This is a genomic window from Nonomuraea sp. NPDC050786 (assembly GCF_040654115.1).
GTDB lineage: Bacteria > Actinomycetota > Actinomycetes > Streptosporangiales > Streptosporangiaceae > Nonomuraea.
On sequence record NZ_JBFAHJ010000010.1, the window covers coordinates 227,551 to 285,221 of the forward strand.

At 71.5% G+C, this 57,671-nt stretch carries 47 protein-coding genes and 1 pseudogene (2 of these 48 only partly in view); 23 read left to right on the plus strand and 25 right to left on the minus strand.

All coding sequences use genetic code 11. The features are described from left to right. From AB0H84_RS21120 to AB0H84_RS21150, 7 genes are all read right to left on the minus strand, one after another. Positions 1-247: the start of a PadR family transcriptional regulator gene (locus tag AB0H84_RS21120; protein WP_357606428.1), read on the minus strand. The gene continues 281 nt to the left of window position 1, outside the view; only the first 247 of its 528 coding nucleotides appear in the window; the start codon lies at positions 245-247; the stop codon falls past the left edge of the window. Between the two features lie 121 nt (positions 248-368). After that, entirely contained in the window at positions 369-1,559 is a 1,191-nt protein-coding gene (locus AB0H84_RS21125) for a hypothetical protein (protein WP_357606431.1), read from the minus strand. Next, on the minus strand, positions 1,556-2,068 hold the full coding sequence (locus AB0H84_RS21130; protein WP_357606434.1) for a SigE family RNA polymerase sigma factor: 513 nt from the start codon (positions 2,066-2,068) through the stop codon (positions 1,556-1,558). Before AB0H84_RS21130 ends, AB0H84_RS21125 begins: the two co-directional genes overlap by 4 nt. Before the next feature lie 58 nt (positions 2,069-2,126). Next, positions 2,127-4,916 (minus strand): FAD-binding and (Fe-S)-binding domain-containing protein, encoded by a 2,790-nt coding sequence (locus tag AB0H84_RS21135; protein WP_357606437.1) that lies wholly within the window; start codon positions 4,914-4,916, stop codon positions 2,127-2,129. Between the two features lie 228 nt (positions 4,917-5,144). Next, on the minus strand, positions 5,145-5,921 hold the full coding sequence (locus AB0H84_RS21140; protein WP_357606440.1) for an SDR family oxidoreductase: 777 nt from the start codon (positions 5,919-5,921) through the stop codon (positions 5,145-5,147). A 40-nt stretch (positions 5,922-5,961) separates the two neighbouring features. Beyond that, positions 5,962-8,493, minus strand: coding sequence for an FtsX-like permease family protein (locus AB0H84_RS21145; protein ID WP_357606443.1), 2,532 nt, complete (start codon positions 8,491-8,493; stop codon positions 5,962-5,964). Then, positions 8,487-9,215 carry an ABC transporter ATP-binding protein gene (locus AB0H84_RS21150; RefSeq protein ID WP_357606445.1) on the minus strand — a complete coding sequence of 243 codons (729 nt, stop codon included), beginning with the start codon at positions 9,213-9,215 and terminating at the stop codon, positions 8,487-8,489. The genes AB0H84_RS21145 and AB0H84_RS21150 overlap by 7 nt, the downstream gene beginning before the upstream one ends. Positions 9,216-9,278: 63 nt before the next feature. Here AB0H84_RS21150 and AB0H84_RS21155 point away from each other — a divergent pair, with 63 nt between their 5' ends. Continuing rightward, on the plus strand, positions 9,279-12,005 hold the full coding sequence (locus AB0H84_RS21155) for a LuxR family transcriptional regulator (protein ID WP_357606448.1): 2,727 nt from the start codon (positions 9,279-9,281) through the stop codon (positions 12,003-12,005). A gap of 44 nt (positions 12,006-12,049) precedes the next feature. Here the strand turns inward: AB0H84_RS21155 and AB0H84_RS21160 are convergent, their stop codons facing one another. Next, complete coding sequence (locus AB0H84_RS21160; RefSeq protein WP_357606450.1) at positions 12,050-12,370, minus strand: tetratricopeptide repeat protein; 321 nt, start codon at positions 12,368-12,370, stop codon at positions 12,050-12,052. Between the two features lies 1 nt (position 12,371). Continuing rightward, complete coding sequence (locus tag AB0H84_RS21165; protein ID WP_357606453.1) at positions 12,372-13,346, minus strand: pirin family protein; 975 nt, start codon at positions 13,344-13,346, stop codon at positions 12,372-12,374. Between the two features lie 142 nt (positions 13,347-13,488). On the opposite strand from AB0H84_RS21165, the gene AB0H84_RS21170 reads away from it, so the two are divergent. Both AB0H84_RS21170 and AB0H84_RS21175 read left to right on the plus strand, forming a co-directional pair. After that, a complete protein-coding gene (locus AB0H84_RS21170) occupies positions 13,489-14,121 on the plus strand; it encodes a phosphotransferase (protein WP_357606456.1) in 633 nt (210 codons plus the stop codon). 144 nt (positions 14,122-14,265) lie between these two features. Beyond that, positions 14,266-16,044 carry a helix-turn-helix domain-containing protein gene (locus AB0H84_RS21175; RefSeq protein ID WP_357606459.1) on the plus strand — a complete coding sequence of 593 codons (1,779 nt, stop codon included), beginning with the start codon at positions 14,266-14,268 and terminating at the stop codon, positions 16,042-16,044. Positions 16,045-16,095: 51 nt separating this feature from the next. Here AB0H84_RS21175 and AB0H84_RS21180 read toward each other — a convergent pair whose 3' ends face one another. Next, positions 16,096-16,293 (minus strand): hypothetical protein, encoded by a 198-nt coding sequence (locus tag AB0H84_RS21180; RefSeq protein WP_357606462.1) that lies wholly within the window; start codon positions 16,291-16,293, stop codon positions 16,096-16,098. 103 nt (positions 16,294-16,396) lie between these two features. Between AB0H84_RS21180 and AB0H84_RS21185 the strand changes: the two genes are divergently transcribed. Further along, entirely contained in the window at positions 16,397-16,570 is a 174-nt protein-coding gene (locus tag AB0H84_RS21185) for a hypothetical protein (protein ID WP_357606465.1), read from the plus strand. A gap of 169 nt (positions 16,571-16,739) precedes the next feature. On the opposite strand, the gene AB0H84_RS21190 is transcribed toward AB0H84_RS21185, so the two are convergent. Both AB0H84_RS21190 and AB0H84_RS21195 read right to left on the minus strand, forming a co-directional pair. Further along, positions 16,740-17,798, minus strand: a complete 1,059-nt coding sequence (locus AB0H84_RS21190) for an NAD(P)-dependent alcohol dehydrogenase (protein ID WP_357606468.1) — start codon at positions 17,796-17,798, stop codon at positions 16,740-16,742. A gap of 524 nt (positions 17,799-18,322) precedes the next feature. Beyond that, positions 18,323-19,114, minus strand: coding sequence for an SAM-dependent methyltransferase (locus tag AB0H84_RS21195; RefSeq protein ID WP_357606471.1), 792 nt, complete (start codon positions 19,112-19,114; stop codon positions 18,323-18,325). 75 nt (positions 19,115-19,189) lie between these two features. On the opposite strand from AB0H84_RS21195, the gene AB0H84_RS21200 reads away from it, so the two are divergent. The 8 genes from AB0H84_RS21200 (at position 19,190) to AB0H84_RS21235 (ending at position 28,037) form a co-directional block, all read left to right on the plus strand. Further along, a complete protein-coding gene (locus tag AB0H84_RS21200; RefSeq protein WP_357606473.1) occupies positions 19,190-19,369 on the plus strand; it encodes a hypothetical protein in 180 nt (59 codons plus the stop codon). 273 nt (positions 19,370-19,642) lie between these two features. Continuing rightward, positions 19,643-20,680: a LacI family DNA-binding transcriptional regulator gene (locus tag AB0H84_RS21205; RefSeq protein ID WP_357606476.1), complete on the plus strand. Its 1,038-nt coding sequence runs from the start codon at positions 19,643-19,645 to the stop codon at positions 20,678-20,680. Between the two features lie 82 nt (positions 20,681-20,762). Then, the gene (locus tag AB0H84_RS21210; RefSeq protein WP_357606479.1) at positions 20,763-22,031 is read left to right on the plus strand and encodes an extracellular solute-binding protein; all 1,269 of its coding nucleotides are present in this window, start codon (positions 20,763-20,765) and stop codon (positions 22,029-22,031) included. Between the two features lie 4 nt (positions 22,032-22,035). Beyond that, positions 22,036-22,977 carry a sugar ABC transporter permease gene (locus AB0H84_RS21215; protein ID WP_357606482.1) on the plus strand — a complete coding sequence of 314 codons (942 nt, stop codon included), beginning with the start codon at positions 22,036-22,038 and terminating at the stop codon, positions 22,975-22,977. After that, complete coding sequence (locus tag AB0H84_RS21220; protein WP_357606485.1) at positions 22,974-23,786, plus strand: carbohydrate ABC transporter permease; 813 nt, start codon at positions 22,974-22,976, stop codon at positions 23,784-23,786. The genes AB0H84_RS21215 and AB0H84_RS21220 overlap by 4 nt, the downstream gene beginning before the upstream one ends. 28 nt (positions 23,787-23,814) lie before the next feature. Then, positions 23,815-25,701, plus strand: coding sequence for a beta-L-arabinofuranosidase domain-containing protein (locus AB0H84_RS21225; protein ID WP_357606488.1), 1,887 nt, complete (start codon positions 23,815-23,817; stop codon positions 25,699-25,701). A gap of 4 nt (positions 25,702-25,705) precedes the next feature. Then, a complete protein-coding gene (locus tag AB0H84_RS21230) occupies positions 25,706-27,415 on the plus strand; it encodes a CBM35 domain-containing protein (RefSeq protein WP_357606491.1) in 1,710 nt (569 codons plus the stop codon). Positions 27,416-27,521: 106 nt separating this feature from the next. Further along, positions 27,522-28,037: an XdhC family protein gene (locus AB0H84_RS21235; protein WP_357606494.1), complete on the plus strand. Its 516-nt coding sequence runs from the start codon at positions 27,522-27,524 to the stop codon at positions 28,035-28,037. Between the two features lie 5 nt (positions 28,038-28,042). Here the strand turns inward: AB0H84_RS21235 and AB0H84_RS21240 are convergent, their stop codons facing one another. Continuing rightward, positions 28,043-28,387, minus strand: a complete 345-nt coding sequence (locus AB0H84_RS21240; protein WP_357606496.1) for a MarR family transcriptional regulator — start codon at positions 28,385-28,387, stop codon at positions 28,043-28,045. Between the two features lie 49 nt (positions 28,388-28,436). Between AB0H84_RS21240 and AB0H84_RS21245 the strand changes: the two genes are divergently transcribed. Next, complete coding sequence (locus AB0H84_RS21245) at positions 28,437-28,796, plus strand: hypothetical protein (protein ID WP_357606499.1); 360 nt, start codon at positions 28,437-28,439, stop codon at positions 28,794-28,796. Positions 28,797-28,814: 18 nt separating this feature from the next. On the opposite strand, the gene AB0H84_RS21250 is transcribed toward AB0H84_RS21245, so the two are convergent. Next, positions 28,815-29,693: an NAD(P)H-binding protein gene (locus AB0H84_RS21250; protein WP_357606502.1), complete on the minus strand. Its 879-nt coding sequence runs from the start codon at positions 29,691-29,693 to the stop codon at positions 28,815-28,817. 70 nt (positions 29,694-29,763) lie between these two features. On the opposite strand from AB0H84_RS21250, the gene AB0H84_RS21255 reads away from it, so the two are divergent. From AB0H84_RS21255 to AB0H84_RS21265, 3 genes are all read left to right on the plus strand, one after another. Next, the gene (locus tag AB0H84_RS21255; protein WP_357606505.1) at positions 29,764-30,843 is read left to right on the plus strand and encodes a LysR family transcriptional regulator; all 1,080 of its coding nucleotides are present in this window, start codon (positions 29,764-29,766) and stop codon (positions 30,841-30,843) included. A gap of 111 nt (positions 30,844-30,954) precedes the next feature. Then, positions 30,955-31,137, plus strand: a complete 183-nt coding sequence (locus AB0H84_RS21260; RefSeq protein WP_357606508.1) for a hypothetical protein — start codon at positions 30,955-30,957, stop codon at positions 31,135-31,137. Positions 31,138-31,141: 4 nt separating this feature from the next. After that, positions 31,142-32,926: an HEXXH motif domain-containing protein gene (locus AB0H84_RS21265; RefSeq protein WP_357606511.1), complete on the plus strand. Its 1,785-nt coding sequence runs from the start codon at positions 31,142-31,144 to the stop codon at positions 32,924-32,926. On the opposite strand, the gene AB0H84_RS21270 is transcribed toward AB0H84_RS21265, so the two are convergent. The 6 genes from AB0H84_RS21270 to AB0H84_RS21295 form a co-directional block, all read right to left on the minus strand. Next, the gene (locus tag AB0H84_RS21270) at positions 32,910-33,455 is read right to left on the minus strand and encodes a hypothetical protein (RefSeq protein WP_357606514.1); all 546 of its coding nucleotides are present in this window, start codon (positions 33,453-33,455) and stop codon (positions 32,910-32,912) included. The two genes, AB0H84_RS21265 and AB0H84_RS21270, sit on opposite strands and share 17 nt — an antisense overlap. Further along, positions 33,455-38,899 (minus strand): PQQ-binding-like beta-propeller repeat protein, encoded by a 5,445-nt coding sequence (locus tag AB0H84_RS21275; protein WP_357606517.1) that lies wholly within the window; start codon positions 38,897-38,899, stop codon positions 33,455-33,457. The genes AB0H84_RS21270 and AB0H84_RS21275 overlap by 1 nt, the downstream gene beginning before the upstream one ends. Then, the gene (locus tag AB0H84_RS21280; RefSeq protein ID WP_357606520.1) at positions 38,896-39,276 is read right to left on the minus strand and encodes a CU044_2847 family protein; all 381 of its coding nucleotides are present in this window, start codon (positions 39,274-39,276) and stop codon (positions 38,896-38,898) included. The genes AB0H84_RS21275 and AB0H84_RS21280 overlap by 4 nt, the downstream gene beginning before the upstream one ends. A gap of 99 nt (positions 39,277-39,375) precedes the next feature. Further along, a complete protein-coding gene (locus AB0H84_RS21285) occupies positions 39,376-40,266 on the minus strand; it encodes a carbohydrate ABC transporter permease (protein WP_357606524.1) in 891 nt (296 codons plus the stop codon). 1 nt (position 40,267) lies between these two features. Then, entirely contained in the window at positions 40,268-41,155 is an 888-nt protein-coding gene (locus AB0H84_RS21290) for a sugar ABC transporter permease (protein ID WP_357606581.1), read from the minus strand. Positions 41,156-41,190: 35 nt separating this feature from the next. After that, positions 41,191-42,555, minus strand: coding sequence for an extracellular solute-binding protein (locus tag AB0H84_RS21295; RefSeq protein WP_357606527.1), 1,365 nt, complete (start codon positions 42,553-42,555; stop codon positions 41,191-41,193). A 357-nt stretch (positions 42,556-42,912) separates the two neighbouring features. On the opposite strand from AB0H84_RS21295, the gene AB0H84_RS21300 reads away from it, so the two are divergent. Both AB0H84_RS21300 and AB0H84_RS21305 read left to right on the plus strand, forming a co-directional pair. Next, entirely contained in the window at positions 42,913-45,354 is a 2,442-nt protein-coding gene (locus tag AB0H84_RS21300) for a glycoside hydrolase family 3 N-terminal domain-containing protein (protein ID WP_357606530.1), read from the plus strand. Continuing rightward, complete coding sequence (locus AB0H84_RS21305) at positions 45,338-46,384, plus strand: substrate-binding domain-containing protein (RefSeq protein ID WP_357606533.1); 1,047 nt, start codon at positions 45,338-45,340, stop codon at positions 46,382-46,384. Before AB0H84_RS21300 ends, AB0H84_RS21305 begins: the two co-directional genes overlap by 17 nt. A gap of 183 nt (positions 46,385-46,567) precedes the next feature. Here AB0H84_RS21305 and AB0H84_RS21310 read toward each other — a convergent pair whose 3' ends face one another. Next, positions 46,568-47,191 (minus strand): carboxymuconolactone decarboxylase family protein, encoded by a 624-nt coding sequence (locus tag AB0H84_RS21310; RefSeq protein ID WP_357606536.1) that lies wholly within the window; start codon positions 47,189-47,191, stop codon positions 46,568-46,570. Positions 47,192-47,256: 65 nt separating this feature from the next. Here AB0H84_RS21310 and AB0H84_RS21315 point away from each other — a divergent pair, with 65 nt between their 5' ends. Continuing rightward, complete coding sequence (locus AB0H84_RS21315) at positions 47,257-47,916, plus strand: rhomboid family intramembrane serine protease (RefSeq protein ID WP_357606539.1); 660 nt, start codon at positions 47,257-47,259, stop codon at positions 47,914-47,916. Positions 47,917-48,046: 130 nt separating this feature from the next. Here the strand turns inward: AB0H84_RS21315 and AB0H84_RS21320 are convergent. From AB0H84_RS21320 to AB0H84_RS21335, 4 genes and pseudogenes are all read right to left on the minus strand, one after another. Continuing rightward, positions 48,047-48,664 (minus strand): annotated as a pseudogene (locus AB0H84_RS21320) (RNA-guided endonuclease TnpB family protein); the annotation flags it as partial. A 274-nt stretch (positions 48,665-48,938) separates the two neighbouring features. Then, positions 48,939-50,426 carry a UDP-N-acetylmuramoyl-L-alanyl-D-glutamate--2,6-diaminopimelate ligase gene (locus AB0H84_RS21325; protein WP_357606542.1) on the minus strand — a complete coding sequence of 496 codons (1,488 nt, stop codon included), beginning with the start codon at positions 50,424-50,426 and terminating at the stop codon, positions 48,939-48,941. A gap of 320 nt (positions 50,427-50,746) precedes the next feature. Continuing rightward, positions 50,747-50,962, minus strand: coding sequence for a hypothetical protein (locus AB0H84_RS21330; protein ID WP_357606544.1), 216 nt, complete (start codon positions 50,960-50,962; stop codon positions 50,747-50,749). A gap of 49 nt (positions 50,963-51,011) precedes the next feature. Then, positions 51,012-51,137 carry a hypothetical protein gene (locus AB0H84_RS21335; protein WP_357606547.1) on the minus strand — a complete coding sequence of 42 codons (126 nt, stop codon included), beginning with the start codon at positions 51,135-51,137 and terminating at the stop codon, positions 51,012-51,014. A gap of 493 nt (positions 51,138-51,630) precedes the next feature. On the opposite strand from AB0H84_RS21335, the gene AB0H84_RS21340 reads away from it, so the two are divergent. The 4 genes from AB0H84_RS21340 to AB0H84_RS21355 form a co-directional block, all read left to right on the plus strand. Then, on the plus strand, positions 51,631-52,215 hold the full coding sequence (locus AB0H84_RS21340; protein WP_357606550.1) for an RNA polymerase sigma factor: 585 nt from the start codon (positions 51,631-51,633) through the stop codon (positions 52,213-52,215). Further along, positions 52,202-53,098 (plus strand): CU044_5270 family protein, encoded by an 897-nt coding sequence (locus AB0H84_RS21345; RefSeq protein ID WP_357606553.1) that lies wholly within the window; start codon positions 52,202-52,204, stop codon positions 53,096-53,098. The genes AB0H84_RS21340 and AB0H84_RS21345 overlap by 14 nt, the downstream gene beginning before the upstream one ends. A gap of 71 nt (positions 53,099-53,169) precedes the next feature. Further along, the gene (locus tag AB0H84_RS21350; RefSeq protein WP_357606556.1) at positions 53,170-56,337 is read left to right on the plus strand and encodes a S8 family serine peptidase; all 3,168 of its coding nucleotides are present in this window, start codon (positions 53,170-53,172) and stop codon (positions 56,335-56,337) included. Positions 56,338-56,456: 119 nt separating this feature from the next. After that, on the plus strand, positions 56,457-57,671 hold the 5' portion of the coding sequence (locus AB0H84_RS21355; RefSeq protein WP_357606558.1) for an ankyrin repeat domain-containing protein. 285 nt of this gene lie beyond the right edge of the window; only the first 1,215 of its 1,500 coding nucleotides appear in the window; it begins with the start codon at positions 56,457-56,459; its stop codon lies beyond the right edge, outside the window.

Here is a 57,671-nt window from a genome sequence, read left to right on the forward strand (position 1 = left end):
GCCACGACTCGACCTCGCTCGTGCCGATGGGGGTGATGGCATAGCGCTTGCGGTCGGGGCCGTCGCCGGGCTCGCTCTGCCCGGCGGTGATCTTGCCGTCCCGGGTCAGGCGGGCGAGCGTGGAGTACACCTGGCCGAAGGGGAGCGATTTGCCCCCGCCGAAGTAGGTGTCGTAGTCGCGTTTCAGGTCGTATCCGTGGCTCGGCTGCCGCTCGAGGAGGCCGAGCAGCGCTAGAGGGACGCTCATGACCGGAGAATATACACCGAGAGTATATTCACGAGGCATAAGGTTCTTGGCGACGCGGTGCAGGTGCCCGCTCCCGTGCTCGTCGTCCGCGGCAGCACCGCCTCGCCCGGCGGGTGACCCCCTATCCCGGGATGGCGGGGAGATCGATCACCACCCGCTTGTCGCCGAGGTCGTAGGTGAGCACGTAGCGCGTGGTGTGGTCGATGGTGACGGCCTGCATGTAGTCGGAGGCGGTCCTGTCGTTCACCTTGATCTCGAAGCGGATGCCGAGGTCGCCGGTCCTGTGGGTCTTGAGGTCGTACAGGTACAGGCGGTTGTCGGCCCTGGACGAGCTCTGCCGGAGCACGATGAAGCGATCGAGAGCGGGCGGTCCCGGAGGAAGCGGGTTGGCGGGCAGCGTGCGCCGGCCGGAGCCGTCACGGCGGAGTGCTTGCGCCTGGTGGTTCACACACCAGGTGAGCGAGCAACTCGCGGTGCCGGTTCTGGCGTCGCGCCGTTCTCCGGTCAGGACGTTGACCAGGCGCTGGAACGTGAAGCGGGAGTCGGGCAGTTCGTCGGGCCTGGCCCCTGAAATGCCCGCCCACGGCCACTGGAGCAGGTGGTACCGCTTGGTGCCGGGGATCCGGGCCGGGTCGCCGCCGGAGAGCGGGGCCCGGTAGAGGCCGCCCTCGATGCCGCGCGACCAGACGACCTTGTCACCCACGACCGTCATCAGGTCGATGTCGCCATATTTCATGGTCTGGCGGATGGAGGTGACCTTGCGTGCCGTGCCCCCCGTTACCGGGGCCGTCCAGATGTCCAGCAGCCCTTTGACCGTCCCCCAGGACACCGTGTACCAGACCAGCCGTCCGCTTCCGACCACGACGGACGAGGTGTAGTCCGTCCTGGGCGGCGGCACGAACGCGACCAGCCGCTTAACGGTGCCGGATCGGACGTCGTACGACCACCAGACCGTGTCGCCCTTGCCGGTCCTGGCCAGCAGCGTGCGTTCGTCGAGGAACGCCTCCGGGCGGTAGGCGAGGCCGTTCGGCAGCTTCTGCGGCAGGACGTGCGTGGCACGCGGCCACAACTTCGAAACCGGCACGGGACGGCTCGTGTCGGCGGCGACCGGCCCGTCCTTCTTCTCCGGCGCGGTCCGCTGGATCACCACGGTGGTGGCGGCGATGAGCACGGCCACCCCGGCGGCCACCAGCACCGGCCGCCAGACGCGCCGGCGTGCGGGCTGTCCGGGCAGGAACCGGCCGGGCGGTGGCGGCTCCTCCTCGCGCGACATGTCGGCGAGCGTCTCTCGTAGCAGGTCTTCGATGTTCACGCCGGCTCCCTCATGGTCCTCAACTCGGGGGCGACCTTCTTCAGCCGTTCCAGCGACCTGTGGGTCTGGCTCCGCACCGACCCCACGCTGATGCCGAGCACCTTGGCGATCTCGCTCTCCGGCAGGTCCTCGAAGTAACGCAGCACGAGGACGGCCCGCTGGCGAGGCGTCAGCCGGGCCAGCGCCGAGCGCATCACCAGCCGCAGGTCCGCGACATCGGCGTGCCCGTCGTCGGCCCGGTCGGGCAGGTGGTCGGTGGACACCTCGGCCGCCTTGGAGCGCCGCCGCCACCAGCTCACCTGTTCGTGGTACATGGCGCGGCGGACGTAGCCCTCGACGGCGGCCGGATCGCGCAGCCTGGCCAGGTTCGCGGCCGTTTTGGCCAGCGCCGACTGCACGAGGTCCTCGGCGGAGTGACGGTCCCCGGTCAGCAGGTAGGCGGTACGGAACAGGGCCGCCGAACGCTCGACGACGAACGTCCGGAACTCCGCTGCACGATCTGGATCCACCCGGCCTCCTTGCCTGTGTCACCAAGCAAGGACGCGGAGGAGGCAGGAAACTATGCCGTCATGCGGTGACCTGGTCGAGCAGCTCGAGCAGATGGAGGTACGGCTTGCCGGTGGCGCGGGTCAGGCCGAGCTCGCAGGTGCGGTTGACCGAGGCGTGCGCGGCGAAGTCCCCGGCCGTCACGGACGCGGCTTCGGCGCGGGTGGCCGAGGCGGTCAGCTCCGGGTGGAGCAGGCCGCGGTCGCCGGCGAAGGCGCAGCACTGCCAGCCGTCGGGGACCACGACCTGCTCCGCTATGGCCTGCGCGATCCGGGTGATGGCGGCGTCCAGGCCGAGCCGGGTGGAGGAGCAGGTGGGGTGCAGGGCCAGGGAGGGCAGGCGGCGGGCGTCCGGCAGCCGGGGCAGGATGTGCTCGGCGGTGAAGGCGACGGCGTCGATCACCTGGAGGCCGGGGACGAGGTGTCCGTAGCCCTCGGTGCAGGAGGCGGCGTCGCTGACGACCGGGACGCGGCCGCCGTCGGTGGCCGCGAGCAGGGTGTCGCTGACGCGGCGGCCCATCGCCTCGTGGCCGTCGGTGTACCCCTTCGACGACCAGGGCGTGCCGCAGCACAGGCTCCCGATCCCCTCCGGGACGTGCAGCCGCAGGCCGGCCCGCTCGGCCAGGCGCCGGAACGCGGTCATGACGCCGGGGCCGCCGTCGGCGGGGGCGAAGAGCGTGTTCAGGCAGGACGGGACGTAGACGGCGTCGGCGCCCGTGACCAGGGCGGGGCGTCGGCGCGTGCCGCCCCTGGGCAGGTCGCGGGTCCACTGCGGGACCGTGTCGGGGCCCGCGACCGAGCGTGCCGCGCGTGCGGCGGCCTCGGAGAGCCGGGGCGGGGCCGTGGCCGCGGTGTCCAGGGCCAGGTTCATGGCCCGGGTGATGCCGTCCCAGTGGCCGGCGGCGGTCTTCCAGCCCTTCTGCGCCAGGCGCCCGTGCCGCTCCGCCCGCAGGCGTTTGGTGAGGTCGCCGGTGTTGATGAGGACGGGGCAGGCGGTGGCGCACATGCCGTCCACGGCGCAGGTGTCCACGGCGTCGTAGCCGTACTCCTCCTCCAGCCGGCGGGCGAGCGCGTGGTCCCCGGCCGCCTGGGCGGCGGCCAGTTCACGGCGGAGCACGATGCGCTGGCGCGGGGTGGTGGTGAGGTCGCGGCTCGGGCAGACGGGCTCGCAGTAGCCGCACTCCACGCACCGGTCGACCTCGGGCTCGACGGTGACGACGGCCTTGAGGTCGCGCAGGTGGGCGTCCTCCCGGTCGGTGAGCAGGACGCCGGGGTTGAGCGTGCCCGCGGGGTCGCACAGGCGCTTGACCTCGCGCATCACCTCGTACAGCTCGTCACCGTACTGGCGGCGCACGAAGGGGGCCATGACCCGGCCGGTGCCGTGCTCCGCCTTGAGCGTGCCGCCCCGGCCGAGCACGGCCTCCACCATGTCCTCGGTGAAGTCGGCGTAGCGCCGCAAATCCGTGTCGAAGCGCTCGTTGAGCATGAAGTGCAGGTTGCCGTCCTTGGCGTGGCCGAAGATGACGCTGCGCTCGTACCGGTGCTTGGCGAACAGGTCGGTCAGCTCGTCGCAGAGGTCGGCCAGGGCGGGCACCGGCACGGCGACGTCCTCCAGGAGGGCGGTGGTGCCGCTGGGCCGGGCGCCGGCGACGGAGGCGTACAGGCCCTTGCGGATGTGCCACAGCGCGGCCCGGCCGCCGGCGTCCCTGCTGAGGCGGGCGGGGGCCGCGAGCCGCAGCCCGGCGAACGCCCGCTCGGCCGCGTGTTCGCGCTCGCCCAGCAGATCGGCGTCGGACTCCTGCCATTCGATCAGCAGCGCGGCGTGCTCCTGAACGGCGAGCGTGCGCAGCACGTCGTCGGCCTTCGGGTCGGTCTGGGCCACCCGCAGGGACTCGGCGTCCAGCAACTCGACGGCGGCGGGCCCGGCGGCGACCAGCTCGGGCATGGCCGCCATCGCCTGGCGCAGGCCGGGGAAGACGAGCAGGCCGGTGGCGGCCAGGGGATGCGCGGGGACCGTACGCAGCACCGCCTCGGCGACGAACCCCAGCGTGCCCTCGCTGCCGATGACCAGGTGGGCGAGGATCTGGGCGGGCGAGTCGTGGTCGAGGAAGCTGTTGAGGCCGTAGCCCATGGTGTTCTTGAGCGAGAACTGGGCGGTGACGCGGCGCACCGAGTCGGGGTTGCCGCGGACGCGGTCGCGCAGCCGTTCCAGGCCGGCGGCGAGGCCGGGTTCGAGGGCGCGCAGGCGCTCGTCGGCGTCGGGGGCCCCGGTGTCGAGGACGGTGCCGCTGGGCAGCACCAAGGCCATCGACTCGAGCGTCCGGTACGTGTTGGCGTGCGTGCCGCAGGTCATGCCGCTGGAGTTGTTCGCGACGACCCCGCCGATCGTGCAGGCCGACTCGCTGGCCGGGTCGGGGCCGAGCTTGCGGCCGAAGGGAGCCAGGCGGGCGTTGACCTGGCGCAGCACCGCTCCCGGCTGCACCCGTACCCGCGCCCCGCCGTCCAGCACCTCGACGCCGCGGAAGTGCCGGCGGGTGTCGACCAGCAGGTGCTCGCTCACGCCCTGCCCGCTCAGGCTGGTGCCGCCCGAACGGAAGGTCAGCGGCAGCCCGGCGCGCATCAGTGCCGCCACCTGGTCGGTGCTCTCGGGCACCAGCACGGCCTGCGGGGTGAGCAGGTAGTGGGAGGCGTCGTGCGCCATGCCGAGCCGGTCGCTCGCCCGGGTCCGGGCGATGCCGGGCACGGCGGCCTCCACCGCGGCCAAGGTCGCCTGGTCGGGCGCGCCCAGCCGCCGCGAGTCAGGATCAGTCACGCTGGTGCTCCCTTGAAGTCATCGCCGCGGGTCGATGTGGATCTTAGGACCCGGTCCGGCCCCCGGCCAGGGCGGGGCCAACCGCCCAGGATACCCACGGCGGTGCAGTCCTCGAGCCGCAGGTCACGGGGGGTGCGGCGGTGCCCGGCGCCCCGGACCGCCGCCGCGGCGCGCTCGGGGTTTCCCTGATCGGTGGCCGATGCGATGTACCGCCGGATCGCGGGACGGTCACGTGAAGAGCTGGCCGCCGTTGACGTCGACGGTGGCGCCGGTGATCGCCTTCGCGTGGGGGGAGGCGAGGTAGATCACCGCGCGGGCCACGTCCTCCTCCGTGGCGATCCGGCGCAGCGCCATCGCCGAGACGTCCCGCGCGCGGATCTCCTCGAACGTCACGCCCTCCGCCGCGGCCCGCGTCCGCATCCATTCGTCGAGCACCTCGCTGGCGATCCAGCCGGGCGCGACGCAGTTCACCCGCACCCCGTACGGCCCGAGCTCGTCGGCGAGACAGTGGGACAGCAGGTGCGCGGCGGCCTTGCCGGCGGCGTAGTCGCTGCGCCCCGCGTAGCCCGTGCGGGAGGACAGGGAGGTGATGTTCACGATCGAGCCAGAGCCCCGCGCCACCATGTGCGGTGCGATGAACCGGCAGGCCAGCAGCGTGCCGTAGCCGCCGGTCTCGACGGCCCGCCGCCACGCCTCCAGGTCGTCGTCGGACATGTCGAGCACGTTCCTGCGGTGCGACCCGGGGAAGGCGGCGTTGACCAGCACGTCCACCCGGCCGAACCGCTCGATCACGGTGTCGGCGAGCCGCCGTACGTCGTCGATCCGGGTCACGTCCGCGGCGACGGCCAGGGCGCCCGGCACCTCGGCGGCGCTCTGCTCAAGGGTGGCCGCGGTGCGGGCGGCCACGACGACACGGGCGCCCTCCTCGCTCAGCAGCCTCGCCAGGGTCCGCCCCAGTCCGGGACCCGCCCCGGTGACGATCGCGACTTCGCCCTCCAGCAGCACACCCTGACTCTACCAAGCGATTGCTCGAGCACAGGAGTTCTCATGCCCGGGGGATCGCCACCCCCTTGGTCCGGCTCGCGGGCAGGACGGCCGCCAGTACGGCGAGCACCGCGCAGAGGGCGATCACCCCGGTGACGGCCTGCCACGGCACGTCGACCGCGACGGGACCGGCCAGCTGCACCAGCGCGGCGTACAGTCCGAGCAGCCCGAGCGCCGTGGCCACGGCGGCCAGCACCACGCCCACCGCCATCACCAGCAGGGCCTCCGCCATGACGTACCGCAGGAGCTGGGCCTTGGTCGCGCCGAGCAGCCGCAGCGCGCCGTGCTCCGGCGCCCGGTCGGGAGCCGCCATCAGCAACGTGTTGACCAGGGCGATCACGGTGTAGCTCAGCATGATGCCGAGCACGGCCAGCAGGCCGAGGCGGCTGGCGGAGGCGCGGCGGTCGGCGGCGGTCGCGGCCCAGGCGGCCTTGGTCACGGCGCGGGCGTTGTGTCCCTCGGCGGCCTGCTCCAACCCCTTCCTGACCTCGGTGGCGGAGGCGCCGGGGCGCAGCTTCACGTAGGCGGCGGAGGGCAGGGCCGAGAGGGCGTGCGCCGGGGTGACGTACGAATCCGTGGCGGAGCCGGTGCCGAGCAGCGCGACGACCGTCAGGCTGACGTGGCTGCCGTCCGCCCGCCACATCTTCACCCGCTGCCCCAGGCCCAGCTCCCAGGTGGGGGAGACCGCGATCGTGTCGTCCCGCAGGCCCGCGAGCGATCCGGCGGTCACGGGCACCGACAGCGCGGTCGTGAGCGTGGCCGGGTTCACGGCCTCGGCGGGCCGCTGGATGATCTGGCTGCCATCGCCTTCGAGGGTGTAGAGGCTGGTCGAGGTCGCGGTGGTGACATCGGCGCCGGGGACGGCGCGCAGGCGTTCGACGAGCTGCCGGTCCAGGCCGCCGGTGCCCGCGGGCAGCACCAGGTAGTCGGCGCGTACGGGGGCGGTCTGCGTCGCCGACTTGGTGGCGTCGGTCATCGCCGCCCCGCCGAGCAGCGTCGCGGCCAGGGCCACGGTGACCAGGACCGGCGCGGCCGTGGCGGCGGTGCGCCGCGTCGAGACGACGGCGCCTGCGGGGACCACGAGGCCGCCCGCGCCGCGCAGCCGTCCGAGCGGGGCGGCGAGCAGGTTCGTGACCGGCCGGACGAAGACCGGGGCGAGCAGTCCCACGGAGGCGATCAGCAGCATGACGATGGGCATGAACGTCTTGTTGTTGGTGGCGCCGTCCGGGTCGGTGACGGCGTTGACGATCATGCTGATGACCGCGGTGGCGAGCAGTCCGCCTCCGGCGATCCAGCGCCCGATCGTCATGCTCTTCGGCTCCACCGCCGCCTCGCGCAGCGCCTCCGCGGGCCGCACCCGCCCCGCCCGCCGGGCGGCGACGACCACGCCGAGCGCGGCGACCAGCACGCCCGTGCCGAAGGCCACGTACGAGGGCGCCGAGGACGTCGAGGGCACGAGCCAGGCGGGCGCCATCCCGAGCGCGCTCAGCCGGTCCAGGATCGGCCGGGTGGCCAGCGGGCCGATCGACGCGCCGAGTGCCGACGCGGCGAGCGCGATCAGGAGGGCCTCGCCGTACACCATGCGCCTGACCTGGCCGGCGGTCGCTCCGATGGTCCGGAGCAGGGCGAACTCGCGCTGCCGCTGGCCGACCGCGAAGGCGAAGGTGGAGGACACCACGAAGACGGCGATGAATCCGGCGAAACCCGCGGCGATGCCGGCGATCGTGTTGGCGTTGTTCCGTGCCTGCTCGTCGGCCTCGCGGTACGGGTCGAGCAGCGCCCGGTCCTGCCCGGTCAGCACCCTGACCTTGCTGGAGACCGCCGGGCTCCCGCTCTCCCCGAACACGGGCGGGGACGTGGCCGGCCAGCCGAAGGTGTCGGCCTCCGGATCGAGGGCGCTCTCCGGCTCGGCCGCCGGGCCCAGGGCGGCGCGTACCTCGGTGACCGGCCGCCACACGGCCAGCGCGTCGATGCGCGGCGAGAGTGCCGCGGCCCGCTCGTCGGTGAAGAACACCGTGGGCTGCGGCCCCGCCGAGGCGATCCCCACCACCCGGTACGGCCGGGCCCCCGCCGCGGTCACCACCCGCACGCGCCGGCCGACAGGGGCGCCGGCGGTGACGACGATCTCGTCGTCACGCGAGGGCGCCCTTCCCGAGGACAACCGCTGTGGCGCCGTACGGGCCGCGGACCAGGGACGGCCGACGGCGGGCGGGCCTCCCGCGAGCTGCGCGGGGAAGACCCGGTCCACCACGGCCCCGGGCAGGCGGGCCGCCAGCTCGGCGGCCAGCCCCCGCGGCTCGGCCAGCGGCGCGCTGCTCTGCCCGAACGGGCTGCGCACCGTGAGCCGCTCGTCGGGCACGACCACGACGGGCGCGGCGGCGTAGCGCTGCGGGCCCCGGTCGGGCGAGGAGACGCCGGAGGCCAGCACCTGCCCGAGTGCGGCCATCAGAGCCGCGCCGAGCGCGAGTGCGACGAACGTGCCGGCGAAGGAGAGCCACCGGGTGCGCAGCGTGGACAGGGCGATCCTCAGCACGACGCCTCCAGCTGCAGCATCCGGGTCGCGATGTGCTCGGCTGAGGGATCGTGCATCTCCCCGTAGACCCGGCCGTCGGCCAGGAACACCACGCGGTCGGCGTAGGAGGCGGCCACCGGGTCGTGGGTGACCATGATGATCGTCTGGGCCTGCCGGTCGACCAGGTCGCGCATCAGGCGCAGCACGTCGCGGCTGGTGTTGGCGTCCAGGGCGCCGGTGGGCTCGTCGGCGAAGAGCACGGCGGGCCGGGTGACCAGGGCGCGGGCGATGGCGACGCGCTGCTGCTGGCCGCCGGACATCTCCGCCGGCCGGTGGTTCGCGCGCTCGGCCAGGCCCACGGCGGCCAGGCTCTGGCGCACCTGCTGGGCGTCGGGCCGGCGGCCGGCCAGGCGCAGCGGCAGGGCGACGTTCTGGGCGGCGGTGAGCGAGGGCAGCAGGTTGAAGGACTGGAACACGAACCCGATCCGGTCGCGCCGCAGCAGCGTCAGCTTCCGGTCGCCGAGCGTCGCCAGGTCCCGGCCGTCCACGATCACCCGCCCCGTGTCCGGCCGGTCCAGCCCGGCGGCGCACTGCAGCAACGTCGACTTGCCCGACCCTGACGGCCCCATCACGGCGGTGAACGTGCCGGCGCCGAAGCCGATCGACACGTCGTCGAGCGCCGTGACGCCGTGTGCGTAGTGTTTGGTGACCGAAGACAGGTCGACCGCTTGCATGGGAGTCATGGGCGATGACGCTATGTGGGCGGACATCTGTGGGGTACCGGACGAATGACTAGGATTCGTCCCGTGCTTCGGGGGCGGGAGTCTGATCAGAGAGCCATCGACGCGCTGCTCGACCAGGCGCGCGATGGACGCTCCGGCGTCCTGGTGATCAAGGGTGAGCCGGGCATCGGCAAGACCTCGCTCCTGGCATACGCCGAGGAACGCGCGGGGGACATGCAGGTGCTCCGCGGCCTGGGCATCGAGACCGAGGCGGACATCCCGTACGCCTCGCTCCACCTGCTCCTGCGGGGCGGGCTCGACCGCCTCGGCGCGCTGCCCGAGCTCCAGGCGGCGGCGCTGGCGGGCGCGCTGGGGCTCGCCCCCGCGAGAGCAGACGACCGCTTCCACGTCGGCGTGGCGGTGCTGTCGCTGCTGGCGGAGCTGGCCGAGGAGCGGCCCCTGCTCTGCCTGGTCGACGACGCGCACTGGCTGGACCAGGCGTCGGCGCGCGCGTTGCGCTTCGCCGCGCACCGGCTGCACGCGGAGGGCGTCGTGCTGCTCTTCGGCGCGCGTGACGAGTTCGACCCGGCGGGCCTGCCGGAGCGGCGGCTGGCCGGCCTGGACGACGGCAGCGCCGCCCAGGTGCTCGCCGACGCCGCGCCCGAGCTCACCGGCGCGACCCGCCTGAAGATCATCAAGGAGAGCGCGGGCAACCCGCTCGCCCTGCTCGAACTGCCGCGCACCGCCGATCTGCCGGCCTACGGCCACAGCCCGCTGCCGCTGCCGGAACGCCTGCGGCTGGCCTACGCCGCCCGCGTCGGCCGCCTGCCCCAGGACGCCCGGACCGCGCTCCTGGTCACCGCGCTGACGGACGGCGGCGACCTGAATGTGATCACGAACGCCTGCGCCGGCCTCGGCGTCGAACCCGCCGCTCTGGGCGCGGCCGAGCGTTCCGGGCTGGTCAGGATCGCCGGACGGCACGTGAGTTTCGTCCATCCGCTCATGCGCGCGGCGGTCTTCCAGCTCAGCACGTACGACCTGCGGCTGGAGGCGCACCGGATCCTGGCCGGGCTGCTGGCCGGGCAGCCCGACCGGCGGGCCTGGCACCTGGCCGCCGCCGCGACGGGCCCGGACGAGACGGCCGCGCGAGCGCTGGAGGAGAGCGCCGAGCGGGCCAGGGAGCGCGGCGCGAACGTCAGCGCCTCCGCCGCGTTCGAGCGGGCCGCCGAGCTGAGCGAGGATCGGGAGCTCAAGGGGCGGCGGCTGCTCTCGGCCGCCGTGGACGCCACCGAGGAGGGACAACTCCAGCGGGCCCAGCACCTCATCGACGCCGCCACCGGCCTCGTGCCGGACGCCTTGGCCCGCGTCACGCTGCCGACCCTGCGGGCCAGGATCGCCTTCGGCCAGGGCGCCCCGCGACGGGCCCACGAGCTGCTGCTCAAGGGCGCGGCGGACGTGGCCGCCGACGACCGCGCCGCCGCCGCCTTGATGCTGGTCGAAGCGGCACGCAACGCCAACCTGCTCGGCGACGCCGACGGGCTCGTCGAGGCCGCCGCCCGCCTGCGCGCGCCGGATCTGCGCCCGGAGGATGACCTCGACCTCGCCAGGCAGTCCGCCCTGGCATCGGCGTCGCTGCTGACGGACGGCCCCGCCGCCGCGCTGCCGCTGATGCGCGAGCTGGTGGCCAGGGGCAGCCGGATCACTCCGGAGATGCACTCACGCCGCATCAACGCCTCCTACTTCGCCCTCCAGGCCGGCGACTTCCAGGCCGCGGGGGAGATCGCGAGAGCGGCCGCCGAGGAATGCCGGGCCAACGGCGAGATCAGCAAGCTCGCCGTGCTCCACATCACGCTCGCCACCAGCGAGATCTTCGTCGGCAGGTTCACGGACGCCACGGCCACCGCGAGCGAGGGACTGCGGCTGACCGCGGAGACCGGCAGGACGAGCCGGGCCGGTTGCATGCAGGGCATGCTCGCCTGGATCGCCGCCGTACGAGGTGACGCGGGCCGCTGCGCCGAGCTGGCCGCCGCCTCGCACGCGCACTACGACGCCAACGGCATCGTCAACGGCCTGGCCTGGGCACAGTGGGCGCAGGCCCTGCTCGACGTGGGCCAGGGCCGCTTCGCCGAGGCGCTGGACCGGCTGGAGGCGGCCATGGCCGGTCCGGTGCGCCACCAGTTCCAGGCCGTGCACTTCGCCCCCGACCAGATCGAGGCCGCGGCCCGGCTCGGCCTGCCCGCCGACGGGGCGCTACGCCGCTACGAGTCCTGGGCACGGGCCTCGGGCCTGGCCTGGGCCGAGGCCGTCATGCACCGCTGCCTGGCCCTTGCCGAACCTGACGGGGATCGGGCACACGACCATTTCCGCACCGCCGTACAGCTGCACGCCGGCGTAGGCCGCTCCTGGGGCAGCCCGTGGGAGGCGGCGCGCACCGCGCTGGTCTACGGCGAGCGCCTGCGCAGGGATCGGCAGAAGAGCGCCGCCCGCGCCCACCTGCGTGCCGCGCTCGAGACCTTCGAGCGCCTGGACGCCCGGCCCTGGGCCGAGCGGGCCAGAGGCGAGCTGCGCGCCGCCGGCGACACCGGTCTGCCCGCCGTCGCCGCCGAGGCCCGCTCCGCCGCCTCCCCGCAGGACGTCCTGTCCCCGCAGGAGCTGCAGATCGTCCGCCTGGCCGCGGCGGGCCGCACCAACAAGGAGATCGGCGCGCGGCTCTTCCTCAGCCCCAAGACCGTCAGCTACCACCTCTACCGGGCCTTCCCCAAGCTCAACGTGGCGAGCCGGGCCCAGCTGGCCGGCCTCGACCTGGCCTGATCGGGGCCAGGTCGCCGGTCTCGACCTGGCCCCGATCGGGTGCCTCACGCGCCGGTCATGGCGGCGTGCAGCCGCAGGTACGGCTCGGCGTCCTTCGGCCGGTTCTGGCGCTGCAGCGTACGGCCGAGCAGCAGGCAGGCGTACTCCTCCGCCGGGTCGCGCTCCAGGATCACCCGGAGCTCGGCCTCGGCCCGGCGGAGCTGGGCCGAGTGGTAGTAGGCGCGGGCCAGCAGCAGCCGGGCCGACAGGTTCTCCGGCGCTGCCGCCACCACCTCGGCCAGGATGCGCGCGGCCCCGATGTAGTCCTCCGAGTAGAAGAACCGGCGACCCCGCTCGTACTCCTCGGCAAGCCTCTCGATCGGCATGTCACTCCTCTCCGGTGTGCGGGACGCGTCCGGCGGGGACGACGCCCAGGCGGCCGGCCTGGAAGTCCTCCATCGCCTGAACGATCTCGGCGCGGGTGTTCATCACGAAGGGGCCGTAGTGGACGACCGGCTCGCGGATGGGCTGCCCGCCGAGCAGCAGCACCTCCAGGTTCGGCTCGGCGTGCGGCTGAGCCGTGTCGGCGGCGACGGTGAGCGCCCCGCCCTGACCGAAGACGGCCAGCTGGCCCTTGCGGACCGGCCTGCGCTCGTCACCGGCGAAGCCCTGCCCGGCCAGCACGTACGCGAGGGCGTTGAAGCCCGGGTTCCACGGCAGCTCCAGCCGCGCGCCGGGGCTGACCGTCGCGTGCACCATCGTGATCGGCGTGAACGTGACGCCGGGACCGGCGTGCCCGTCCAGGTCGCCGGCGATCACCCGCAGCAGCGCGCCGCCGTCGGCCGAGGCCAGCAGCGCCGTCTGGCGGCCGCGGATGTCCTGGTAGCGCGGCACGTGGAACTTGTGGGCGCGGGGCAGGTTGACCCACAGCTGGACGCCGTGGAACAGCCCGCCCGAGACCACCAGGTGCTCCGGCGGCTTCTCGATGTGCAGCAGGCCCGAGCCCGCGGTCATCCACTGGGTGTCGCCGTTGGTGATCGTGCCGCCGCCGCCGTTGGAGTCCTGGTGCTCGAAGATGCCGTCGATGATGTAGGTGACGGTCTCGAAGCCGCGGTGCGGGTGCCAGGGGGTGCCCTTGGGCTCGCCGGGCGCGTACTCGACCTCGCCCATCTGGTCCATGTGGATGAACGGGTCCAGCGCGGACTGCGGCACGCCGGCGAACGCGCGCCGGACCGGGAAGCCCTCGCCCTCGAACCCGCTGGGCGCGGTCGTCACCGACCTCACGGGCCGCCGCGTGACGGCGGCCGGGCCCGGTACGGCGACGCGCGGCAGCGTCAGGGTGTCGGCGGTGATGGCGGGCATGACCCCTCCTGTTTGTTGAAACTTCAACTGTTCCCTCGCCCCAACACGTGAACGCCGCCGGGCATTCCCGGCTTACCTTGATCGCAAGTGGGGGACATCCCAACTCGCCCGCTGGTAGGTTTCTGCACTGTCTGTTGATCTATTGGGGGTTTACGGTGAACCAGCCGTTGGTGGAGGACGATCCGCGGCGGTTGGGTCCGTACGACATCCTCGCCCGCATCGGCGAGGGCGGGCAGGGCGTCGTCCATCTCGGGCGCGCGGAGACAGGGGAGCTGGTCGCCGTCAAGCTCCTGCACCGCGGCCTGCTGACCGACCCCAGCGCGCGGAGCAGGTTCCTGCGCGAGGTGCAGCTGGCCCGGCGGGTGGCCAGGTTCTCCACCGCGCCGGGATCCGGCACGGGGACTTCAAGCCCGGCAACATCCTGATGGGGCCGGAAAGTCCCGTCGTGATCGACTTCGGGGTCGCCCGCGCCCTGGACACCCCGGGCACCACCTCGTCCGGATCGGTGATGGGGACGCCGGCGGCCTACCTCGCGCCGGAGCAGCTCGGCGGGGTGCCGGTGACGGCGGCGGCCGACATCTTCGCGTGGGGCGGGACCGTGGTGTTCGCCGCCTCGGGCCGGTCCGCGTTCGGCGCCGACTCCACCCCGGCGGTGATCAACCGCATCCTCAACCAGGAGCCGGACATCTCCGGGCTCAGCGGGACTGGTCACCGCCGCCCTGTCCAAGGATCCGGCCGGCGCTGCGCGGTTCGATGCCGGAGAGGCCATGTTTGAGCCGTTGACCGACGTGTCATGGGCCGCCGCACCCCGGGCCACGTGGCGTGCCGGGCAGTGGTCAACAGTCATCCACAGCGCCGGATGTGAAGTGAAGGCGCAGGTGGTCGGCGTTAGGCTGAAAGTGTGCCGGCTCCTAGGAGCATGACCGTCGCTGATGCGCTGCGCGCACTGGTCACGTCTGCTGATGCGCATGAGCTGGAGAAGGTCATGGCTGCTGCAGGCATGGACGACGCGTTCGACGCAGCCATGGACGTGTTCAACGTGCTGGCCCACCTCCGTCGCCGTCAGCGCGAACTCACTGGCCTGTATGCCACGGCCCGCGAGCTGACCACGGTTCGGGCGATCGACGAGGTCCTGCAATCGATCGCCGAGCGGGCGCAGGAGCTCGTGCCCAGCGCCGACGCCAGCTACATCGCCGTCCGCGAGGAAGACGGCAGCTTCAAGGTACGCGCGAGCGTTGGGCTGACGTCGGCCGTCTTCAAGCAGGTTCAAACCCTGCCGGGCACCGGCATGGCGGCGCAGATAGCAAGGACCGGCAGCTCGCTGTGGATCCGCCGCTACGTGGACAGCGACACCATCGTTCACGAGGAGAAGCTGGATGCTGCGCTGGCCGAGGACCAGCTCGTCTCCGTTCTCGGCGTGCCGTTGAAGATCCGCAACGAGGTCATCGGGATCCTCTATGCGGCCAATCGTTTCGAACGTCCCCCAAGCGCCGAAGAGTACGTGCTGCTGGAAGCTTTCGCCGACCACGCCGCAATCGCTCTCGAGAACGCTCGCCTGTTCGGCCAAGTCGACGCGGCGCGGTGTGCGGCGGAAGAGGACGCGGAGACGATCCGGCGCGCGGCTGGACTTCATGATCGGCTGACGAAGCTGGTGCTCGAAGGCGCCGACGTCGATGAGGTCACGCAGGAGATCTCAGTGGTATTCCAAGGCAACGTGCGCGTGCTCCAGCCCGACGCGCAGGAGCTCCAGGAGGCGATTGCCGAGAGCTGGCGCAACGGTCACTCAGTGGCGACGGATGGCGGATATGTCACGGCTCTCGGAGCCGGTGGGGCGAGGCTTGGAGCACTTGTGCTCGAGACCGGCACACTGCTCAGTGCGCCAGACATGCGGAACCTGGAGACCACGGCCCACATCCTCAGCCTGCTGGTCTTCCGCCAGCAGGCGATCGTCGAGGCAGAGGAACGGGTGCACGGCCAGCTCTTCAGGGAGCTGGCCACAGGCGGGACGCTCCGCGATCATCAGCGCTTGCTGGCGCGGGCGCGCGGCTTCGACCCCGACGGTTCGTTCGTCGCGGTGTTCGCGCGTCGTGAGTCCGGACGCCCCGCCGACCTGGCGTGGGCCATGTCGTCATTCGCACGCTCACATGCCGGACTCGGCGGCGAGCACGGGTCGGGTGCAGGAGCCTTCCTGCCGGGAACCGACGCTGAAGAACTCGCTCGATTCGTCCACGACCGCCTGAAGCACGAGCTGCGGGGCGGACTGATCGTTTGTGCGGCTGCGCCGCAACCGCCGGTCGCGCCAGATGCCCAGATGCGCCTGGCGGAGCGCTCCGCAGCGTTGCTGCACTCGCTCGGGCGGGTCGATGCCGCATTCAGCGCCCACGAGCTCGGCCTCTACAGCATCCTCGTCACCCCTGAGCGGAGCGACGAACTAGCGGCTTTCCTGCACGCCACCATCGGGCCGCTGAGCGAGCACGACGCCACCCACGGAACAGCCCTCCTGGACACGGTACACGCATACTTTCGCGAGGGCGGCAATCTGGCCCGCACTGCTCGCACGCTCTATGTTCACCCCAACACCGTGGTCAAGCGCCTAGCCCGCGTCACTGCTCTGCTAGGGGACGACTGGCAGTCGCCCGACCGAGCACTGGAGCTCCACATGGCTCTGCAGCTGCGCTGGCTTGCGAACCGCGTCTGAATTCGGCCCCGAGGTTCGGCGAGCACCCGCCATGAGCCGGCGTCGATCGCATCAGTCCGGTGCTACGCGCCCCCAGAGGTGGTTGAACGCGATGCTGTCGTAGAACGCGGTGCCGTCGATCACCTGGCCGTCGCGCAGCCTCATCACCCAGGCGTAGGCGTTGTCGTAGCGTCCGCCGCCATTGGCGACCCCGCTGCCGTCCCAGACCACGATCACGGTGTCGCCATCTGCGTGGATCGCCGCCTCCACCTGCACCCGCGGCGCGGCGAGCGGAGTACGCGGCTCGTGAGGCGTCGGTGGCCATGGTCGGCGCCGATGTCCGGTGCCACGACCACGGCCCGGAGCCTGCGAGGTGGGCGGCGTACCCGAGCGGCGCAGCTTCGACTGCGCCCGGCACGGCATCGTGGACCTCTCCGCCCTCAACACCGCCACCGGCACGGTGGTCGGCAAGCTGTCGGCCCGCCATCGCGCGGTCGACTCCGGGACTTCCTGGACGAGATGGACCGCCACGTCGAACCAGGCCTGACGGTCCATCTCATCTGTGACAATCTGTCCACGCGCAACGCGCCGGTGGTGCGTGCCTGGCTGCGACGCCGGCTCACTGGGTCGCCGTCCACGCCGAGTGCGGCTCTCCTCAAGAGAGTCTGCTCGGGCCTCCTCGCAACGGCTGCTGTGCCGGCATCCTTCAGGTGGCGTCAGTACTTGATGACGGCGCGGCCCACGATCTCGCCCGTCCGAATGCGGTCAATCGCGTCGTTGACGTCCTCGAACCGGATCGTGTGGACGGTGTGCTGCACCTTTCCCTGCTCGGCGAGCGCGACGACTTCGCTCAGGTCGTTGTAGTTTCCCCAAAATGACCCGTGGTAGGTGTATTCGCGGGCCACCAGCGGGAACAGAGGGATGTCGATCCGGTCCCCGACGAGGCCGACCGACGCGTAATGCCCGGCGATGGCGAGTAGCCCGAAGCCCAGCTGGATCATCTCCTCGGCGCCGGCGCAGTCGATGCCCGCGTCGATCTCGTCTTGGCCGGTGGCCTCGCGGAGTTCGGCCCGGACTTCGTCAAGGGATCGGCCGCCGATGTTGATGACGTGATCCGCGCCGAGCCTCCTCGCGACTTCGAGCTTGTCGGGATTGCGGGCGAATGCGACGACGGTGGCGCCGCCGCCGAGCAGCTTGGCGTACTGCACGGCGTACGTGCCCAGGGCTCCCGCCCCCATCACTCCCACCACGCGGCCGGGACCGAGAGCGCCCGCGTCACGGAGCTTCTTGATGCCGCGGTACGGGGTCAGGCCGGCGTCGGTCAAGGGCGCCAGCTGCTCCGGAGCGAGGTTGTACTGCGTGTCCACCTTGATGACATACGCGGCGGGGACGGGGACGTACTCGGCGTAACCGCCGTGAGGCCCGAATCCCGGCCATGCGCCGTGAGCGCAGATCTGAGTGTCGCCCCGATGGCAATGGCGGCAGGTGCCGTCGCCCCACCCGCCCACGACAACCACCTGATCGCCTTCGCGGTGGCCGCCGGTTTCGGCCGCGCTCCCGACTCGGACGATCTCGCCGGCGATCTCGTGGCCCGGCGTGACCGGGAAGGAGGGCGCAGCGTAGTTGCGGAAGTAGCCGTCAACCAGCTGCACATCGGTGCGGCACATGCCGGCGGCCCGGACCTTGACGAGCACCTCGTCGGGGCCGATGTCGGGAGTCGGTACCTCCTCGAGGACGAGCGGCTGGTTGTAGCCGTGCATTCGGGCTGCGCGCATGGTGCTCGGGAGCTGATGCGTCCCTGTGACAGAAGTGGACATGATGGACAAAGTGATCCTTGCGGAGTAGTGTGTCTCGAACTCTGGGAGGCAGCTCGGGTTCAGCTGGCCCTCTTCGCGCGTTCACGGGGGATAGTTCCCCGCTACCGTGAAACGGTGGCAAAGACGGAGAAAGTGCTGCACCAGGGCCCGCTTCGGGTGCCCACAAGCGTCTGATGCCTCCCACTGACCAGGCTAGGCGGGTGGGCGCGGAGCGGGTAGGTCGTAGTCGCACACTGTTCCTGCGGGTTCGGTGGTCCAATATGACACCGTTTGTGCCGCCCCAAACGCGCTGTCATGCCTGGGGCATGATCGGGCTCAAGTACTTGCACTGCGCCGGCTGACGCCGGCGTCTGCGCAGGTCGGCGGGGCAGGGCGGCCGCGCGCATGCTTTCGACCGCGCATCCAGGGGACGGGGCAGCCGTCCGGGCTGGGGACGCCGCATCTGTTACGGCTGCTGACGGCGGCCGGCGGTCCGTCGCCCGTTACGGCTTGCGGCCCACGCCGCAGACCGCGTTCACCGTGGTGGCCGGAGGCTGCGCTGCCCCGGACGGTCGCCGCCAGAGCGGCGTGGACACCACGCCCGGCTCCACGAGCTCGAGCCCCTCGAAGTAGCCGGCCAGCTGCTCGGGGCTGCGCAGCGTGTAGGGGAAGGCGGCCCGCTCGTTGTAGAAGCTCACCGCCTCCACCAGCGCCGGGTTGACGTCGACCCCGTCGGACAGCGCGAGGTGGCTGCCGGGCGGCAGCGCCGCGACATAGCGGCGGACGAGATCGGTGGCGAGGCCGTAATCGGGGACCTGACCGGCGATGCTGAGCATCACCAGGCCGATCGGCCGGGCGAAGTCCAGCGTCTTGGCCGCGGCGGCGAGGACGGTGCCCGGCTCGCGCACGTCGGCCTCGACGTAGTCGGTCCTGCCCTCCGGGCTGCCGGAGAGCAGGGCGCGGGCGTGCACGAGCACCAGCGGGTCGTTGTCGACGTAGACGATGCGCGACTCGGGCGCGATGCGCTGCGCCACCTCGTGCGTGTTGTCGGCGGTGGGCAGGCCCGCGCCGATGTCGAGGAACTGCCTGATGCCCGCCTCGGTGACGAGGTAGGTCACCGCTCGCCGGAGGAACTCCCGCTGGAGCCTGGCCACCTGCGCGAAATCGGGGAACATGCGCAGGAGGGCGTCCCCGGCCTCGCGGTCCACGGGGTAGTTGTCCTCTCCGCCGAGCAGGTGGTTCCAGACCCGGGCGGAATGCGGCTTCGTACGGTCGATCCTGGGGTCGGCGTCCATTGCCGAAGCGTATACGATCTTCGTGATCAGCTCTGCGGCGAAGATTGCGTGCCCTGTGCGAGGGGCGCGGCCGGAATGGCCGCGATGATGCCGCTCAGCGAGATCCACGCCGTGAGCAGGACCCTCGACGAGGCGTCGCACAGCCCCGTCGCGGACGCTCTTGCCGCGCCCTGGGGGATCGGGCCGGGCCGTTCGTGCTTTGTCCGTCCTCAGCAGGCGCATCCCACGACGCGGTCGCGCCTGCTCGGCGCCTGACGTACGCCACGCGCCGGTCGATCATTCATGTTTCCGGCATGTCACGATTTCGTATCGCCGCCGGTCCTCGCCCTTGACGCGTGCCGCCCGACGGCGCGACAGTCGAGCCACATCGTTGAACCGGTTCGCTGACTCCCGCAGCCGCAGAGCGAGAGTTTCCGGCCCCGGGCCGGATAGATCCTGCCCGACACCAGGACAAGGGCGTCATCCGGTCCACGATGCACAAGCTTTCGCGACGTCATCGTCGAACCGGTTCAACAGCAGGAGGTGAGTGTGGCGACGATCGGAGACGTGGCCCGGGAGGCCGGGGTGAGCCGCAGCACGGCGTCGTATGCGCTGTCGGGCAAGCGGCCCATCTCGGACGAGGTCCGCCGGCGGGTGCTGGCGGCCGCCGAGGCGCTCGCGTACACGCCGAACGCAGGCGCCCGCGCGCTCGCCACGTCCCAGACCAAGGTCCTCGGTCTGCTCGCCCAGTTCCACGAAGACGAGTTCGCGCCCGCGATGATGCAGTACCTCCTGGGCGTCACCGACACCGCCCGCGACCTGGGCTACGACACGCTGCTGGTCACCGAGGCCGACGGCGCGCGGGCGCTGCGGCGCATCACCGACTCCCGCATGGTGGACGGCGTCGTCCTCATGAACATCGCCCAGGACGACCAGAGGCTGCCCATCCTGCGGGCGGCGCCGCAGCCGGGCGCCCTGGTCGGCCTGCCGGGCGACTGCTCCGGGCTGGACGTGTTCGACCTCGACTTCGAGGAGGCCGGCAGGGTGATGGTGGAGCACCTCCATCGCCTCGGCCACCGCGAGCTCATCCTGATCTCGCAGCCCGAGCACGTGGTCGAGCGGGGCGGCGCGTACGTGTGGCGCCTGCGCGACGCCGCGCTCGAACGGGCCCGTCAGCTCGGCGTAACCCTGCACGCGGTGTACGGCGAGTCCCGGCAGCCGGCCGTCGGCCGCCTGCTCAACGAGCTGCTCGACACCTACCCGTCGGCCACCGGCCTGATGATCAACAACGAGGCGGCCACCGCGGCGCTGCCCTCGGTCGCCCACGAGCGAGGGCTGCGCGTGCCCGAGGACCTGTCGGTCATCGGGCGGTACTCCGCAGAGTTCGCCGCGACCTTCTCCCTGCCCTATTCGTTCATCGAGAGCGCGCCCGACCGCCTCGGATCCATGGCGGTGCGCCAGCTCGTGCGCCGCGTCGAGTCGCCGGCGGCGCGCGACGAGCCGTTCGTGGTGCGCTTCATCTCTCCCGAACTCATCTCCCGAGGCAGCACCGCACCCCCGGGAGCACCCCACCCGAACGCCCGCTAGCAGCGGGCCCGATTCCTCGACACCTTCTGGCGCGCTCATTGTGAGCGTTAACATTGGAGTGAGATCGATGAACCGTCCGTCGATGTCCACGAGGGCGACGGTCTTCGGAACCGCCGTCCTGGCACTGTCCGCCCTGGCCGCCTGCGCGTCCGCCCCCCAGGGCGGCACCACCGCCACCGCCCCCACGGACGGCGGCGCGAACGGGGGCGGCGCGTACACCTGGTGGGACCCGTACCCGCAGCATGACGCGTCCTCCGCCTGGGCGAAGCGGGTGGACTCCTGCGGGCAGCAGGCCGGCGTCACCATCAAGCGCACCGCGTACGACACCACCGCGCTGACCAACCAGGCCCTGCTCGCCGGCCAGGAGGGCAACGCGCCGGACGTCATCCTCCTCGACAACCCCGCCGTCTCGACGCTCGCCGACGCCGGGATGCTCACCGCGATGTCCGACTTCGGCCTCGACACAGCACGATTCGACAAGAACCTCATCGCCGCGGGCGAGCTGGACGGCAAGACGTACGGCATCCCCATCGGTGCGAACACCCTCGCCCTCTACTACAACAAGAAGATCCTCGACGCGGCCGGCGTCGACCCCAAGTCCGTCAAGGACTGGGCCTCGCTCGACGCGGCGCTGAAGAAGGTCAAGGCCGCGGGGAAGAAGCCGATCACGTTCTCGGCCATCGGCACCGAGGAGGGCTCGTTCCAGTTCCTGCCCTGGTTCTGGGGCTCCGGCGCGCAGCTCACCCAGCTCGACTCGCCGCAGGCCGTGGCGGCCCTCGACCTGTGGACGAAATGGGTCAAGGACGGCACCGCGCCCAACTCGGTCATCAGCAACTCCCAGAACACCACGTGGGAGCAGTTCCTGACCGGGGACTTCGCGTTCGCCGAGAACGGCACGTGGCAGATCGACAGCGCCAAGAAGGCGGGCTTCCCCACCGGGATCGTGCAGATCCCCGGCAAGGACGGAGGCACCGCCCCCACGCCCACGGGCGGCGAGTTCATCACGGTCCCGGTGCAGAAGGACACCAAGCGCTACGACGTCACCAAGAAGATCCTCGAGTGCATGACGACGCCCGAGGGCCTGGTCGAGACCGGTACGACGTTCGCGTACTACATCCCCTCCACCGCCGAGGGCCAGCAGGCCATCCTCGCCAAGGAGCCCGGCCTGAAGCCGTGGGTCGACGCCGTGCGCTCGGCCAAGGGCCGGACCAGCGACAACCTCGGCACCAAGTACCCGAAGATCTCCGAGGCACTGTGGACCGGGGTGCAGAAGGCGCTGAGCGGCGCGGCCACCCCCGCCGACGCGCTCAAGCAGGCGCAGGCCCAGGCCAAGCAGGCCACCGGCAACTGATCCGATGACATCCCTTCGCACCGAAGCGGTCATGGCGCGCGGAGCGGTCCACGCGGCTCCCCGGCGGCGGTCCGGGAAGTGGACGGCTCTCGCGTTCCTCGCACCGCTCGTGATCTACCTTGCGCTCTTCTACGCCTACCCGCTCTACCGCAACATCGACCTCAGCGTGCACGACTACACGCCGCGGGCGTTCGTGCGGGGCGACGCCGAGTTCACGGGGCTCGACAACTACGTGGCTATCCTGTCCGACGACACGTTCGTCCGGGCGCTGCGCAACACGGCCCTGTTCACCCTGGTCTCCATCGCCGCCCAGTACGCGCTCGGCCTGGCGCTCGCGGTCTTCTTCCACCGCAACTTCCGCCTGTCCGCGGTGCTGCGCGCGATGTTCCTCGTGCCGTGGCTGCTGCCGCTGATCGTCTCCGCCTCGACCTGGTCGTGGATGCTCAACAGCGACAACGGCATCGTCAACGCGGCCCTGCAGGCGTTCGGGATCGGCCAGATCAACTGGCTCACCTCGCCCGGCACCTCGCTGCTGGCCGTCACCATCGCCAACATCTGGCTCGGCATCCCGTTCAACCTGGTCATCCTCTATGCCGGGCTGCAGAACATCCCGCCCGACCTGTACGAGGCCGCCGGCCTGGACGGGGCGAACGGGTGGCAGCGGTTCCGGCGCATCACCTTCCCGCTGCTGCGCCCGGTGTCGGCGATCACGCTGCTGCTCGGCCTCATCTACACGCTCAAGGTCGTCGACATCATCTGGATCATGACGAAGGGCGGTCCGGCGGACGCCTCGACGACGTTGGCCATCTGGTCGTACCGCGAGGCGTTCGGCACCGGCCAGCCCGACTTCTCGCCGGCGGCGGCCGTCGGCAACCTGCTCATCCTCATCGCCTTCGCCGCGGGGCTCCTGCACGTGCGGCTGCAGCGCAGGGAGGACCACGCATGAGGACCTTCCCCTGGAAGACGGTGGTGGGCGTCGTCCTGGTCGGGCTGATGCTCTTCCCGGTCTACTGGATGTTCAACGTCTCGCTCACCAGGACCGGCGACATGCGCGCCGACCCGCCGCACTGGTTCCCCTGGAACCCCACGTTCGAGGGGTACGCGGCGGCGTTCGCCCAGCAGTTGCCGGCCCTGGCCACAAGTCTCTTCATCGGCCTCGGGACCGTCGCGCTCACGCTGGTCGTGGCCCTGCCCGCGGGGTTCTCCCTGGCCAGGCTGCGGCCGCTCGGCGCGCGCGGGATGGACTTCCTGCTCCTCGTCGCGCAGATGATCCCCGGCGTCGTCATGGCCATGGGCTTCTACGCGATCTACATCAGGCTCGGGATGCTCAACACCGTCCCGGGGCTGATCGTCGCCGACTCGACGCTGGCCGTGCCGTTCGGGGTGCTGCTCTTCCGGGCGTTCATGGCGAGCATCCCCGGCGAGCTCATGGCCGCGGCGCAGATCGACGGGGCGAGCACCTGGCGCACGTTCCGTTCGATCGTCCTGCCGCTGAGCCGCAACTCGGTGATCACGGTCTCGCTCTTCGCGTTCCTGTGGGCGTGGTCGGACTTCATCTTCGCCTCGACCCTCAACCGCAACAGCGACGTGATCCCCATCACGCTCGGCATCTTCCGCTACATCGGCAACAACACCACGCAGTGGAACTCGATCATGGCGACCGCCGTGATCGCGTCCATCCCCGCGGCCTTCCTCCTGGTCCTCGCGCAGCGCTACATCGCCGCCGGGGTCACCGCGGGCGCCGTCAAGGACTGACCCACCCGTTCGTCGAAAGGTTCACCACATGACCAGCCCCGTGCTGCCGTCGCAGGGCCGGGTGCGCCCTCTCGGGCTCGCGCAGGTCTCCATCACCGGAGGATTCTGGGGGAGCCGGCAGGCCGTGAACGCCACGGCCACGCTCGCCCACTGCGAGTCGTGGATGGAGCGCCTCGGCTGGCTGGCCAACTTCGACCGGGTCGCCGCCGGGACGACCTCGCCCGACCGTCCCGGCTGGTCGTTCTCCGACTCGGAGGTCTACAAGCTGCTGGAGGCCCTGTCCTGGGAGTGGGGCCGTACCGGTGACCCGGGGGCGGAGGCGGCGATCAAGCGGCTCACCGCGCGCGTCGCCCGCGCCCAGGACCCGGACGGGTACCTCAACACCTGCTTCGGGCACGGCGAGCAGCCGCCGCGCTACAGCGACCTGGAGATGGGCCACGAGCTCTACAACACCGGCCACCTCCTGCAGGCCGCGGTGGCCCGGCTGCGCACGTACGGCGAGGACGACCTCGTACGGGTCGCGCGGCGGGCCGCCGACCACGTGTGCCGCACCTTCGGCCCGGACGGCATGCCCGGGATCTGCGGGCACCCGGAGATCGAGGTCGGCCTCGCCGAACTCGGCCGGGCGCTGGGGGAGGAGCGCTACATCGAGCAGGCCCGCCTCTTCCTCGACCGCCGGGGGCACGGCACGCTCAGGGACATCCCGCTGGGACGCGCGTACTTCCAGGACGACATCCCGATCCGGGAGGCCGGCGTGTGGCGCGGCCACGCCGTCCGCGCGCTCTACCTCACCGCCGCGGCCGTGGACGTCGCCGTCGAGCGCGGCGACGACGAACTGCTGCGCGCCGTGGAGCGGCAATGGGAGCGCTCGGTCGCGCGCCGCACCTACATCACGGGCGGCATGGGCTCGCGCCACCAGGACGAGGGCTTCGGCGAGGACTGGGAACTGCCGCCGGACCGGGCCTACTGCGAGACGTGCGCCGGCGTCGCCTCGATCATGGTCTCCTGGCGCCTCCACCTCGCCACCGGCGACGTCCGCTACACCGACCTGATCGAGCGCACGCTCTACAACGTCATCGCGACCTCCCCGAGCCCCGACGGCCGGGCGTTCTTCTACGCCAACCCCCTCCACCAGCGGGCCCCGGGCAGGCCGGCGGACGCGGACGAGGTCAGCCCGCGCGCGGAGGCCGGCGTCAGGGCCGCCTGGTTCGACGTCTCCTGCTGCCCCACCAACGTCGCCCGCACCCTGGCCGGCCTTCAGAGCTACCTCGCCACCGCGGACGACGACGGCCTTCAGATCCACCAGTACGCGCCCTCGACCATCCGCGCCGAGCTGCCGGACGGGCGGCGGGCGGCGGTGGCGGTCGAGACCACCTATCCGGAGAGCGGAACCGTCCGCGTCCGGATCCTGGACGACGGGCTCTGGACACTCACCCTGCGGGTCCCCGCCTGGGCCGCGGGTGCCACGCTCACCGACGACGGGCGGGCGCGGGCGGTCGAGCCCGGCCTGGCCACGGTGCGGCGAGCCTTCCGCGCGGGCGAGGTCATCACGCTCGAACTGCCGATGGAGCCCCGCTTCACCTGGCCGGACCCCCGCATCGACGCCGTACGCGGCTGCGTCGCCGTCGAGCGCGGCCCGGAGGTCCTGTGCGTCGAGTCGCACGACCTCCCGCACCCGGGCGGGCTCGACGCCCTGGCGATCGACCCCCAGTCCGGCCCGCGTGCCGAGCCCGGCGGCGCCCGGGTCCGCGGCCGCCTGGCCGCACCCCCTGACCGGCCGTGGGCGTACTCCCGTGCCACGGCCGCCTCGGTGGCGGATGTCGAGTGGGTCGACGTGCCGCTGCGGCCGTACCACTCATGGGCCCACCGCGGCCCGTCGAGCATGCGCATCTGGTTGCCCGTCGAGAAGGAGTGACACGATGTCCCGAATCCGAGTGCTCGCCTTAGCCCTGGTCACCACGGCCGCTGTCCTGGTGACCGCCCTGGTGACCACCGCACCCCCGGCCGCGGCGGCGGGCGCGACGCTGACCGTGAACGTCGCGCAGCCGTTCAGGCCGGTCACCCACGTCGCCTCCGGCGGCCTGTACGGCCTGGCCGAGGACTCCCGCCCGGCCGACTCCACCCTCCTCCCGATCAAGGTGAACTCCCTCACCCAGCCCGCGCCCGGCGTCGGCCAGCGCCCCAACGGCCAGCCGCCCGGCGGCGACTCCCTGCTGGTGGCGCCGCAGGCCACCCGCGTCGGCGCGGGCGAGTTCATCCGCATGCCGGACATCTATCCGAACTTCCCGTACCGGTGGGTGAGCTGGAACGACTGGCTCGCCAAGGTCAACACCATGGTCAACGCCCGCCTGTCGGCCACCACGGTCACGAACATCCTCGGCTGGGAACTCTGGAACGAGCCCGACTACACCTGGAACACCTCCGCCGCGGGAAACTTCAACGACGGGTGGGTGCGCACGTACCGCGCGGTGCGCGCGCTCGACACGCTCACGCCGATCGTCGGCCCCAGCACCGCCACCTACAACCGTTCCTGGATGCAGTCGTTCCTCACCAACGCCAAGAACACCGGCACCCTGCCCGACATCATCTGCTGGCACGAGCTGCAGAACCCCACCAGGATCGCCGGCGACATCGCCGACTACCGCAACCTGGAGGCCTCGCTCGGCATCAGCCCGCGCCGCATCTCCATCAACGAGTACGCCGCCACCGGCGAGGTGGACGTCCCCGGCCGGATCGCCAGCTACGTCGCCAAGTTCGAGCGCGGCGGCGTGGAGTCCGCCCACCGGGCCTTCTGGTACGAGTACGGCACCATGAACGGCCTGGTCGTCAACAACAACCAGCCCACCGGCACCTGGTGGCTGTACAAGTGGTACGGCGACATGGCCGGGAACATGGTGACGACCACGTCGACCACGCAGACCGGCCTGGACGGTTTCGCCTCCTACGACGGCACCCGGAAGATCGTCAACGTGGTGTTCGGCAACGAGTCCGGCACCAACACCGTCAACCTCACGGGCCTCGGCGCGCTCGGCTCCAGCGTCCGCGTCACGCTCTCGTCCACTCCGTCGAGCGGCCGCTTCACCGCGGTCGCCGCGCCCACCACGATCTCCACCACGACCCGGACGGTCAGCGGCGGGCAGCTCAGCGTGTCCGTGCCCAACATGGTGGACACCCGCGGCTACCGGCTCACCGTCGAGCCGGCCGCCGGGGTGCCCTCCTACCAGCAGCGGTACGAGGCCGAGAACGCCTCCGTGTTCCGCGCCCAGCGGCTGACCGCCCCCAGCGCGTCGGAGGGCGGCTATGTCGGCCGGATCGACAACTCGGGCACGCCGCGCACCGACAGCTACGTCGACTTCGTGGTGAACGTGCCCACCGCGCGCTCCTACACGATGACCATCGGGTACGCCAACGGCACCGGCGCCACCGCGACCCAGGGGCTGGCCTACAACGGCGGCGCGTGGACCACCGTCAGCTACCCGCCCACCTCGGGCTGGGGGCAGTTCGGCGCCACGATCAGCACCACCGTCACCCTCAATGCCGGCTACAACGTGATCCGCCTGGCCAAGGGCTCGCCGCACTTCGCGGGCGGCACGGGATACGCCGAACTCGACTACATCCAGCTCACCTGACCTGACCCCCGGCGATCCGGCGCGACCAGGCGCCGGATCGCCGGGACGGCTGCCGCAACCCCCCACGGCGATGACCTCGCGGGTGCGGTCATGTCAGACTGCGGATATGACCCACACCCACGACGAGGACCCGGCGTGTGAGGTGGCCCACCACGAGGCTCCTGGCGAGCTGGCCGGGCGGACGCTGGTCGCCGTCTTCGCCTCTCCGGTGGCCGACTGCCTGCTGAGGTTCGGGGCCGAACTCGGCTTCCGCCCGATCCTCCTGGAGCCCGACCCCGAGCGCCGCGTCGGCGGGTTCACGGTGGTGACCGAGCTCGGCGAGTACCTCGACGCCACGGCCGACGTGGTGCTCACCGACCATCACCGCGAGGAGATCGGCCCCGTCCTCCGCGACGTGCTCAAGTTCCCTGTCCGGTGGGTCGGCATCATGGGCAGCGCCCGCCACGTGGCGCCGCACGTGCGGGCGCTGGCCGACCTCGGCGTGCCGCCGGAGGAGATCGCTCGGGTGCACCGGCCCATCGGGCTCAACATCGGCTCGCGCACGCCACCGGAGATCGCCGTCGCCACCCTGGCCGGCCTGATCGCCGACCGCAACGGCCGCCCCGGCGGTTTCGCCTTCTAGGGGTTTCAGCCGTCCTGCGGCTCGGGGTCGTCGGCGGCACGGGTCGCCGCGATCACCCGCGTCAGCACCTGGTGCAGCTCCTGCAGCTCGTCGATGCCCATACCGAGACGGGCCACGATGGCGGGCGGGATCTTCTCCGCCTGCGCCCGCAGCTCCCTGCCGGCGGGAGTGAGGGTCACGGCCAGGGCGCGTTCGTCCTTGCTGTTGCGTTCGCGATGGATGTAGCCGAGCGCCTGCAGCCGCTTGAGCAGGGGGGACAGGGTGCCCGGGTCGAGCCGCAGCAGCTCGCCCAACTCCTTGACCGACAGGATGAGTGGTAAGTAGAGCGCCACATCACGTGTTTCGCGCAATTGGTGATCCGCGAAGGGACACGTGAGGCGGGAACGGTACATTACGCGCATGTCCTCCGCTCCACGCCCGGACGACCGTGTCGCGTCCGCGTTCCGGTTCGCCACCGAATTGATCGCCTGGGTCGCGACCCCGTGGGCGCTCGCCCCGCACTCCGTGCTGCTGGCCGTGCTGTCGGTCGTGGTGCTGATCGGGCTGCCGACCCTGCTCTCCACCCCGGGCGACAAGCGGAACGTGATCGTCGCCGTGCCGGGCCCGGTGACGATCCTGCTCGTCGTCGTGCAGCTCGTGGCCGCGGTGGCGGCGGCGTGGGCCGCGTGGCACGTGGTCGCCGCCGCGATCGTGTCCGTACTGGCCGTGGTCACCCTGGTCCTGGAGCTGCCGCGCTGGCGGTGGCTGGCCTCCCGGTGAGGGCGAGGGCCGTCACGGTCACTGCGAGAACGCCGGCTTGAGCACCTCCTCACACCACTGGCGGAAGCTGGTGGGCGTGGTGGAGCGCGGGGTACGTGGCTGGGCGCTGTAGATGCCCCGCTCGACCGCGGCGGTCATGTCGATCAGGCCCTGGGCCCAGGCCTCGCTCATCCCGTGCCGTATGAGGGTGGCCTTGTAGGCGTCGCCGGGGACCTGCTGGAAACGGACCGGTCTCTCCAGCACCTCCGACATGATCTGCGCCATGTCATGGGCGGACAGGTCCTCGGGCCCGAGGACCGGGACGCCTTCCTGCCCGCTCCAGGAGTCGTCGAGCAGCAGTTCGGCCGCGACGGCCGCGATGTCGCGGGTGGCGCAGGACGGAACCTTGCGATCCCCGGACATCGGCAGGAAGAAGGCGCCCTGGCTCTTGATCGGCTCGATCTGCCGGAGCATGTTCTCCATGAAGCCCGGCATCTCCAGGGCCCGGTAGCTCACGCCGGTCTTCTCGATCAGCTCGTCCATGGCCAGCGCCGCGGATATCTGCCCGGCGTTCTCGGCCACCCCGCGGCCCAGGGTGGAGACGCCGACGACGCGCCGGACGCCCTGGCTCACGATGGCCTCGCACAGGGGCCGGGTGAAGCTCAGATAGTAGTCCTCGGCGCTCGTGGCGCTGGGGTCGGGAGGCACGACCCAGAAGACGGAGTCGGCGCCGGCGAACGCTTCGGTGAGGACGCCGAGGTCGTTGTGCGATCCCGGCACGACCTCGACTCGTTCGCGTACGCGCGGGGCCAGGCGGGAGGGATCGCGGACGATCACGCGGATCGCCTCCGCGCTGTCGAGGATGTTGTCGAGAACCTGCCGGCCGATCTGGCCGGTGGGAGTGGTGATGACGATCATGTGGCTCAGTCAACCGGCTCCGGCGGCACACCTGAAGGACCGATCCGATCGCCATTGATACCCTGCAGGTATGAATGACCTGGAGGTCCGGCAGCTCCGGTACTTCGTCGCGGTCGCGGAGGAGCTCCACTTCGGCCGCGCGGCCGAGCGCCTGGGCATGGCGCAGCCCCCGCTCTCCCGCGCGATCCGCGAGCTGGAACGCCACCTGGGCGTGCGGCTGTTCGAGCGCACCACGCGTCACGTCATCCTCACGAGGGCCGGGGAGGGCTTCCTGCGGGATGCCCGGACCGCGCTCGACGCGGTCACCGCGGCCGGTCGGCGAGCCCGCCACGCCGGCCAGGCCACGCCGCGGCTGCGGCTCGCGCTCAAAGCGGACAACGACGGCGGGCTGCTGCCGCAGATCCTTGCCGCCTACCAGCACGAGGAAGCGGCGATCGCTGTGGAGCTGGTGCTGGGCGGACGGGGGGAGCAGGCGCAGGCGCTCCGTGACGGGCGCGCCGACGTCGGGCTGCTCGTCAGTCCCTTCGACGAGCGCGGCCTGGACATCGAGCCGCTGCGCACCGAGCCCCGCCTGGCCGCCCTGGCGGCGACCGATCCGCTGGCGGCCCGGCCATGCCTGCGGCTGGCGGACCTGGCCGGCCGGACGCTGCCCGACGGAACGCCCGCCGACCAGCAGCTGCCCGCCGCCGTGGCTGACAACACAGCCGGCAGCCCGGCCGGCAGCACAGTCGGCAGCACAGTCGGCAGCACAGTCGGCAGCACAGTCGGCAGCACAGTCGGCAGCACAGTCGGCAGCACAGTCGGCAGTGCAGCCGACAGGGGATCAGCCGACGGCGGAGGGGAGCCGCCGCGGACGGCGGCCCGCGGGCTCGTCGCCGGAAGCCGGCAGGCGGCCGCGGATCTGGCACAGGTCTTCAGGCTGATCGAGCTGGGCGACACCGTCTGCCTCCTCCCCGCCTGGGTGACCCGCCGCTACTCGTGGCCCGAGATCGCCTATCGGCCGGTCATCGACCTCGAGCCGGCCACGCTGGCCGTCGCCTGGCCGCAGGACATGCGCTCGGCCGCGGTCGCCGCCTTTGTCCGCGCGGCCGTTTCGGTCGCGGCAATCACCGGGGCGGGAGCGGAAATATCCCAGCAGGTGGCCGGCTAAAAGCCCGGAAACAAATAAGTGCGCCCTTTTTCGTGACCGATTATCGCGGCCTTCCAATCGTCAGTTCGTGAATTTATATTAGAGCGGTCGGAGAGCAGAAAGGACGCCATGATGGGTGCCACGGAATCGATCAGGACCGACCTGCCCCACCTCAGCGGGATCCGCCTCGACGCGCTGCGGGGCGACGGCGATCCGGCGCTGGATCTGGCGACCGACCGCGCCGTGGCGCAGGTCGCGCGCGCCAGAGTGGCCGCCGGCGCGGACGGCGGCACCACGGCCGAGCGACTTGACTGATCCCGTGACGGGGGCCGGGCCCGCGCTCGAGTACCACGACCTGTCCTGGGTCGACATCGACGCGATGGCCGTCAACGGCGGCGACCGGCGCATCGCCCGGCAGTTCGGAGAGTCCGAGCGGAGCCGCGTACTGCTGCTGCTCCGCGCGATACTCCGGCAGGCCGGTGAGGCGCGGGACGCCACGGGTCCGCTGCCCCCGCTCGGGGACGCGTGGGACACGCTCGCCCGCGCGCAGCAGGCCGCGCCCGCGGCGCTGGACGCGGTGCTCGATCACCCGTTCACCGGCGCGTGGGCGGCGCACACCATCCGGCGGCTGCGCGGCGGCCGGCCGGGCCCGTTCCCGCTCTGGGCCCAGCTCGGCCACCTGCACGCGCTCGCGGCGGCCGCGGCGGTCCGCGCGGGCATCGGCGCGCGGCTCCGCTGCCCGGTGACGGCCGGCAGGGCGGTGCTGCCGACGCTGGGCGCCGCGGAGCTCGGCGGCGACGACGGCACCGCATGGTGCGACGTCGAGGTCGAGGCCGGCCAGGCCGGCATCTCCGGCGACGGGCGGCGCGTCCTGATGCCCGCCGACCCCGCCCGGCGGGCCGGCGGCTGGCGCGGCCTGCGCCGGTTCCACCTGCGCTCCGAGGGACTGGAGCTGACGCTCTGCCTCGACGATCTCGATCCCTACCGTGGCCTCGCGGAGCCGCTGCCGCCGGAGCCGCTCGGCGAGGACGACGAGCGCGCCTGGGGCGCACTGCTCGGCTCCGCGTGGGACCTGGTCTGCCGTGCCGTCCCCGGCATCGCCGCCGTCATGCCGTACGGCCTGACCACCATCGTCCCGAGACCGCCCGCGGGGGCCTTCCGCGAGGTGAACGCCTCGTCGGCGGACGCCTTCCGCAGCGCCGCCATCGGGCGGCCGCGGGACGCCGCCACGCTCGGCTCGATCCTCGTCCACGAGTTCCAGCACATCGAGCTGGGCGCCCTCCTGCACCTCGTCAGGATGCACGACGACGCCGGGACGCCGCGTTTCTACGCGCCGTGGCGTGACGATCCCCGGCCGCTCGGCGGCATGCTGCAGGGCGTGTACGCGTTCGCGGGCGTCGCGTCGTACTGGCATGGCCTGGCGGAGCGGTCGGACGGCCGGCTGCGTCGCCGTGCGGAGTTCGAGTTCGCGCGCTGGCACCCGGCCGTGCTCGGCGCCCTGCGCGAGATCCGCACCGACACGGCCCTGACCGGGACGGGCACGCGCTTCCTCGACGGAGTGGAGCGCAGACTGCGCCAGTGGGACGGCGACCGGATCCCGCCGGAGACCGCCGCGCCTGCCGAACTGGCGCGCCTCGAGCACCATCTCGTGTGGCGCGTACGACATGTGCGTCCCGACCCCGCGGCGGTCGATTCCCTCGCTCGTTCGTGGCTCAAGGGCGTACCTCCGGAGACGGCCGAGATCACCGCCGGACTGTCGCCGGACGGCGGCGGCACGGCCGCCCGGGAGGTGGGCGACCTGCTCCGGCTGCGTGCCATGGACGGCGAGATCCCCGCCGCGCCGCAGGCCGGCCACGCGTTGGCGGCGGGGGATCATCAGAGGGCGTTCGCCGCGTACGCCGCGGAGCTGGTGGACAGCCCGTCCCGTGCGTCGGCCTGGGCCGGGTTCGCGCTCGCGGCGCGGGCGGCGCGGCCCGGCGGCGCGGCGGAGCTGCTGTGCTCCAGGCCCGAGCTGGTCCACGCGCTCCACGCCGCCATCCGCGCCACCGGCGCCGCACCCGACCCGTGGGAGGTGGCGGCCTGGCTCGTCAGAACGGGCCTTTGAACAGGCGGCGACGCCGGGCAGGCACGACGGGCGGCGGGGCCGGCGGGGGAGCGATCCTCGGGGCCAGCCAGACGAGCCAGTCCTGCGTGGAGTCGCCGTTGGCGCCGACCTCCAGGGTCAGCAGACCGGAGCGGCCTTCGAGGTGCGACAGATCCACGTCGATCTCGTCCAGCCGGCCGGTGTAGAGCTTCGGCCGGTCGTACAGCACGGTGTCGCCGTCGAACAGGATGAGCACCGTCACGCCGTTCGTCTGCGGGCCGTCCATGGGGGCGATGAACCCGATCTCGCCGAGCAGGTGCTCACCGGGCTCCACCACGGGCACCCAGAACTCGCCCCTGATCCAGCCGTCGTCGCTCCACCGGGGATGGGTCTCCAGCACCAGGTCATGCTCGGAGCGGTCCTCCAGGATGAGGTGGGGCAGCGGATAGATGGCGAAACCGTCGGGGTTGTTGCGGCCCCCGCCGAACGTGAGCCTGCTCGCGTTGCTGGACCAGACCGCGTTCGGGGCCTCATGGAGGAGATCCAGCATCACGCGCCGCCTTCCACCGTGCACGAGATCAGGTAGCCGCCCGCGGAGGTGTCCTGCCCGCTGACCGCCACTCGGTGGGTCCCGGTCGCCGCGAGCTGCACGGGACCGATCCGCACCCGCCTGCCCCCGACGTCGTCGCCGGTGGCGAGCGGCCTGCCGGGGCCGAGGAGCTCGGCACGTGGCTCCAGGTCGATACCGCAGGGGATCACCAGCACGGTGACGACGTCGCCGCGGCGGCCGGCCAGCCGCCACGTGCGGCTCCTGCCCTGCTGGACGGCGTCGAAGACGCTCGCGCCGGGGGTCAGCTCCAGGTCGGTGGGCGGCGCCTGAGGAGGGAAGACGGGCGGAGGGCCGAGGGTGAGCGAGGTCACCGGCTCGGGCGCGGCGGGCCATGGCAGGGCGCCGGGCGGGTTGCCCAGTTCGTCGCAGAGCGGGGTCAGGTGGTGCGCCTCGCGCTCCTCGCAGGTGAGCGGCCGTACGAGACGGTTCGCGTGGGTCCAGGCGGCCAGCCGGCCGAGCGGGTGGACGCGCCAGAACGCGATCGAGCCGTCCGTGGTGCCGACGGCGCCCAGCGGGCCGGACCGGTCGACGCCGAGGGCGAGGCTGGCGACGGGCTCGGCGTCGAGGCGGCGTACGGGCTCGCCGGTCGAGGTCTCCCAGACGATGATCGTGCCGTCGGACGCCGCCGACATGAGCATGGCCCCGTCGGCGGTGAAGGCCAGGCCGGTGATGGCGGCGTGGTGCCCGGCGTACGCGGTGGCGGCGGACGTGCCGCGGGGGTCCCAGACCAGGAGCGTGCCGTCGGAGGAGCCCGACGCGATCATCCGGCCGGTCGGGTCGAGCGCCAGCCGCGTCAGCCCCGCGCGGTGCTCCTGCAGCCTGGCGACGACCGCGGCGGTGTGAGTGTCCCAGACGATGACGCTGCCGTCGTCGGAGCCCGACGCCACGGTCAGGCCGTCAGGTGCCAGCGCGACCGCGCGTACCGGACCGGTGTGCCCGTGAAACGCCCTGACCAGCTCGCCCGCGTCGGTGTTCCACAGCAGCACGCGCCGGTCCACACTGCCGGAGACGGCGGTGCGGCCGTCCGCGCTCAGCACCACGCTGGTGACGGCCTCGCTGTGCCCCGCGAGCCGCTGCAGAGGCGCGTCGGTACGCGGATCCCAGCACCATATCGAGAGCGCGTCGGAAGCGAAGATCGCCCGGCTGCCGTCGGCGCTGAGCGAGACGCTGTTGCCCTCATAGATGCGCCAGCTTCTGAGTGGGGCGCCGGTCTCCACGTCCCAGCAGGTCACGTCCTCGTCGGTCGAGGCCGACAGGGCGGTCCGCCCGTCCCGGCTCAGCGCGATGCCGGTGACCGCACCCTTGTGCGCCACAATGTGCCTGACCAAGGCGCCCCGGGTGGTGTTCCACACGATGAGCCGGTGGTCCGCGCCGCCGGAGCAGGCGGTCGTGCCGTCCGCGCTCATGGCCACGGCGTTGACCCCGTCCCGATGTGCGAGGAGCGTGCGCATGTCGCCGGTCGCCAGGTCGTACAGGGTGAGCCGGCCGTCGGAGTCGGTCACCGCGAGGTTCCTGCCGTCGGCGCTCAGCGCGAGCCCCTTCGCCGACCTGCCGGCCAGGCCGAGCGGTTCGCGCAGGTCCGCGGAGCTGCCGTCGGTCAGGTCGCAGCCCACCAGCCCGCCGTCGGCGGTGACGGCGAAGAGCCGCTCGCCCGGCGTGTCGAGGGCCACCGCGGTGACCGGGCTCGCGCACGCGGCCCGGCTCAGCACCCGCCCGCCGGGCAGTTCGGCCAGGACGAGGCCGCCCTCGGCGCCGCCGATCAGGACGATCGCGCCGTCGTCACCGGCCGCCAGGTCGGCGATCGGCTCCGTGCCGAGGCGCAGCCGTACGGGGTCCTGCCGGCTCGTGTGCTCCCAGACGATCAGCGTGCCCTCGTGGGTGCCGCCGAGCGCGAGGCGGCCGTCGGGGGTGAGCGCCACGGCCGTCACGCGGCTCCCCGGGGTGGGGAGGTCTCGTATGACATGTCCGGCGGCGGTGTCCCACACGGTCAGCGTGCCATCGGAGGAGCCCGACAGGGCGGTGCGGCTGTCACGGCTCAACGCCATGCCGGTCAGTTCGGTGCCGGTCGAGCCCCCGTTCTGCGACAGGAGGCGTCGTACGGCGTCCCCGGTGGCGGTGTCCCAGACGATCAGCGTGCCGTCTCCGGCGGCCGACAGCGCGACCCTGCCGTCGCCGCTCACCGCCACCCGGGTGGGAGGGCGGCCGTGGCCGTGGAGGCGTTCCACCGGCTCGCCCGCCACGACGTCCCACACGACCAGGCTGTGATCGTCACCGCAGGACAGAGCCTGCGGGCCGGGACCGGCCACCACGCCCGTCACGGCACCGGTGTGCCCGGTCAGGCGCCGGTGCGCCTGCCCGGTGGTGAGGTCCCATGCGATCACGGTGCGGTCGGAGGAGCCGGACAGGGCCGTTAGGCCGTCGTCGGTGAGTGCCACGCTCCAGACGGTGCCGGTGTGGCCGGTCAGGCGGTGCCGTACCTCTCCGGTGGTGAGGTCCCATGCGATCACGGTGCGGTCGGAGGAGCCGGACAGGGCCGTCCGGCCGTCGTCGGTGAGTGCCACGCTCCAGACGGTGCCGGTGTGGCCGGTCAGGCGCTGCCGTACCTCTCCCGTGGCGGGATCCCACACGATCACCGTACGGTCGGAGGAGCCGGACACGGCGACTCCGCCGCGCATCGCGACGCTGGTGACGGCGTCGCGATGCCCGCTCAGCCGGCGCAGCAGCCGCCCCTCGGCCAGGTCCCACAGGATGAGCGTGCCGTCGGCGGACGCGGACGCCAGCAGGCCGCCGGAGATGGCGACCGCCCGGACCGGCCCTTCGTGCCCGTCGAACCTGTGGAGCACCCTGCCCGTGCCGGTGTCCCAGAGCACGACGCGGCGGTCCTGCCCGCCTGAGGCGCACACCCGGCCGTCGTCGCTCATCGCGACGCCCCACACGTCGCCGGTGTGCCCGGCCAGCCGGCGCGGAGGGCTCCCGCCGGACAGGTCCCACACCAGCAGGCCGCCGTTCTCGGAGCCGGAGACGGCCAGGTGGCCGTGCCGGGTCACGCATCTGACGCGTCCCCGGTGCCCGAAGTCGAGAATCCTGCGCAGCCCCGGCCGGTAGGCGATCTCGGCCAGCACCTGCTGGGAGAAGGCCGGAGGGGAGTCCATCCGGGTGGCCTCCAGGGCGAGCGCCACGGCGAGCGAGTCGTCCTCGGCCTGCCGGGCGCGCGTCGCCCAGAGCAGGGAGTTGGCCTCCTCGGTGCTGCGCCGCGCCACCCGGAGCTGCTCCTGCTCGCTGCGCAGCGCGCGCTCCAGCTCCTCGTTCCTGGCTCGCTCCGCCGCCTGCCGGCGGTCGAACGCGGCCAGGCTCAGCGCGATGTACCTGCGCAGCGGCCCGGACAGCCCCTCCGGATAGTCGCGCGTCCACTGCTCGGCGCTCGGCAGCATGGAATCGCGCAGGAGGTACTCCTCGTGCTCGTTCCTGCCGACCCACTCGCGGAAGGCCGGCGCCAGGTCCCGCGCGTACCACCGGTAGAACTGGGTGCTCTCCGCGAGCCACTTGCGCAGCGCCGGCCACGCCTCGGTCAGCGCCTCGTGCGCCAGCTCGAACACCGGCTGGCCGCTCACCGCGTCGGTCCTGGTGACCAGGAGCCTGGCGGCCACGAAACGCTCGGCGATCGCGCGGGTGGGTTCGTCCCACTCCGCCTGCCAGGCGCGGCGGCCGGCGTAGCGCGTGGCGTGCCCCGCGGGCTCGTCCTCCGGGGCCTCGTGGGTGATCAGCGTGCGGAAGATCTGCGGCACCAGCTCCCGCTCCGCGGGATCCAGCCGCTGCCACACCTCTTCCGCCGCTCGCGCGATCGCGCCCGACACGCCCCGGTATCGCCTGCCGCCGGGGCCGGGGATCGAGTAGCCGAGCGCCTCATAGCTGTCGTACGTGATCACCGCGCTGCCCGCGTTCCTCGCCCACAGCTCGGCGAGGGTGAACTCCAGGAGAGGCAGGCCACCGGTCTGGCCGCTGACGTCCGCGACCAGGGCGTCCACCAGCGCCGGCTGGAACCGGCGGCGCAGGACCAGGGCGGGTTCCTCGATGGCCGCGCGCAGTTCGTCCTCGTCCATGGGGAGCACGGTCACCTGGCCGTTCTTCACCAGCCTGGACAGGTCGAGATGGCGCATGACCCGGCCGTAGAAGTCCGCCCTGAGCACCAGCAGGATCTTCACGGTGTCGCCGACGGCCGCCATCAGCGTCTCGATGAACGCCGTACGGGCGGCTTCGTCGTGGCACTCGGTGAAGACGCGCTCGAACTGGTCGATGATCAGGAGCAGCCCGCCGGCCGGGGCGGCGTTCTTGACGCTCTCCGCCAACCGCCCCGGGCTGACACCCGCGAGCGCCCCGGCGACGAGTTCGGGAGAGCCGTCGAGCGCCCCGGGCGCCAGGCCCAGGCGTTCGGCGGCGAGCCCCGTGCCGTCCCGCAGTGCGAGGGCGAGGTCCAGCAGCGGGACGCCGCCGGGGATCACGATCAGCCGGTCGCGGCCGGCCAGCCCCGGGATCTCGTTGCCGCTCAGCCCTTTGGTGAGACCGGCCCGTACGAGGGACGACTTGCCGCTCCCCGAGGTGCCGACGAGGACGACGAAGTCGCGGTCGACGAGCCTGCGCAGCAGCTCGTCGGTGGCGCGCTCCCGGCCGAAGTAGTACGCGACGTGGCCCGCGTCGAAGAAGTCCAGCCTCCGGTACGGCGTGCCGTCGGGCAGCCGCAGGGCCGGGCAGCTCCGGCGGATCTGGTCGCTGCCCAGCAGATAGGCCGTCTCGGTCTGCCGGCCGCCGGGATCGGCCGGCACGAGCACCGTGCCGCCGTCGACCCGGACCCGGCTCGGCGCGACGAACGCGGTGATCATGCCGACCACCGCGCCGAGCTCGTCGTCCCACACCGGCGCTCCGCTGAAGCCGCGCGTGACCTCCTGGCTGCGCAGGACGAACGCCTCCACGCCGCCGAGCCGGGTCGAGCCGCGCAGGACGTGGACCTCACCGGCGAGCCCCTCCACGGCGTTGAGCTGCGGGAACCCGAAGGTTCTGAGATCCCGCCCCTCGATCAGCCGCGAGCTGCCGAGGTGGAGGGCATGCCGTGGCGACCCGCCCGGCTCCGGCACCAGGACCGCCAGGTCGGCGCCGCCGCCACGCCAGGAGCTCGGGTCGACCGTGGCGCGGGCCCGCTCCCCGGTGGCGAACTCGACGGTGACCTGGTCCACTGGACCGTTCCCACCGTCGACGACGTGCGCGCACGTGAGGATGAGGTCGCCCTGGACGAGGAAACCGGTGCCGGCGGTGCCGCCCTGGCCGTCGAGGATCCTGACGATCCCGCGGCGCAGTGGGTCGGGCGTCTCCTGTGGCGAAAGGGCGGTCATCCCCCGGCCGTTCCCTCCTCTGAGGGCTTCGGCACGCTCATGTCCCAGGTGAGGGTGATGGAGTAGGTGGCCTCGCTGGTGGTCTTGGCGACCGTGAACCCGAGTTCGCCGGCCCATTTGAAGCCGAAGGTGATCTGGGCCTCGCGCGGCGGGGGTTCGACGCCTTCGAGGGCTTTCATGAAGGCGCGGGTGTTTCGCCGCAGTGCGCCCGCCAGCGCGGTCTCCAACGCCTCCGCGGCCGTGGTGACGAGCTTTTTCGCCTTCTGGCCGGGACCCGCCCCTTGAATCCCGCCCTCTTCGTCCGGCATGTCGTTCTCGGCGAGCTCGACTAAGACCGGGGACCCATCTTCTGTGGTGAATCGAACGTAGTGACGCACCTGACTCCCGTCGCCAGAAGGCCGTGTCAGGCAATCGTAAGCCGAGACGGCCGCCCGAGGGCGGGATTCCCTGGGGCGGCCCGGAGTCTCAGGCGGGTGTCACTTGCCGAATCCGGCGGTCAGACCGGCCAGCAGCTGGCGGCGGCCCACCACGTACAGGACCAGGATGGGCAGCGTGGTCAGGACGACGGAGGCGAGCACCGCGGGCACGTTGATGCTGTACTGACCCTGGAAGGTCCACAGGGCCAGCGGCAGCGTGCGCTGCTCGGGGCTCTGCGTGAGGATCAGCGGCAGCAGGAAGCCGTTCCAGATCGTCAGCGCGTTGTAGATGGTCACCGTCACCACGGCGGGCCTGGTCAGGGGGAGCGCCAGGTTCCAGAGCGTGCCCATCTCGCTCGCGCCGTCCAGCCGCATCGACTCGAACAGCTCCTTCGGCACGTCCCTGATGAAGTTCGACAGCACCAGCACCGACAGCGGGATCGCGAACGCGATCGACGGCAGGATCAGCGCCAGCAGCGTGTCGTAGAGGTGGAGCTTGATGATGATCAGGTAGATCGGGATGACCGTGGCCTGGTGCGGGATGGCCAGGCCCATGAGGAACGCCGAGTTCGACCAGCGCAGGAAGCGGCCTCTGCCGCTGCGGACGATCGCGTACGCCGCCATGAACGACACCGCCACGGCGGGCAGGACCGCGCCGAGCGTCACGATGACGCTGTTGATGAAATAGCGGATGAAGTCCGACTCGATGACCATCTGGTAGTTGGCCAGCGTGGGCTCGGACGGCGGCAGGAGGGGGTTCTCGGCGTAGTAGTTGCTCTGCGACTTGAAGCTGGTGATGAGGATCCAGTAGAGCGGCACGATCACGACCGCCAGCCAGAACCAGGCGACCGCGCCCCCCAGCCAGTTGGGGCGGCGCGTCACCGCGTTGGGACGGGAGGCGGAGTGCCCCGCCGCGGCCCGCGAGGAGTCCTTCGCGAGGGTGGTCGCCATGTCAGGCCCCTTCCAGCTGGCTGTGGCTCGCGTCCCGGCCGCCGAGCCGGCGCAGCAGCAGCGCCAGCGCCAGGCCCACGAGGACGAGGATGACGGCGATCACGCTCGCCGGGCCCATCAGGTTGGCCTGGAAGCCTCTCTTGTACATCTCCAGCGCGAGCACCCGGGTGGCGTCTCCGGGGCCGCCCGCGGTGAGTACGAAGATCAGGTCGAAGAAGACCAGCGAGCCCACGACCATCAGGGTCGAGGACGTGATGATCGTGTACTTGAGCTGGGGCAGGGTGATGCTGAAGAACACGCGGACCCGGCCGGCGCCGTCGAGCTCGGCGGCCTCGTACATCGAGCGCGGGATCTGGCGGACGCCGCCCTGGTAGATCAGCGAGTGGAACGGGATGAACTGCCACGACACCACGAAGATCACGACGCTGAAGGCGAGGACCGGTTCGCCGAGCCAGTCCTGCACGAGGAGCGGGATCCCGAGCCCGGCGCCGAGCCCGAAGTTCGGGTCGAGCAGCGCCTTGTACGTGATCGCGATGGCGGCCGAGCTGAGCAGCAGCGGGATGAAGTACACCACCGAGAGCACCGCGCGGTAGCGCTGGAAGCCGGCCAGGAACGTGCCGAGCAGGATGCTCGCCGGCGTCTGCACCGCCCACGACAGGGCGATGACCAGGAACGTCACCCACAGCGCGTGGGGGAGGCCGGGATCGCTGAGAACGGCCCGCCAGCTGTCGAAGCCGGCCGGGCGGATCTCACCGAGCCCGTCCCAGGAGGTGAAGCTGAGCACGAAGACCCCGACGAGCGGGATCACGGCGAAGCCGACGAAGAACACCAGGGCGGGCACGGCCAGCCAGGCCAGGCCGCGTCCCTGGCCGCCCGGCGCGGCGGTCAGGGACGCGGCCCCCCTGGAGGAGGCAGGTGGGACGGTCACTTGCCGATGACCTCGTTGAGGTTCGTCGCGAACTGCTGCGGCGAGATCGACAGCTGGAAGAGCTTGGCGATGTTGTCCAGCAGGACCTCGGCCGCGGTCGGGCTGAGCGCCTGGTCCCAGGACTGCTGGAAGGACTTGGCGTTGGCGGCGGTGTCGTAGACGAACTTCTGCCACGGCGCGTCCGCGCCGGAACCGAACTGCGCGTCCACGCCCTTGACGATCGGCACCTGGGTGGTGCCGACCCAGTCCTTGGACTGGGCGTCGGAGTTCATCTCGGTGAGGAAGAACTTCTTGGCGATCTCCTTCGCCTCCGGCGTCGCCTTGGAGGAGATCGACATGTACTGGCCCGGGTTGCCCACGGTGTTGCCGGGGTCGCCCTTGCCGCCCTGCACGCCCGGGAAGTTCATGTAGCCGAGGTTGCCGCCGGTGACGAAGTCGCCGCCGTCGGTCTTCATCGACCCGTACGTCCAGCCGCCGTGCAGCATCATCGCGGCCTTGCCGGTGTAGAGCAGCGCCTGGTCGGCGTTGGAGTCGGCGGTGATGGACGCGAAGCCCTTGACGAAGCCGTTGGCCTTGATGAGCTCCTGCATCTTGGTCAGGCCCTCGATGGCGGCCGGGTTGTTCCAGGCGTTCTTCTCGCCGTCGTAGATGGCCTTGAACACCTCGGGGCCGCCGATGCGGTCGAAGAGGAACTCCAGCCACATCATGTTCGTCCAGCGCGACTGCCCGCCGAGGGAGAACGGCGCGACGCCCGCGGCGTTGAACTTCTTGACCAGGTCCATGATGTCGCCCCACTCCTGCGGGGGCTGCGCGCCGACCTTCTCGAAGACCTTCTTGTTGTAGTACAGAACGATCGGCGTCACGCACTCGACCGGCACCGCGTAGATCTTGCCGTCGACCGTGGCCGCGCCGAAGGAGGACGGGAAGAGCCGGTCCTTGTAGGCCGTGTTCTGGTCGAACCACGAGGTGAGGTCGTCGACCTGGCCCGCCTGCACGTAACTGCGCAGGCCGCCGCCGCCCCAGCCCCAGATGATCGTGGGGGCCTCGCCCGCGCCGATCGCGGTCTTGATCTTCGTCTTGAACGCGTCGTTCTGGAAGGTCGTCGTCGCGAGCTGGCCGCTCGGGTTGGCCTTGTTGAAGCGCTCGACCGCACGGGTGCGCACGCCCTCGTTCGGCTGGCCGGTGAGGTACCAGTAGGTGGCCTTGCCCCCACCGCCCCCACCGCCGCTGGTGCTGCCGCTGCCGCCACCCGCGCCCGCCTGGGTGGGCCCGGAGCTGCCGCAGGCGGCCAGGGCGGCTCCCAGGGGAACGCCCATGGAGAGGGTGAGGAAGGTGCGGCGAGAGGATGTCCTGGTCTCCACGCTGATCTCCGTAACTGAACGCCGGGGGATGGGCCGCGCGGCTCGTTGATCGTGAGGTGTGGTGGCGAGGGCCGTGGAGCCGGCCCCGTTATTTCGCTTCTGTTGAGTTAGCCTGTCGAAACATTTGCGACATACCGCGTGGTCCGTCAATCTAGGTTTCGACCATGTGCCTGTCAAGAGCGCCGTACCTGGGAATCTGCCCATCCGGCCTGGGCGTGTGTAGAGTACTCAGGCGCGGCGTTCAACTGGTGGTCCGACGCCGAGGAGGTCCTGCTCACAGGTCGGTCGCGGATCGCTCACAACCTCGAAACATTTTCGAAAACTCACGGTGGACATCGCCTCGAAGGAGAGCAGCAGATGACGGCTCTAGATCGGACGCCGGCGGTGGACGGCGTGCTCCGTCCGTGGCAGGACCCGGCACTCCCCGTGTCCGACAGGGTCGACGCGCTCCTCGCCGAGATGACCCTGGAGGAGAAGGTCGGCCAGCTCGGCAGCCGGTGGATAGGCAACGACATGCAGCACGAGCCGATCGAGGACGCCGAGACCGTCAACGTGGCGCCGATGCAGGACGTGTTCGCGGCCTCGGGCACGGTCCCCTTCGACGAGGCGATCAGGCACGGGCTCGGGCACCTGACCCGGGTGCACGGCAGCGCTCCCGTGACCGCGCAGGAGGGCGCCGCCGAGGTGGTCAGGCTGCAGCGGGAGGTGGTCGGGCGGTCCAGGTTCGGGATCCCGGCCATCGTCCACGAGGAGTGCCTGACCGGGTTCACCACGTACGGGGCGACCGTCTATCCCGCGGCCATCGCGTGGGGCGCGACGTTCGATCCCGAGCTGGTGGAGCGGATGGCGGCCGCGATCGGGCGCGACATGGCCGCCGTGGGCGTGCACCAGGGCCTGTCGCCGGTCCTGGACGTGGTGCGCGACTACCGGTGGGGCCGGGTCGAGGAGACGATGGGCGAGGACCCGTACCTCGTCTCGATGCTCGGCGCCGCCTACGTGCGCGGGCTGGAGAGCGCCGGGATCATCGCCACGCTCAAGCACTTCGCCGGATACTCGGCCTCGCGGGCCGCGCGCAACCACGGGCCCGTCCCGATGGGGCGGCGCGAGCTGATGGACATGATCCTTCCGACGTTCGAGACGGCCATCGCGCTCGGCGGGGCGCGCTCGGTGATGAACTCCTACTCCGACGTGGACGGCGTGCCCGCCGGGGCGGACCCCTGGCTGCTGACCGAGGTGCTGCGCGAGGAGTGGGGCTTCACCGGGACGGTCGTGTCGGACTACTGGGCCGTCCCGTTCCTCGCGACCATGCACCACGTCGTCGCCGACACCTTCGAGGCGGGCGCGCAGGCGCTGGCCGCCGGGATCGACGTCGAGCTGCCGGACACCCTCGGCTTCGGGCAGCACCTGGTCGAGCGGGTGCGCGGCGGCGAGCTCCCCGAGTCGCTGATCGACCGGGCGGTGCGCCGCCTGCTCACCCAGAAGGTCCAGCTCGGGCTGCTCGACCCGGACTGGACGCCCGAGAAGTCCGTGTCGGCGGCCGCCGCCGTGGACCTCGACTCGCCGGGCAACCGGGCGCTGGCGCGCGAGCTGGCCGAGCGGTCGATCGTGCTGCTCGACGCCGGGACCGCGCTGCCGCTGCGGCCAGGGCTGCGGCGGGTCGCGGTCGTCGGGCCGTGCGCCGACGACCCGCGTACCTTCATGGGCTGCTACGCCTTCCCCAACCACGTGCTGCCCCGCCATCCCGGGCTGGGGCTCGGCGTCGAGGCGCCCAGCCTCCTCGACGCGCTGCGGGCCGAGCTGCCCGACACCGAACTCGTCCACGAACGGGGCTGTGACGTGCAGGGCGAGGACCGCTCCGGCTTCGCCGCCGCGGCCGCCGCGGCCCGCGACGCGGACCTGTGCGTGGTGGCCGTGGGCGACCTGGCCGGGCTGTTCGGTCACGGCACCTCGGGGGAGGGCTGCGACGCCGACGACCTGCGGCTGCCCGGCGTGCAGGACGACCTGCTGGCCGAGCTCGCCGCCACCGGCACACCGGTCGTCGTGGTCGTGGTCTCCGGCCGCCCGTACGCGCTGGGCGCGGCCCACGCCGGCGCCGCCGCCCTCGTCCAGGCGTTCATGCCGGGTGAGGAGGGCGGCGCGGCCATCGCCGGCGTGCTGTCGGGCCGGGTCCAGCCCTCGGGCAGGCTGCCGGTGCAGATCCCGCGCGGGCACGGCGGGCAGCCGGGCACCTACCTGCAGCCGCCGCTGGGCACCAACAGCCAGGGCATCAGCAACCTCGACCCGACCCCGCTCTTCCCGTTCGGCTACGGCTCCTCCTACACCACCTTCGAGGTCGGCGACCTGCGCATCGACGCCGCCGAGGTGCCCACGGACGGCGAGTTCGCCGTGTCGGTCCGCGTGCGCAACACCGGCGGGCGGGCCGGCGAGGAGGTCGTCCAGCTCTACCTGCACGACGTCGTCGCCCAGGTCACCCGGCCGGTCCGGCAGCTGACCGGGTTCGCCAGGGTCCGGCTGGAGCCCGGGGCGAGCGCCCGCGTGACCTTCCGGGTGCACGCCGACCGGACGGCCTTCACCGGACGCGATCTGAGGCGCATCGTGGAGCCGGGGGAGATCGAGGTGTTCGTCGGCACGTCGGCGGCCGACCTGCCATGCTGGGGCACGGTCCGGCTGACCGGCCCGGTCCGGGTCGTCGGCCACGACCGGCGCCTCGTCACCCCCGTAACGGTTTCGGAGGTCGCGGAGGTCTCAGGGACCTCAGAGGTCTCAGAGCAGGAGGGAAGCGATGCCGGCCAGTCCTAGACGTGCCACGCTGGCCACGGTGGCGGCCTCGGCCGGCGTGTCGGTGGCGACCGTGTCCAAGGTGCTCAACGGCCGCAGCGACGTGGCGCCGGCCACGCGCTCCCTGGTGGAGTCGCTGCTGCGGGAGCACGACTACATGGCGCAGTCGCCGCGCCGGGGCACGGCCGCCAACGGGGCCGTCGCGATGTGCACGGTCGAGGTGCAGTTCGACAACGAGCTGAACGCCTACTCCACGGAGATCGTCCAGGGTGTCGTCTCGGCAGGTGCCGAGCTGGGCGTCGGGGTGGTCGTCAGCGTCAGGAAGACGATCGACCACCCGGCCTCGTGGGCTCGCGACCTGGTCGCCGCCGGGCGCCGGGCGCTGATCGCCGTCACGTGCGCGGAGCTGGACGACAGGCAAGTGCGGGCTCTGTCCCGCGTCCAGCTGCCACTGGTCGTGATCGACCCGCTCAACCTGCAGCACGACCAGGTGACCAGCATCGGCTCGACCAACTTCGCCGGCGGGCTGGCCGCCACCCAGCACCTGCTCGCCCTCGGGCACCGCCGCATCGCCTACATCGGCGGCCCGGCCACCGCTGCCTGCAACCAGGCCCGGCTGCACGGCTACCGCGCCGCCATGGAGGCCGAGGGCGTTCCGGTGCCGCCCGGCTACACCCAGTTCGGTCACTTCCGCTACCAGGACGGCATGGACCACGGCGCGGCCGTGCTCGACCTGCCGGAGCCGCCGACCGCGGTCTTCGCCGGCTGCGACGAGCTCGCGCTCGGCGTCATGGAGGCCGCCAGGGCGCGGGGCCTGCGCGTTCCGCAGGATCTGAGCATCGTGGGCTTCGACGACACCCAGATCGCCTGGATGACCTCCCCGCCGCTGACCACCGTCCGCCAGCCGCTGCGCGAGATGGGCGGCGTGGCGCTGCGTACGGCACTGCGCCTGGCGGACGGCGAGAAGATCGACTCCCACCACGTCGAGCTGGCCACCGAGCTGATCGTCCGCGCCTCCACGGCGGACGTGGCCTGCGCGGAGCATGCCTGAGTCTCGCGCTCCCGACCAGCCGGCACGGCTTCGGTCATGGGCGCCGGGGTGGGGCGTCCTGGCCGACGACCGGCGGTCAGGGGGACCGGGGTGGGCGTCCTGGCCGACGACCGGCGGTCAGGGGGACCGGGATGGGACGTCCTGGCCGACGACCGGCGATCCCGGGCGCCAGAAGGGGACGTCTTAGTCGAAGACCGGCGGCTCGCCCGGGGGCAGCGGCGTGCGGAACGTGGCCAGCGACAGCGCCAGCGTGTCGTAGTAGCCGACCAGGACGACCAGCTCGTACAGGCGTGCCGTGCCGAGGGCGGCCTCGGCGCGGGCGTAGAGGTCGTCGTCGAGGCCGCGGTGCAGCACGAGGGCCCGGGAGGCGGCGCGCACGGTCCGCTCGGCCTCGTCGAACGTCACGGCGTCCGCCCCCGAGCGCAGCGCGGACAGCTCCTCCCCGGTCAGGCCCGCGCTCCGGCCCACGCGCTCGTGCGCGTACCACTCGAAGTCGCTGCGGCGCGCGAGCGCCACCTCCAGAATCGCGATCTCGCGCCACCGGCCCGGCAGGTCCGTCGCGTACCGGATCGCCGCGCCCAGCCGCTGCAGGGGCCCGCCGACGCCCGGGGCGATGAGCATCGCGTTGAACGGGCCCTCCAGACGGCCCTCCGGGTCCGTCAACCCGAACGGGCCCGCGGCGCGCGGCCCTGACGCGATCTCGTCGTACACCGCGCGCTGCTCCGCGGTCAGGGAATGCGGGGTGTACCAGGGGATTCGTCCGTGCGCACCGCCCGCACCCTCATCCTGATCGTCATGCTGCTGCATTCGTGACCTTCCGTCCTGATACTGGCTCCCGGTGCAGTACGTCAGACCTGCCAAGGAGGAACCGGGTGGAGGCCAAGGGTCGTACCGCCGAGATCATGGTCGCGGAGGCGCGCAAGGCGTTCTGGGTGATGGTCGGGTTCCTGGCCATCATCTGGATCGTACAGATCCCCAACTGGATGTCGGGCTACGCGCTGAGCTACCAGTACGGCGTCCAGCCGTGGAACCTGGCCCGGCTGCCCGACATCGTCCCCTCGGCGTTCCTGCACTGGAGCTGGGAGCACATCGAGGCCAACTCGGGACCGCTGTTCATCTTCGGCTTCCTGTCCGCCTATCGGGGCGTCGCCAAGTTCTTCAGCGTGACGGGGCTCATCATCGTGGTCAGCGGCCTCGGCGAATGGTTCACGGCCAGCCCGCAGAGCATCGGCGCGGGCGCGAGCGGCGTCGTCTTCGGCTACTTCGGCTACATACTGGTGCGCGGCGCCTTCGACCGGCATCTGATCGACATCGTGGTGGGCGTGGTCATGGCCCTGTGCTTCGCCTACACGTTCGCCGGGCTGCTGCCCCAGGAGGGCATCGGCTGGCAGGCTCACGTGTTCGGCTTCGCCGGCGGCGTGGCGGGCGGCTGGCTGTTCCGCGACCGCAAGCGTCCCCGGCCGACGCCGGCCGCCCCGCAGCAGGACACCAGGGCCGCGCTGCTGAAGGAACTGGACGACCTCGGGCTCTGACCCGCGCACCCAGGTGATCGCGGCCGGCGGGGGTGGCCGAAAGTACGACCTCGGCGGTGGCTGAAAGGCCGGACCGGCCGTCCCGAGAGGACTCTCGTTGAGGTCTTACACCAGCTCCACAGGCGTTTCAGCTCTCCGCCAGCCCGGCGGCGAGCACGTTCTTGGCCGCGTTCACGTCGCGGTCATGGACCGCGCCGCAAGCACAGGTCCACTCGCGGACATTCAACGGCATCTTGTCTCGCAAGGCCCCGCACGCCGAGCACAGCCTGGAGGAGGGGAACCAGCGATCCACCGCCACCAGTTCCCGCCCGTACCAGGCCGCTTTGTACTCCAGCATGCCCCGCAGCTCCCGCCACGAGGCGTCGGAGATGGCGCGCGCCAGCGAGCGGTTCTGCACCATGTTCCGCACGGTCAGGTCTTCCACGGCGATCACTTGATTCTCGCGAACAAGCCGTGTCGTGACCTTGTGCAGATGATCCCTCCTGCGATCAGCGATGCGGGCATACACCCGTGCCACCCTGCGCCGGGCCTTGTCCCGATTGCTCGAGCCCTTCTCCTTACGGGCGAGCGCCCGCTGCGCCTTGGCCAGCCTCTTGCGGTCGGCCCGCTCGTGACGCGGGTTGACGATCTTCTCCCCGGTGGACAGCGTCGCCAGGGCGGTGATGCCCGCGTCCACACCCACGCTCTGCCCGGCGGGCGGGAGCGGGCTGATCTTCTCCTCGACCAGGTATCGGATGACCGACACGAAGGCTGGCCGGCTCATCCCGGCCGGGCTGCTCGCCCTCAGCGCCATCCCGGTGGGCGGGCGCGGTGGCCTGATGGTCGGTGCCGTGGCGGGAGCGGAGGCTGGCCCGCGGCGGGACGCCGGCGGTGTGGGTGAGGAGTTGGCGCGCGGTGACCTGGCCGAGCGGATAACCGGCGACTTCAGGCCAAAAGTCGTTAGAGCGTCATCCAGGGGAGCTGCTGATCGTGCCACAAGGCGCCGATGACCGCCCACACGGCAAGAATTCCGCGGCAGCGGCCTACGCGGTCGGCAGAGTGCTCAACTCCTGCACGATAGCCATGTCGTCGAACGGCAGCTTGCGGCCGCCGACGATCTGGTACGGCTCGGCGCCTTTGCCGGCAACGAGCACCACATCGCCCGGCTCGGCCGCCTCCAGCGCCCGAGCGATGGCCTGCCGCCGGTCGGTGATCCGCTCGACAACGGCAGCGGTCGTGCCCTTCAGGCCGGGCATGATCGCGTCGATGATCTCGTCAGGGTCCTCGCCGCGCGGGTTGTCGCTGGTGACCACCACCACGTCGGAGTACGTGCCGGCGATCTTCCCCATCGGGGCGCGTTTGCTGGGGTCTCGGTCGCCGCCGCAGCCGAATACCGTGAATACCCGGCGGCCGGCGAACGCGCGGATCGTAGCGAGCACCTTCTCCAGCGAGTCGACCGAGTGGGCATAGTCCACCACCACCGACACCCCGCCCGGCGTCTGGTAGGTCTGAAACCGGCCCGGGGCAGCCGGCAAGTCCTCCAACGCGGCGATCAGAGCGTCGACGTCATAGCCCAGCAGGTGACCGGTGGCGAGCGTGGCCAGCGCGTTGGAGACGGCGAACCGGCCCGGGATGGGCACCCGTGCCGCGCGCCGGCGACCGGCGTGGTGCAGTACGAACCGAGTGCCGGCGGCTTGCACCCGCAGGTCCGTCGCCCTGAACTCTGCAACGGTGTCGTCCAGGCCATACGTCGTCACTGCGCCCGGCATCAGCACGGCGATGTCGGCACTTACCTGGTCGTCGGCGTTGACGACCGCCCGCTGGCACATTCCCCCGAACAGCAACAGCTTGGCCTGCTTGTAGGCCTCCATGCTGCCTCCGTGGTTGTCCAGGTGATCGGGCGTCAAGTTGGTGAACACGCCGACATCGATGTCGGTCGCGTCCACCCGGTGAAGCGCCAAAGCCATCGAGGAGGCTTCCAGCACCACCGAGCCCGCCCCGCGATCACGCATGGTGCGCAAGATGCACTGCAAATCCACCGCCTCCGGCGTCGTGGGCGTGGTTGTGTCGATCATGATCCGCTCAGTACCGATGCGGCAGCCATCGGTGCCGATCACGCCGACCCGCGCACGCGCCCCCATGCGCAGCACCGCCTCCGTCATGAAGGAAACGGACGTCTTGCCGTTGGTGCCCGTGACCGCGACAACGCGCATCTCACGTGACGGCTCGCCGAAGTAGCGCGCGGCCACCACAGCGGCAGCCGCACGGGTATCGGCCACCTGAACCACACAGGTGCGCGGCAGTATCTGGACCTCCGGCGGATGTTCGACCAGCACCCCAGCAGCACCATGCTCCACCGCGTCGGCCACGAAACGGTGACCGTCCGTGCGGCTGCCGCGCATGGCGATGTAGAGGCACCCGGTGGTCATGCGCCGCGAGTCGTACGCGATGCCGGCGCAGACGTCGGCCTGGCCCGGATCGCCATGAAGAACCTGGCATTTGTATCCAACCAGCAGGTCACGCAGATTCATGCTGTGCTCTCTCCCTTGTGAGGCCAGCTTCCCGTGACGGAAGGGACAAGCGTGGGAGATACAGCGTCGGCGTGGCACGCCAGCCAAGGTCGATTCTCAAGGTCCGCGTAGCCGGGTAGGTGGCCAGGCACATCTGCTGATAGTGCCGATCAGCCGCTCGACCTTGCCGGGGCCGTGGGGCCGGCCCTTGAGAGTGAAGAGCAGAATCACCTTCACGTCGGCCATCACCTGTTCCAGACGCTGTGAGGTGAGGTGAGGTGAGGTGAGGTGAGGTCGGAGCCGTGGTCGAGGTGGAACACCGTCGGGATGCCGCACACGTTTCAGCCGGGTCCGGGTTTGCGCCGGATCGCGTGCCGAAACGCCAACGCGGTGGCCAGGGCGGAGGGGTTTCCGTCCAGTTCGGTGACGGTGCTGTGGACCGTCCAGTAGCCGGGGACGGGCCGGCCGCGTGCCTTGGCCATGCTTCTGGCCTGCCGGTGGATCGTCGCCACGCCGGGCTTGGGCTTGCGCAACGCCAGCCCTTCGATGAAGCCCACAGCTCGCCCGGGAAGCGCCGCAGCCCTTTGTCGCTGCGGCTGGCTCGGGTCAGGCCGTCGAGCCGGCTCGCCGCCAGGCGGTCAGCCACCGCTGCAAGGTCCGGTAGGAAGGGCCGCCGTGGGCGGCCGCCGGCCGTGCCAGGGGCACCCCCTCGTGCAGGTGCGGCGTGCTCACCCTGGCATCGTCGGTCCCCACAACCGATGCCCACCGCACCCGTGAAGACCACGATTTACGACGGCCTCCACACACCGGGGCCCTGTGGATTGTCCCTTCCCATGGAGTCGGCGGGAGGGGCATGTGCTGACCGGCGGCCCGCCATGTTGAGCTAGCCGGTTTCGGGTGGACTCGTTCAAGTCTTGTTGTCGGTGGGCCCGTGGGTCAGGGCGCGACGCGGGGGCGCCTCGGCTTGTTCCTTGCCCCATCCCCGGCGAGATCCCCGTGACCACCGCCGGCACCGCCGGGCGGGCCGATGTCGGGCCGCATCGGCCGGGCGAACTCGCGACCCGATCGGGGACGGCCTCGACCCGTTCGAACCGTCTACGGGGAACTCCAAAACGCCCTACGGATAAAGAGGGCTGTGACAACCACTTCAGAACGGGAGCTCGTCTTGACGGACCCTCCACCTCCAAGTGGCCATCAGCCATCGGCAGGCGGACAGGCGGGGCTGGTGGACTGCCGGGACGACTCCTCCATCATCGAAGCATCGCTGCACGCACCGGAGTGCTTCGCCGTGCTCTTCGATCGCCATGCCGCCGTGCTGCACCGCTACGCCGTGCGGCGCCTTGGACCCGACCATGCCGAGGACGTGGTGGCCGAGGCGTTCACCAGGGCTTTCGAGACGCGCCACCGGTACGAGTTCGGCCGTACGGAGGCGTTGCCCTGGCTGTACGGCATCGCCACGAACGTCATCGGCCTGCACCGGCGTGCCGAAGTGCGCGGTTACCGGGCCATGGCCCGCACGGGCGAGGATCCCGTGGTCGCCGCGTTCGACGAGCGGGTGGCCGCGCGGATCTCCGCATCGGCCACCCGGCAGCGCCTGGCCGCCGCGCTGGCGAAACTCGGCCGCGGTGAGCGGGACGTGCTGCTGCTGATCGCCTGGGGTGATCTGACGTACGAGGAGACGGCCCAAGCGCTGCGGGTGCCCATCGGCACGGTCCGATCACGCCTGTCACGAGCCCGCCGCAAGGTCGCGCACGCTCTGGGCGGCGCCAATCCCATCGAGACGAGAGAGGACGACCATGAACGACCTTGAGCTGATCAAATACCTGCGCTCCGAAGTGGCGGAAACCGGCTCGGACAGCCTGACCGGCGCACGGGAGCGGCTGCTGGCCGTGATGGCCCGCACAGCGGCTCCTCGGCGCTCCCGGCGGCCGCTGACCGTGCGGGTCACGGGCCTTGCCGTCGCCGGGGTCGCGGCGGCCGCCGCCGTCGTGATCGTCACAGGTCAGGCCGCCGCGCCCGTCAAGCCACTGCCCTCCGCCGGTGCCGTCCTGCCGCTGACCTCGGCCAAGAACATCCTGCTCGTGGCCGCCGAGAGCGCCGAGCGTACGCCACAGGGTTCCGGGACCTACTGGCACATCAAACGGGAGAGCGAGGACGGTCGGCACTTCTGGGGGGAGAGCTGGACCACGCGCGACGGGCAGCGGTGGAGCAGAGGGGAGCCAGGCAACGGGCCCGGCGTGGTGAAGGAGCCGTCGGGCACGTTCTGGCTGGGACCCGCCGACAGCGGCACCGAGGTCTCCATGGAGGATCTCGAGGCGTTGCCGACGGACCCCGAGGCGTTGCGGCAGCAGGTCACCACGATGCAGAAGGGTGGTCCCGTCGGCGAGCACGACATCGCCCTCCTGCCGCTGGCCTCGCTGATCGCGGAGCTCCCCGCGCCCGCGGGCGTGCGATCGGCGGCGTTCCGCGCGCTCGCCGAGCTGCCGGGCGTGCAGCGGCTGGGCGCGGTCGAAGGCGGCGAGGAGCTGATGATCCAGGGCGGGATGCATGAGAGCAGGCTGGTCGTCGATCCTGAGACGTCCCAGGTGATCCGCACCAGTTGGCTCCCCACCGCAACGGGAGGGCTGGCAGGTACCAACCGCGGGTTGTCCATCAAGCTGACCACAGGGTGGACGGACGAGCTTCCCCGGTGAGGTCCGGGCCCGCCGATCAGGGCTTTCAAGACCGATAGAGACCGTGTCTCCCTTCGTACATGAGGCAGATCATGACTTTAGGCAAGTCGCTCCTCGCCGCTCTGCTGGCGGGGACGATCGGTGTCACACCCACACCCACACCCACACCCACACCGGCACCGGCACCGGCATCGCAGACTCCGTCTCAGCAGGTGAACGGCGTCACCCTGATCACCGGTGACCGGGTGGTGGTCACCGGGCAGGGGCATCGCGTGGAGCCAGGGCCCGGCAGGCAGGTCGACTTTTCCAGCCAGGTGCGCAGGGGCCACCTGTATGTGATCCCGTCCGACGCCGCCCCGTTGCTCGCCCAGGGTGTGCTGGACCGGCGGTTGTTCGACGTCACCCAGCTGCTGGCCTGGCGGTACGGCGATGCCGACACCCCCGACATCCCCGTCATCGAACAGGGCATCACCACCTCACCGGGTTCCTCGCAGGTACGGCGGCTGTCCAGTCTGGGCATGAGCGCGGCACGGGTCTCCAAAGCGGACGCCGCGCAGACCTGGCGGACTCTCACCGGGGCGCGCACTCTGGTGGCGGGCCGTACCAAGTTGTGGCTGGACGGCCGCAGGAGCTTGGCGCTGGACGAGAGCGTGAAGCAGATCGGCGCGCCGCAGGCGTGGCAGCAGGGCTTCACGGGCAAGGGTGTCACGGTCGCGGTCCTCGACTCGGGTTACGACCCTGACCATCCGGATCTGAAGGACGCGGTCGTACATGAGGCGAAGTTCAGCGACGAGCCGGACATGCGCGACAATCTTGGCCACGGCACCCACGTCGCCTCGATCGTGGCCGGCAGGGGCGAGAAGTACCGGGGCGTGGCCCCGGAGGCGAGCCTGGCCATCGGGAAGGTGGGCGAAGCTGGGAGCCTGACCGATTCTCAGGCCCTTGCCGGTATGGAGTGGGCCGCCGTCGAGGTGAAGGCCAAGATCATCAACATGAGCTTCGGTGGTCCCGACGGCCCAGGGCTGGATCCGCTGGAGCAGGCGGTCAACACGTTGTCGGAACAGAGCGGCGCACTGTTCGTCGCGGCGGCGGGAAACGACGGCATCGAGGCCAGTGTGCTCAGTCCCGGAAGCGCCGAAGCGGCACTCACTGTGGGCGCGGTGGACAAGCAGGGCCGGATGGCCCACTTCTCCAGCCAGGGGCCGCGCGTGAGCGACCACGCGATCAAACCCGACGTGACCGCGCCCGGGGTGGACATCACGGCCGCCGCCGTCGGGGGCGGCTACCAGGTGATGAGCGGCACCTCGATGGCCACCCCGCACGTTGCCGGAGCGGCGGCGATCCTGGCCCAGCGCCACCCGGACTGGACCGGCGCGCAGATCAAGTCCGCGCTGATCGGCAGCGCCGCTCCGGTCCAGGACGCGAGGCTCTATCAGCAGGGTGCCGGGACGATCGACCTGGTACGCGCGCTGCGGCAGCAGGTCGTGTCCAAGCAGGCCAACGTGTGGGCGGCCTTCCCCTGGAACGGCGCCGGCGGCCGGACGGCGACCAGGACGATCACCTACGCCAACGAGGGCGACGCACCGGTCACCCTCGGCCTGTCGGCGGACGGTGGGGTGCTGAAGCTGCAGTCCGACCAGGTCACTGTCCCGGCCAAGGGCGAAGCGTCGGTCACGCTCACCATCGACGCGGGCGGGAAGGCCCCGGGTGACCACCCGGGAACGGTCACCGCCAGGTCGGGCGAGACGATGATCCGCACGCTGGCCGGCGCATACGTGGAGCCGGAGTCGCACGACGTCGCCATCACCGTCGTCGGCAGGCAGGGCCTGCCGGTCAACCCCCAGGACGGCGAGGTCTACGACCCCGAAACCGGTGCCCTCCACGGGCTGTCCTTCCAGGAGGGGACCGCAACGGTACGGCTGCCCAAAGGCAACTGGAACCTCTATACCCGCATCAGCGAGAAGATCGACGGGAAGTCGGCGCTGACGATCGCCGACTCTCCCCTGAAGGTGGACGGCAGCGAGCAGCGGTTCACCGTGGACACGCGTCAGGGCAGGCCGGTGAAAATCACCGTGGACGATCCGAGTGCCCAGCTCCAGCGTGTTCTCGTCCTCGGGCTGGACCACGGCGCGTGGGGCCTCTGGACCCGCAGCTTCGGCCCTGACGTCAACTCCCAGGTCTTCGTCATCCCCGCCGCGTCACCCGGTCTGACCTACACCCTGGCGACCACGTGGCTCAGCAAGGACGTCTCGCCCAGCCCGTACGTCTATACCCTGGTCGACCGGCGCAGCGGCGGTCTTCCTGACGACCCCACCTACCACGCCAGGCAGAAGGAGCTGGCCAAGGTCACCGCGACCTACCGGGCCTCCGGAGCGGCTGCCACGGGCGCTTCCCTGGTCGGGCTGCACATCGGCGGTTCGCTGGGAACGTTCCCGATATCGTCGGTCGGCGGCATCGCGCTGCCCGGCAGGCTCGTCCACTATCGGACCCCTGGTCTGGTCTTCGACAGCTCCTTCCAGGTCGGCACCGCGCTGACCTCCGACGACGGCAAGCTCATGAAGCGAGGCCACACCAGCGAAGCCTGGAACGCCGCCGTCACCGGGCCGTCGTTCCTGCTGCCGGCCGGCCACCGTACCGGCGACAGCCTCTCCTTCGCCGGGACGGGGATGTTCGCCGACGGGCAGCCGGACAGAACCGGCTCGGACGCCACCGCCACCGGCACCGCCACTCTCGCCAAGGACGGCAAGGCGCTGGCCACCGCCGACCTCGCCAACTGCGACGTCCACCAGCCGCAGCGCTGCGAACTGCGCGCCGACCTGCCCACCGGGTCCGGCGCCTACACGCTGACCGCGTCGCTGCACCGGCAGGCCACGCTCTCCACGGAAGTGACATCGGCCTGGACGTTCGCGTCCGTGACCACCGCCAAGGAGCAGCCGCTGCCCCTGATGGCCGTCCGCTACAGCCCCGAGGGCCTGGACGACTCCAGCCGCGCCAGGCCGGGCAGCAGAACCCGCATGCCCGTGTGGGTCGAGCGCAACCCCGGCGCCACGAAGGCGGAGGCGAATTCGATCCGGCTGGAGATGTCCGCCGACGACGGCGCCACCTGGCGTCCTGTCCCGGTCACCCGCAGCGGCTCCGGCTGGACCGCCCTGCTGACGAACCCTCCCGCGGCCGGATTCGTCTCCCTCCGGGCGACGATCATCGACTCAGCCGCCGACGGGGTGACCCAGACAATCATCCGCGCCTACGCGGTCGGCTGATCCGCGACGGTGAGGGCGCCCCTCAAGGCGCCCTCACCGGTGAGGATGCCTCGTGATCGACCTTCGACGCTTTCCAACGGTTGCCTCCGCGCAGAGCCGATCACTATCCTGAAAGGAGCGTGCGAGGACGCTGCCAGTCCGCGGGCAGGGATTTTCCCACCTCGAGCAGCACGTCAACGCACCGGACAAGACCGACCTCTTTCCGGCCGGGCAAGCGGGCCTCGGCGACGGAGGAGGTTGCGATGTCCGATCGTCATTTCGAGCTGCCGGCCCATCCGAATCTGGAGTACTACCGCAAGCAGGCCAAGCACCTGCATCACGCGTACGCGGCGGGCGATGCGGCAGCCGAAGCCCGGGTCGCCGACGTGCTGGGTGAGCGGGCCGCCGAGCGGTTCTTACTCAGCGACGCCCAGTTCGTGCTCGCTCAGGAACACGGATTCCGGACCTGGGCCGAGTTTCGCGCCCACGTCGAAAGCCGCAGTGCCACCGAGGACCGGCCGGTCTCCCGCCTCTTGGGGATCAGTTCGGGCACCTACGCCTCGATGGCCGACACCCTCCTCGTCGAGTTGCGCCGCGACGATCCCGGCGCGCTGCAACGGTTGCGGGCCTACGTGCCCCGGCACGCCACCGCGACCTCCGCCGCGACCTCCGCCGCGACCGCCGATCTTCGCGATGCGCGGCTGATCATCGCGCGGGAGCTCGGCTTCCCGACCTGGCAGGAGCTCGTGTCGTTCAGCGAGAAATCCCGGCGCGATCTCGACGAACGCCGGGAGCAGCGGCGGCGGCTGCACCGCGAGGCCGAAGCCCTGCTGGCCGGCGACACCCATCGGCTGGCCGGTCTGACCGCCGAGCAGGCCGACACCCTGCTGCACATGCTCTCGGGCCCCGAGATGATCCCCGGTGTCCGGCTCGAGAGGGAGCTCGGCGTGCCACGCGCCGCAGTCGATGTCCTGCTCGGCAAGGCCAGCAATGTGGATCTCCCGCTCGTCTGGGCTGCTCGCTGCAACCGGGTCGAGTACGTGCGTCTGCTGCTGGACGCCGGCGCCGACCCTGGCGTCCGGAAATGGGGTATCACCCCGCTGGAGAACGCCATCTACCATGACAACACGGAGGTCGTCGACCTGCTCGCCGAGCACGCGATCGTCCCGCGGGCGCTCTGGACGTACGCCGCCTGCGGCCGGCTGGATCTCGTGCAGTCCTGTTTCGACGCGGACGGCAGCCTCCGGCCGGACGCCGCGTCGGCGCGCCCCGACCTCGCCGACACCGGCGCAGGCTTTCCCTCCCGGTTGCCGCCGACCGATGATCCGGAGGAGATCGTGGGAGAGGCGTTCGTT

Coding starts and splice junctions, on each gene's coding strand:
- AB0H84_RS21150 (WP_357606445.1), bottom strand. CDS start 9,215: ATGACTCCCATGCAAGCGGTCGACCTGTCTTCGGTCACCAAACACTAC.
- AB0H84_RS21160 (WP_357606450.1), bottom strand. CDS start 12,370: ATGCCGATCGAGAGGCTTGCCGAGGAGTACGAGCGGGGTCGCCGGTTC.
- AB0H84_RS21165 (WP_357606453.1), bottom strand. CDS start 13,346: ATGCCCGCCATCACCGCCGACACCCTGACGCTGCCGCGCGTCGCCGTA.
- AB0H84_RS21175 (WP_357606459.1), top strand. CDS start 14,266: ATGACCGTCGCTGATGCGCTGCGCGCACTGGTCACGTCTGCTGATGCG.
- AB0H84_RS21190 (WP_357606468.1), bottom strand. CDS start 17,798: ATGCGCGCAGCCCGAATGCACGGCTACAACCAGCCGCTCGTCCTCGAG.
- AB0H84_RS21195 (WP_357606471.1), bottom strand. CDS start 19,114: ATGGACGCCGACCCCAGGATCGACCGTACGAAGCCGCATTCCGCCCGG.
- AB0H84_RS21200 (WP_357606473.1), top strand. CDS start 19,190: ATGGCCGCGATGATGCCGCTCAGCGAGATCCACGCCGTGAGCAGGACC.
- AB0H84_RS21210 (WP_357606479.1), top strand. CDS start 20,763: ATGTCCACGAGGGCGACGGTCTTCGGAACCGCCGTCCTGGCACTGTCC.
- AB0H84_RS21215 (WP_357606482.1), top strand. CDS start 22,036: ATGACATCCCTTCGCACCGAAGCGGTCATGGCGCGCGGAGCGGTCCAC.
- AB0H84_RS21220 (WP_357606485.1), top strand. CDS start 22,974: ATGAGGACCTTCCCCTGGAAGACGGTGGTGGGCGTCGTCCTGGTCGGG.
- AB0H84_RS21225 (WP_357606488.1), top strand. CDS start 23,815: ATGACCAGCCCCGTGCTGCCGTCGCAGGGCCGGGTGCGCCCTCTCGGG.
- AB0H84_RS21230 (WP_357606491.1), top strand. CDS start 25,706: ATGTCCCGAATCCGAGTGCTCGCCTTAGCCCTGGTCACCACGGCCGCT.
- AB0H84_RS21235 (WP_357606494.1), top strand. CDS start 27,522: ATGACCCACACCCACGACGAGGACCCGGCGTGTGAGGTGGCCCACCAC.
- AB0H84_RS21245 (WP_357606499.1), top strand. CDS start 28,437: ATGTCCTCCGCTCCACGCCCGGACGACCGTGTCGCGTCCGCGTTCCGG.
- AB0H84_RS21250 (WP_357606502.1), bottom strand. CDS start 29,693: ATGATCGTCATCACCACTCCCACCGGCCAGATCGGCCGGCAGGTTCTC.
- AB0H84_RS21255 (WP_357606505.1), top strand. CDS start 29,764: ATGAATGACCTGGAGGTCCGGCAGCTCCGGTACTTCGTCGCGGTCGCG.
- AB0H84_RS21260 (WP_357606508.1), top strand. CDS start 30,955: ATGGGTGCCACGGAATCGATCAGGACCGACCTGCCCCACCTCAGCGGG.
- AB0H84_RS21270 (WP_357606514.1), bottom strand. CDS start 33,455: ATGCTGGATCTCCTCCATGAGGCCCCGAACGCGGTCTGGTCCAGCAAC.
- AB0H84_RS21275 (WP_357606517.1), bottom strand. CDS start 38,899: ATGACCGCCCTTTCGCCACAGGAGACGCCCGACCCACTGCGCCGCGGG.
- AB0H84_RS21285 (WP_357606524.1), bottom strand. CDS start 40,266: ATGGCGACCACCCTCGCGAAGGACTCCTCGCGGGCCGCGGCGGGGCAC.
- AB0H84_RS21300 (WP_357606530.1), top strand. CDS start 42,913: ATGACGGCTCTAGATCGGACGCCGGCGGTGGACGGCGTGCTCCGTCCG.
- AB0H84_RS21305 (WP_357606533.1), top strand. CDS start 45,338: ATGCCGGCCAGTCCTAGACGTGCCACGCTGGCCACGGTGGCGGCCTCG.
- AB0H84_RS21310 (WP_357606536.1), bottom strand. CDS start 47,191: ATGCAGCAGCATGACGATCAGGATGAGGGTGCGGGCGGTGCGCACGGA.
- AB0H84_RS21325 (WP_357606542.1), bottom strand. CDS start 50,426: ATGAATCTGCGTGACCTGCTGGTTGGATACAAATGCCAGGTTCTTCAT.
- AB0H84_RS21345 (WP_357606553.1), top strand. CDS start 52,202: ATGAACGACCTTGAGCTGATCAAATACCTGCGCTCCGAAGTGGCGGAA.
- AB0H84_RS21350 (WP_357606556.1), top strand. CDS start 53,170: ATGACTTTAGGCAAGTCGCTCCTCGCCGCTCTGCTGGCGGGGACGATC.